Origin of the sequence: Geovibrio thiophilus (genome assembly GCF_004087915.1) — a bacterium.
GTDB lineage: Bacteria > Chrysiogenota > Deferribacteres > Deferribacterales > Geovibrionaceae > Geovibrio > Geovibrio thiophilus.
In genome coordinates, this window is record NZ_CP035108.1 from 515007 (window position 1) to 572677 (window position 57671).

The 57671-nt window shown below is 49.9% G+C and carries 52 protein-coding genes and 1 pseudogene (1 of these 53 only partly in view); 28 read left to right on the top strand and 25 right to left on the bottom strand.

Features of this window, described 5'->3' with window-relative positions; all coding sequences use genetic code 11:
* From EP073_RS02515 to EP073_RS02530, 4 genes are all read right to left on the bottom strand, one after another.
* A protein-coding gene (locus tag EP073_RS02515) for a heme exporter protein CcmB (protein ID WP_128465596.1) crosses the window boundary here: on the bottom strand, positions 1 to 205 show its 5' portion. 473 nt of this gene lie to the left of the window's left edge; only the first 205 of its 678 coding nucleotides appear in the window; its start codon is at positions 203 to 205; its stop codon lies beyond the left edge, outside the window.
* A 1-nt stretch (position 206) separates the two neighbouring features.
* Positions 207 to 914 (bottom strand): ABC transporter ATP-binding protein, encoded by a 708-nt coding sequence (locus tag EP073_RS02520; RefSeq protein WP_128465597.1) that lies wholly within the window; start codon positions 912 to 914, stop codon positions 207 to 209.
* Positions 907 to 2823, bottom strand: coding sequence for a heme lyase CcmF/NrfE family subunit (locus EP073_RS02525; RefSeq protein WP_241654034.1), 1917 nt, complete (start codon positions 2821 to 2823; stop codon positions 907 to 909). Before EP073_RS02525 ends, EP073_RS02520 begins: the two co-directional genes overlap by 8 nt.
* 180 nt (positions 2824 to 3003) lie before the next feature.
* On the bottom strand, positions 3004 to 3426 hold the full coding sequence (locus tag EP073_RS02530) for a cytochrome c maturation protein CcmE (protein WP_128465599.1): 423 nt from the start codon (positions 3424 to 3426) through the stop codon (positions 3004 to 3006).
* Between the two features lie 218 nt (positions 3427 to 3644).
* Here EP073_RS02530 and EP073_RS02535 point away from each other — a divergent pair, with 218 nt between their 5' ends.
* The 5 genes from EP073_RS02535 to EP073_RS02555 all read left to right on the top strand — a co-directional run bounded on the left by EP073_RS02535 (position 3645) and on the right by EP073_RS02555 (position 7852).
* Positions 3645 to 4385, top strand: coding sequence for a cytochrome c biogenesis CcdA family protein (locus tag EP073_RS02535; protein ID WP_128465600.1), 741 nt, complete (start codon positions 3645 to 3647; stop codon positions 4383 to 4385).
* Between the two features lie 135 nt (positions 4386 to 4520).
* A complete protein-coding gene (locus EP073_RS02540; protein ID WP_128465601.1) occupies positions 4521 to 5270 on the top strand; it encodes a YebC/PmpR family DNA-binding transcriptional regulator in 750 nt (249 codons plus the stop codon).
* Complete coding sequence (gene ruvC, locus EP073_RS02545) at positions 5271 to 5759, top strand: crossover junction endodeoxyribonuclease RuvC (RefSeq protein ID WP_241654035.1); 489 nt, start codon at positions 5271 to 5273, stop codon at positions 5757 to 5759. It begins immediately after the preceding gene.
* Positions 5756 to 6328 (top strand): Holliday junction branch migration protein RuvA, encoded by a 573-nt coding sequence (ruvA, locus tag EP073_RS02550; RefSeq protein ID WP_128465602.1) that lies wholly within the window; start codon positions 5756 to 5758, stop codon positions 6326 to 6328. The genes ruvC and ruvA overlap by 4 nt, the downstream gene beginning before the upstream one ends.
* A 216-nt stretch (positions 6329 to 6544) precedes the next feature.
* Entirely contained in the window at positions 6545 to 7852 is a 1308-nt protein-coding gene (locus EP073_RS02555) for a TrkH family potassium uptake protein (protein WP_128465603.1), read from the top strand.
* Positions 7853 to 7900: 48 nt separating this feature from the next.
* Here the strand turns inward: EP073_RS02555 and EP073_RS02560 are convergent, their stop codons facing one another.
* From EP073_RS02560 to EP073_RS02575, 4 genes are all read right to left on the bottom strand, one after another.
* The gene (locus tag EP073_RS02560; protein ID WP_128465604.1) at positions 7901 to 8152 is read right to left on the bottom strand and encodes a hypothetical protein; all 252 of its coding nucleotides are present in this window, start codon (positions 8150 to 8152) and stop codon (positions 7901 to 7903) included.
* Positions 8153 to 8161: 9 nt separating this feature from the next.
* On the bottom strand, positions 8162 to 10273 hold the full coding sequence (locus EP073_RS02565; RefSeq protein WP_164885247.1) for an ATP-binding protein: 2112 nt from the start codon (positions 10271 to 10273) through the stop codon (positions 8162 to 8164).
* A gap of 106 nt (positions 10274 to 10379) precedes the next feature.
* Complete coding sequence (locus EP073_RS02570; protein WP_128465606.1) at positions 10380 to 11366, bottom strand: YhdH/YhfP family quinone oxidoreductase; 987 nt, start codon at positions 11364 to 11366, stop codon at positions 10380 to 10382.
* Between the two features lie 11 nt (positions 11367 to 11377).
* Positions 11378 to 12544 carry an iron-containing alcohol dehydrogenase gene (locus EP073_RS02575; RefSeq protein ID WP_128465607.1) on the bottom strand — a complete coding sequence of 389 codons (1167 nt, stop codon included), beginning with the start codon at positions 12542 to 12544 and terminating at the stop codon, positions 11378 to 11380.
* Between the two features lie 118 nt (positions 12545 to 12662).
* Between EP073_RS02575 and sppA the strand changes: the two genes are divergently transcribed.
* Entirely contained in the window at positions 12663 to 13520 is an 858-nt protein-coding gene (gene sppA, locus EP073_RS02580) for a signal peptide peptidase SppA (protein ID WP_128465608.1), read from the top strand.
* Positions 13521 to 13577: 57 nt separating this feature from the next.
* On the opposite strand, the gene EP073_RS02585 is transcribed toward sppA, so the two are convergent.
* Positions 13578 to 15206, bottom strand: coding sequence for a SulP family inorganic anion transporter (locus EP073_RS02585; protein ID WP_128465609.1), 1629 nt, complete (start codon positions 15204 to 15206; stop codon positions 13578 to 13580).
* A gap of 273 nt (positions 15207 to 15479) precedes the next feature.
* Here EP073_RS02585 and EP073_RS02590 point away from each other — a divergent pair, with 273 nt between their 5' ends.
* Together EP073_RS02590 and EP073_RS02595 are read left to right on the top strand one after the other, a co-directional pair.
* Positions 15480 to 17006, top strand: coding sequence for a YifB family Mg chelatase-like AAA ATPase (locus tag EP073_RS02590; protein ID WP_241654036.1), 1527 nt, complete (start codon positions 15480 to 15482; stop codon positions 17004 to 17006).
* Positions 17007 to 17166: 160 nt separating this feature from the next.
* Positions 17167 to 19203 (top strand): PAS domain-containing sensor histidine kinase, encoded by a 2037-nt coding sequence (locus EP073_RS02595; RefSeq protein ID WP_128465611.1) that lies wholly within the window; start codon positions 17167 to 17169, stop codon positions 19201 to 19203.
* 3 nt (positions 19204 to 19206) lie between these two features.
* On the opposite strand, the gene EP073_RS02600 is transcribed toward EP073_RS02595, so the two are convergent.
* From EP073_RS02600 to kamA, 4 genes are all read right to left on the bottom strand, one after another.
* Positions 19207 to 19554: a response regulator gene (locus EP073_RS02600; protein ID WP_128465612.1), complete on the bottom strand. Its 348-nt coding sequence runs from the start codon at positions 19552 to 19554 to the stop codon at positions 19207 to 19209.
* Positions 19544 to 21628, bottom strand: a complete 2085-nt coding sequence (locus EP073_RS02605; protein WP_128465613.1) for a PAS domain S-box protein — start codon at positions 21626 to 21628, stop codon at positions 19544 to 19546. The genes EP073_RS02600 and EP073_RS02605 overlap by 11 nt, the downstream gene beginning before the upstream one ends.
* Before the next feature lie 103 nt (positions 21629 to 21731).
* Positions 21732 to 22565: a putative beta-lysine N-acetyltransferase gene (gene ablB, locus EP073_RS02610; protein WP_128465614.1), complete on the bottom strand. Its 834-nt coding sequence runs from the start codon at positions 22563 to 22565 to the stop codon at positions 21732 to 21734.
* On the bottom strand, positions 22555 to 23871 hold the full coding sequence (gene kamA, locus EP073_RS02615; protein ID WP_128465615.1) for a lysine 2,3-aminomutase: 1317 nt from the start codon (positions 23869 to 23871) through the stop codon (positions 22555 to 22557). Before kamA ends, ablB begins: the two co-directional genes overlap by 11 nt.
* Before the next feature lie 204 nt (positions 23872 to 24075).
* Here kamA and EP073_RS02620 point away from each other — a divergent pair, with 204 nt between their 5' ends.
* The 7 genes from EP073_RS02620 (at position 24076) to EP073_RS02650 (ending at position 31352) form a co-directional block, all read left to right on the top strand.
* A complete protein-coding gene (locus tag EP073_RS02620; protein WP_128465616.1) occupies positions 24076 to 24507 on the top strand; it encodes a 23S rRNA (pseudouridine(1915)-N(3))-methyltransferase RlmH in 432 nt (143 codons plus the stop codon).
* 11 nt (positions 24508 to 24518) lie between these two features.
* The gene (locus tag EP073_RS02625) at positions 24519 to 24884 is read left to right on the top strand and encodes a TraR/DksA family transcriptional regulator (protein WP_241654037.1); all 366 of its coding nucleotides are present in this window, start codon (positions 24519 to 24521) and stop codon (positions 24882 to 24884) included.
* A gap of 261 nt (positions 24885 to 25145) precedes the next feature.
* Positions 25146 to 26669 carry a 2,3-bisphosphoglycerate-independent phosphoglycerate mutase gene (gene gpmI, locus EP073_RS02630; RefSeq protein ID WP_128465617.1) on the top strand — a complete coding sequence of 508 codons (1524 nt, stop codon included), beginning with the start codon at positions 25146 to 25148 and terminating at the stop codon, positions 26667 to 26669.
* 25 nt (positions 26670 to 26694) lie between these two features.
* Positions 26695 to 27357 carry a ComF family protein gene (locus EP073_RS02635; protein WP_128465618.1) on the top strand — a complete coding sequence of 221 codons (663 nt, stop codon included), beginning with the start codon at positions 26695 to 26697 and terminating at the stop codon, positions 27355 to 27357.
* Positions 27358 to 27370: 13 nt separating this feature from the next.
* Positions 27371 to 29020 (top strand): PAS domain-containing protein, encoded by a 1650-nt coding sequence (locus EP073_RS02640; RefSeq protein WP_128465619.1) that lies wholly within the window; start codon positions 27371 to 27373, stop codon positions 29018 to 29020.
* A 145-nt stretch (positions 29021 to 29165) separates the two neighbouring features.
* Positions 29166 to 30161 (top strand): type I glyceraldehyde-3-phosphate dehydrogenase, encoded by a 996-nt coding sequence (gene gap, locus EP073_RS02645; protein WP_128467760.1) that lies wholly within the window; start codon positions 29166 to 29168, stop codon positions 30159 to 30161.
* A 21-nt stretch (positions 30162 to 30182) separates the two neighbouring features.
* Entirely contained in the window at positions 30183 to 31352 is a 1170-nt protein-coding gene (locus EP073_RS02650) for a phosphoglycerate kinase (RefSeq protein WP_128465620.1), read from the top strand.
* A 330-nt stretch (positions 31353 to 31682) separates the two neighbouring features.
* On the opposite strand, the gene EP073_RS02655 is transcribed toward EP073_RS02650, so the two are convergent.
* A complete protein-coding gene (locus EP073_RS02655; RefSeq protein ID WP_128465621.1) occupies positions 31683 to 32114 on the bottom strand; it encodes a PilZ domain-containing protein in 432 nt (143 codons plus the stop codon).
* Positions 32115 to 32188: 74 nt separating this feature from the next.
* Here EP073_RS02655 and EP073_RS02660 point away from each other — a divergent pair, with 74 nt between their 5' ends.
* Positions 32189 to 32584 (top strand): (deoxy)nucleoside triphosphate pyrophosphohydrolase, encoded by a 396-nt coding sequence (locus tag EP073_RS02660; RefSeq protein WP_128465622.1) that lies wholly within the window; start codon positions 32189 to 32191, stop codon positions 32582 to 32584.
* Here EP073_RS02660 and EP073_RS02665 read toward each other — a convergent pair.
* Genes EP073_RS02665 through EP073_RS02690 form a run of 6 tightly spaced genes read right to left on the bottom strand, consistent with a single transcriptional unit; the run spans position 32581 to position 37979 of the window.
* A complete protein-coding gene (locus tag EP073_RS02665) occupies positions 32581 to 33312 on the bottom strand; it encodes a DUF815 domain-containing protein (RefSeq protein WP_128465623.1) in 732 nt (243 codons plus the stop codon). The two genes, EP073_RS02660 and EP073_RS02665, sit on opposite strands and share 4 nt — an antisense overlap.
* Positions 33312 to 34280 carry a porphobilinogen synthase gene (gene hemB, locus EP073_RS02670; RefSeq protein ID WP_128465624.1) on the bottom strand — a complete coding sequence of 323 codons (969 nt, stop codon included), beginning with the start codon at positions 34278 to 34280 and terminating at the stop codon, positions 33312 to 33314. The genes EP073_RS02665 and hemB overlap by 1 nt, the downstream gene beginning before the upstream one ends.
* Before the next feature lies 1 nt (position 34281).
* Positions 34282 to 34983 carry a uroporphyrinogen-III synthase gene (locus EP073_RS02675; protein WP_128465625.1) on the bottom strand — a complete coding sequence of 234 codons (702 nt, stop codon included), beginning with the start codon at positions 34981 to 34983 and terminating at the stop codon, positions 34282 to 34284.
* Complete coding sequence (gene hemC, locus EP073_RS02680; protein WP_206617492.1) at positions 34980 to 35900, bottom strand: hydroxymethylbilane synthase; 921 nt, start codon at positions 35898 to 35900, stop codon at positions 34980 to 34982. The genes EP073_RS02675 and hemC overlap by 4 nt, the downstream gene beginning before the upstream one ends.
* A gap of 15 nt (positions 35901 to 35915) precedes the next feature.
* Positions 35916 to 37181 carry a glutamyl-tRNA reductase gene (gene hemA / locus EP073_RS02685; RefSeq protein WP_128465627.1) on the bottom strand — a complete coding sequence of 422 codons (1266 nt, stop codon included), beginning with the start codon at positions 37179 to 37181 and terminating at the stop codon, positions 35916 to 35918.
* 6 nt (positions 37182 to 37187) lie between these two features.
* Positions 37188 to 37979 carry a cytochrome C assembly family protein gene (locus tag EP073_RS02690; RefSeq protein WP_128465628.1) on the bottom strand — a complete coding sequence of 264 codons (792 nt, stop codon included), beginning with the start codon at positions 37977 to 37979 and terminating at the stop codon, positions 37188 to 37190.
* Positions 37980 to 38214: 235 nt separating this feature from the next.
* Between EP073_RS02690 and EP073_RS02695 the strand changes: the two genes are divergently transcribed.
* Together EP073_RS02695 and EP073_RS02700 are read left to right on the top strand one after the other, a co-directional pair.
* A complete protein-coding gene (locus EP073_RS02695; protein ID WP_128465629.1) occupies positions 38215 to 39069 on the top strand; it encodes a DUF2156 domain-containing protein in 855 nt (284 codons plus the stop codon).
* Between the two features lie 133 nt (positions 39070 to 39202).
* The gene (locus tag EP073_RS02700; protein ID WP_128465630.1) at positions 39203 to 40168 is read left to right on the top strand and encodes a hyaluronate lyase N-terminal domain-containing protein; all 966 of its coding nucleotides are present in this window, start codon (positions 39203 to 39205) and stop codon (positions 40166 to 40168) included.
* Positions 40169 to 40234: 66 nt separating this feature from the next.
* On the opposite strand, the gene EP073_RS02705 is transcribed toward EP073_RS02700, so the two are convergent.
* Genes EP073_RS02705 through ruvB form a run of 3 tightly spaced genes read right to left on the bottom strand, consistent with a single transcriptional unit; the run spans position 40235 to position 43370 of the window.
* Positions 40235 to 41002 carry an enoyl-ACP reductase FabI gene (locus EP073_RS02705; protein WP_128465631.1) on the bottom strand — a complete coding sequence of 256 codons (768 nt, stop codon included), beginning with the start codon at positions 41000 to 41002 and terminating at the stop codon, positions 40235 to 40237.
* An 8-nt stretch (positions 41003 to 41010) separates the two neighbouring features.
* The gene (gene radA / locus EP073_RS02710; RefSeq protein ID WP_241654038.1) at positions 41011 to 42345 is read right to left on the bottom strand and encodes a DNA repair protein RadA; all 1335 of its coding nucleotides are present in this window, start codon (positions 42343 to 42345) and stop codon (positions 41011 to 41013) included.
* The gene (gene ruvB, locus EP073_RS02715) at positions 42342 to 43370 is read right to left on the bottom strand and encodes a Holliday junction branch migration DNA helicase RuvB (RefSeq protein WP_128465633.1); all 1029 of its coding nucleotides are present in this window, start codon (positions 43368 to 43370) and stop codon (positions 42342 to 42344) included. Before ruvB ends, radA begins: the two co-directional genes overlap by 4 nt.
* 152 nt (positions 43371 to 43522) lie before the next feature.
* Between ruvB and EP073_RS02720 the strand changes: the two genes are divergently transcribed.
* From EP073_RS02720 to EP073_RS02760, 9 genes are all read left to right on the top strand, one after another.
* On the top strand, positions 43523 to 44551 hold the full coding sequence (locus EP073_RS02720; RefSeq protein ID WP_128465634.1) for an aldo/keto reductase: 1029 nt from the start codon (positions 43523 to 43525) through the stop codon (positions 44549 to 44551).
* Between the two features lie 260 nt (positions 44552 to 44811).
* Entirely contained in the window at positions 44812 to 46467 is a 1656-nt protein-coding gene (gene ilvD, locus EP073_RS02725; protein WP_128465635.1) for a dihydroxy-acid dehydratase, read from the top strand.
* 50 nt (positions 46468 to 46517) lie between these two features.
* Complete coding sequence (gene ilvB / locus EP073_RS02730; RefSeq protein WP_128465636.1) at positions 46518 to 48209, top strand: biosynthetic-type acetolactate synthase large subunit; 1692 nt, start codon at positions 46518 to 46520, stop codon at positions 48207 to 48209.
* 11 nt (positions 48210 to 48220) lie between these two features.
* Positions 48221 to 48715 (top strand): acetolactate synthase small subunit, encoded by a 495-nt coding sequence (ilvN, locus tag EP073_RS02735; RefSeq protein WP_128465637.1) that lies wholly within the window; start codon positions 48221 to 48223, stop codon positions 48713 to 48715.
* 279 nt (positions 48716 to 48994) lie between these two features.
* The gene (gene ilvC, locus EP073_RS02740) at positions 48995 to 50011 is read left to right on the top strand and encodes a ketol-acid reductoisomerase (RefSeq protein WP_128465638.1); all 1017 of its coding nucleotides are present in this window, start codon (positions 48995 to 48997) and stop codon (positions 50009 to 50011) included.
* A 60-nt stretch (positions 50012 to 50071) separates the two neighbouring features.
* Positions 50072 to 50707 carry a phosphatidylserine decarboxylase gene (locus tag EP073_RS02745; RefSeq protein WP_128465639.1) on the top strand — a complete coding sequence of 212 codons (636 nt, stop codon included), beginning with the start codon at positions 50072 to 50074 and terminating at the stop codon, positions 50705 to 50707.
* A 43-nt stretch (positions 50708 to 50750) separates the two neighbouring features.
* Positions 50751 to 51482 carry a CDP-diacylglycerol--serine O-phosphatidyltransferase gene (gene pssA, locus EP073_RS02750; RefSeq protein ID WP_128465640.1) on the top strand — a complete coding sequence of 244 codons (732 nt, stop codon included), beginning with the start codon at positions 50751 to 50753 and terminating at the stop codon, positions 51480 to 51482.
* Positions 51483 to 51707: 225 nt separating this feature from the next.
* Positions 51708 to 53261 carry a 2-isopropylmalate synthase gene (locus tag EP073_RS02755; RefSeq protein WP_128465641.1) on the top strand — a complete coding sequence of 518 codons (1554 nt, stop codon included), beginning with the start codon at positions 51708 to 51710 and terminating at the stop codon, positions 53259 to 53261.
* Between the two features lie 153 nt (positions 53262 to 53414).
* Positions 53415 to 55127, top strand: a complete 1713-nt coding sequence (locus EP073_RS02760) for a methyl-accepting chemotaxis protein (RefSeq protein WP_128465642.1) — start codon at positions 53415 to 53417, stop codon at positions 55125 to 55127.
* 40 nt (positions 55128 to 55167) lie between these two features.
* Here EP073_RS02760 and EP073_RS02765 read toward each other — a convergent pair whose 3' ends face one another.
* Together EP073_RS02765 and EP073_RS02770 are read right to left on the bottom strand one after the other, a co-directional pair.
* Positions 55168 to 55968, bottom strand: coding sequence for a family 1 encapsulin nanocompartment shell protein (locus EP073_RS02765; protein WP_128465643.1), 801 nt, complete (start codon positions 55966 to 55968; stop codon positions 55168 to 55170).
* Between the two features lie 105 nt (positions 55969 to 56073).
* Positions 56074 to 56355 (bottom strand): annotated as a pseudogene (locus EP073_RS02770) (ferritin family protein); the annotation flags it as partial.
* 230 nt (positions 56356 to 56585) lie between these two features.
* On the opposite strand from EP073_RS02770, the gene EP073_RS13800 reads away from it, so the two are divergent.
* The gene (locus tag EP073_RS13800; RefSeq protein WP_164885248.1) at positions 56586 to 56762 is read left to right on the top strand and encodes a hypothetical protein; all 177 of its coding nucleotides are present in this window, start codon (positions 56586 to 56588) and stop codon (positions 56760 to 56762) included.
* The last annotated feature ends 909 nt before the right edge of the window (positions 56763 to 57671 follow it).

A 57671-nucleotide genomic window follows, 5' to 3' on the forward strand; every position in this document is an offset into this window, starting at 1 on the left:
CGAGAAGCCCCGCAAAAACAAAGCTCATCCACAGTATTCCGCCGACAACTTCGTTTTTCATGTCGCTGCCGGGTTCAAATATGAAGCTGAAAACCACAACCACAAGGAGCGAGAAGACAAGCATGGAGTTAACCACTTCCTTCGATTTAAACTCCTCAAGAATATCTTTCCTGAATATGCAGAGAACAGTATTGAAATAGCTCATTTCAGCTCACCGCCTGCATGTATATGTTCTCAAACTCCTTCTCGGGGACATCTTCCTTTTTTTGATCCAGAGTGAATTTTCCGCCTTTCACCACCACGATTCTTGAGGCAAGCTCGTAGCCTCTGGGGAGGTTGTGGGTTACCATCACTATGGTTTTTTTAAGGGAGAACTGTTCCTTGAGAATGCCGGTGAGAACGAGAGAGGCATGCTGGTCAAGCCCTGTGTAGGGTTCATCCAGCAGGATAATGTCGGGATCGTGCATAAGCGCGCGCGCTATGGAAAGCCTCTGGAGCATACCCCTTGAAAAGGTTCTGACTCTGTCGTGTTTTCTGCCGAGGAGCTCGACTCTTTTCAGCAGAAAATCCGCCCGTGCGTTGAGGTCTTTCAGCCCGTAGAGCCTGCCGTAGAAGACGAGGTTTTCCAGTGCGCTCAGGTTTTCATATAAAAAAGGCTGGTGAGAAATAACCCCGAAATGCTTTCTGAAGTCGTCCTTCATTTTCTTTATGGGCGTGCCCTTAAAAAAAATATCACCCTCACTCGGTTTTGTGAGGGTGGAAAGGATTTTCAGAAGGGTGGACTTGCCCGCTCCGTTAGGTCCGAACACGGACATGAAGTCACCTTCGGCAAGTTCAAAGGTCACACCCTTAAGTGCTTCGGTGTGACCGTATCTCTTTTTAACATTATCCAGCCTGAAAATAGGCTCAGGCATTTTTTCTCCTGCCGGTAACAGTGTAGAAGGCGCCTATGCACATAATGCCGCAGCCTATCCACAGCCATATAAGCAGAGGCTCATAGACCACCTGAATACCTATGTAGTTTTCAGGCTTGGAGTAGCTGGCGAGTATGAAGTAAAGGTCGCCCTTCAGCTTGGAGTAGATCGCAACCTCCGCCCATGCTTCCTCACGTTTGTTGTAGAAGCGTCTTTCCGGAGCGACGGTTACTATCTTATTACCGTTTTCCGTTACTGTAACAGGAGCGTAGACAGATGTAAAGTTCTGACCCTGATTTACGGTAAGCTCGCCCACGTGCATTTCATAGTTCCCGAAGGTAAAGCTCTCCCCGGGGGCGACCACATGCTCATCTTTAATGTTATAGAAGGACGAGGCGATGATTCCGTAAGCCATGATAACAACGCCAATGTGAACCATAAGACCGCCGTAGTGCCTGCGCTGGGTGAGCATCACTCTGGGACCGTTGTTTTTGACGGAGAGGACGATTCTTGTGATGATTGTCGCCAGAGAAAGGGTTGTAACGCCTGTGAGTATAAGAGGGATAGGCAGCGTGTAGCCTTTAACGTACATGATTACCATGGACGCAAGCGCAGCAATCACAGCGGGGATGATCTTTTTATAGAAGCTCTCCCCTGCCTCCTTTCCGAACTGCGCCATGGGGGCAAGACCAGCGAAAAGCAGTATCAGTATGAAGAAGGGTGTGGATACTTTGTTGAAGTAAGGGATGTTGACCGTAAGCTTGTTGCCCACAACGCCGAATATCCCCATTATGCCGTAGTACGCCTGAGATATAAGAGGCATGGTTGTTCCCACGAGGACAACAATCATGAGACCGAGGAAGAGCCAGTTTGCTATAAAGAACATGCCTTCCCTTGAGGAGAAGTGGAAGTCCTTTTCTTCGGGGTCTTTGTAAAGCTTAATGTTGGTTAAGAGAACAGCGAGGTAAGCCACTGTGGAGGCAATCATAAATACTATGAAGAAAGTGCCGAGGCTTGATTTCCCGAACGAGTGAACTGATTCAATAACGCCGCTTCTCGTGAGGAATGTGCCGAATATGCAAAGCAGGAAGGACGTCATAAGAAGTGTATGAGTCCAGATTTTCAGCTTGTTTCTCTGCTCGTATATGAGAGCGGAGTGGAGGTAGGCTGTGCCTGTTATCCAAGGGAGAAGAGACGCGTTTTCCACTGGATCCCATGCCCAGTAGCCGCCCCAGCCGAGCTCAACATAAGCCCACTGACCGCCGAGAACTATGCCGATGGTGAGGAAAACCCATGTGAAGATAGCCCAGCCTCTGCTTTCTTTAACCCAGAGGTTGGAGCCGTCGCTTGTCATCATGGAAGCGATGGCGTGCCCGAGAGGGACTGTGAAGCCCGCAAAACCGAGGAAAAGGGTAGGCGGATGATAGATCATTCCGGGGTTCTGGAGAAGGGGATTCATGCCCACGCCGTCCTGAGGGGTGAAGCCCAGCTCAGCGAAGGGATTGGTCACGAAACAGGTAAGGATCAGGAAAAAGGAAGAGGCAACGCTTATGACAAAGAGAACAGAGCTCTTGTATCTTGAATCGAAGTTCCTGAGCCTTATCATTTCTATAATGGCGAAGATGACAAGAATCAGAGCCCAGAACAGAAGCGAACCCGCCTGACCCGCCCAGAAAGCGCTGAGCTTGTAAGCAAGGGGAAGCGCAAGGTCTGTGTACTGCGCCACGTATTCGATTTTAAAATTGCTTGTGATAAGCGCCAGAAGAAGAACCAGAGAAGCAATGCCTATTGCCGTCGTCTGCGCTATGAGGAAATATCCTCCGATTTTATCGTAAATTTTGTTTTCACTTCTCATTCCGCTTAAGTAGAAATAAGAAGCGCCCGCGCCTGCTATCAGCGCAAGGAGCATAAACAAAAATCCTGCTCCGCCCACTGTTCACCTCGAAAATTTAAGATTTGCAAAACATCACCGTTAGGTTTTCGCCTTCTATAGACGAAAACCCGCCTGCCGCAATAAACTTTGCATAGTATACTAAGTTGATAAGGATTTGTATAAAAAGTTCTCTAAAGGATCGTTAAAATATAATAATTATCCTTTAGCCGCCTCTTCCTCAGGATCCACCTCGTATTTTGAGGGGCATTTTGTCAGAAGAGTTTTAGCAATAAACTTTTTGTTTTCAATGTCATAGTTGCCTTCAATGATAACGTGGATCTCTTCTTTGAAGGTGTCGGGGATGATGCCTTTGTAGTCAACGGTCATGACCGCTCCGCCCTCTTCAACGTCCATGATGTCGAAGACAAGATGTCTGTCTTTTGTGTTTTTGGTGATTGTTCCGGTGATTACCTCTCCGCTCACACGCATGCCCTTCTGGTTAAGTTTTTCAGGGTTATGAAGAACTTCGCCGACTGTGAGGTAGTACACGCCTTCTGATTTGAAGCCGCTGAAAAGCATGAATGAAATGGCAATGACAACAACCGCTGTAGCAACGAGAAATTTCTTGTTTTTGTTCATTGGCTGACTCCGTAACGTCTTGACTTTGATTTTATAATGTACATAATCCGACCGTTGATCAAGGAAAAAGTTTTGTAAAAGATATTAATGAAAGCAGATTTTACGGGCTTTTCAGTATCGTTTTAGCGTAATATCTGAATATAATATGTGCTCTTTAAGAACATTTCCCTTCGCCGTCTGTCTTTACCTGTGGAAAAAATGAGTATAAGGTAGTGATTATGAATGAAATAGGATTTATTACGGCTTTCACCGCGGGTGTGCTCTCCTTTCTCTCCCCCTGTGTGCTTCCTCTTCTCCCTGCGTATCTGTCTTTTATATCAGGGGAGACAATAGACACCCTCACGTCCGGCGAATCTAAAAAAGCCAGAGCGAAGGCGGTTCTGGGCGCTGTCTGCTTCGGACTGGGCTTTCTTCTTGTATTCGTGATTCTCGGAGCGAGCGCCACGGCGGTCGGCAAGGCGCTGGCACAGCATAAAATAATCCTCGGGCGGATAGCAGGGCTCCTTATCATTGTTCTCGGTCTGCATATGGCGGGGATTTTCCGTATAAACAGGCTGCTCGTGCAGAAAAAATGGAACTATAAGCGCAGGGCGGGGGCTCCGTTTCTGCTTCAGGCGTTTTTTCTGGGGATTGCGCTTGTTCTCGGCTGGTCGCCCTGTCTCGGACCTGTGATAGCGGCAATATTCGCCATGGCTTCCCAGCAGGAGACCGTGGTTCAGGGTATAGGGCTTCTTGTCACATTCGGATTAGGGCTTTGGATTCCTTTTCTTCTTGCCGCCCTTGCCGTCGGGCACGTGATTTCCGGCATGAAAAAGGCGGGCAGGATCGTAATGGTTGTGGAAAAAGTATCCGGCGCGCTGCTCATTATAATAGGCGTGCTTATGACGACAAACAGCATGGCTATGATGAGCGCCTATCTTGTCAGGTGGTTTCCGTTCCTCGGCAGCATTAACTTTTAGGTTCGTATCCGTTATTTTGTACTTTTTTTGGGTTCGATTTTATAATATATTACTTTGATTTTTTGGAATGAACGGATTTCCGTCCTAAAAATGCGGATAAGAGATATTTCAAATACAGTAAGGAGCATTTTTTATATGGCAGGACATAGTAAGTGGGCGAATATCAAGCACAGAAAAGCGGCTCAGGACGCCAAAAAAGGCAAAGTCTTTACCAAGGTTGCCCGTGAGATAACGGTCGCGGCGAAGGAGGGGGGCGGCGATCCGGATATGAACCCCCGTCTGAGGCTCGCTCTTGACAAGGCAAAGGCCGTGAACCTGCCGAAGGATAATGTTGACAGGGCTATTAAGAAAGGCACCGGCGAAGGCAATGAAGCCGCATATGAAGACGTAACTTACGAAGGCTACGGTCCGGGCGGCGTGGCTATTCTCGTTAAGACACTTACCGACAACAGAAACAGAACCGTCGCCGAAGTCCGCAGCACAATGACAAAAAAAGGCGGCAGCATGGGAGAGGCGGGCTGTGTCGCTTGGATCTTCGAGCAGAAGGGCATACTTGAGATAGCCAAAGACAGGGCGGACGAGGACAAACTTCTGGAAGAGGCTCTTGAAGCGGGAGCGGAAGACGTTGTGGATGACGGTGATGTTTTCGCTGTGCAGTGCGCGTACGCTGATTTCATGGATGTGAAGGCAGCTCTTGAAGGCAAAGGCTATGCCTTTGAATTCGCCGAAATCACCATGAAGCCTAAAAATACCGTTCCCGTAAATGTGGAAGACCTGCGCAAGATAATGAACATCACCGATGCCATTGAGGATCTGGACGATGTTCAGGAAGTTTACTCCAACTTTGAGGCTGATGACGATGTCATGTCCCAGCTTGAGGACTAATTGTCCCGTATAGTTATCGGGATCGATCCCGGGCTGAACTGCACAGGAGTGGGCATTGTGCGGGCTTGGCCGGGCAGGGTGGAGCATGTCTTCCACGGCGTGCTCCGCACCGACAGCAAAAGACCTCTTCCCGAGCGTCTCGGTGTTATATGCGCCGGGCTGAGGGAGATTGTGGGCGAATATAAACCGGAAATATCCGCTGTTGAAGATGTTTTCCAGTCGGTAAATATAAAAAGCGCCATGCTTCTCGGACAGACAAGGGGCGCTATAATTGCCACACTGCTCTCCTGCGGCATGCCTGTGAACGAATATACGGCGCTTCAGGTGAAGAAGTCTGTCGTGGGCTACGGCAAGGCGGATAAGGAGCAGGTTCGCCACATGGTGGAGGTTCTGCTCGGCATTAAGATGGGCAAAAGCCCGCTGGACGCGTCCGATGCGCTGGCTGTGGCTGTGTGTCTGGGGCTTGAGATAACCGGGAGGCGGTATTGATTTACAGAGTAAAGGGGAGGCTTCTTGAGAAACACCCCGATTTCGCGGTTATAGACACAGGCGCGATTGCCTTTAAAATAGGAATATCCATGCAGAGCTTCGCCACACTGCCCGATATAGGCGAGAAGGCGACCCTCTATACGCTTATGAATGTCCGTGAGGACGACATAAGCCTGTTCGGTTTCGTCACCCTTGAAGAGAAAAAGCTGTTCATCCTCCTCACCTCTGTCAGCAAGGTGGGTCCGAAGCTGGCTCTTGCGATCCTTTCGGGGCTTGATGTGAAATCATTTGAAAAGGCTGTGGTTTCCGGCGATGTGGTGAAGATCAAGGGGATTCCCGGGATCGGGCTGAAAACGGCTGAAAGGATAATCCTTGAGCTGAAGGATAAATTCGACCTCGTATTCAGGACAGAAGCCAAGCCGGACGACAATTCAGAGGATGTGGTCAGTGCCCTCTGCAACCTCGGTTACACCAGAAAAGACGCCGAGAACGCTGTCCGCACCTCATACTCAGGGGAAAACTCATTTGAAGAAAACCTCAAAAAAGCGCTGAGGGGACTTTCCGGATAGCTTAATTAGCTTATACATATATGTTTTATTTTATTTGTATTGACTTGCGGAGGTGGCGGGAATATAAACTCCGCATGCAAACTGTCGGATGTTCACTCAGGAACACAGTAGTTTCAGACCTCACCGCGGCACTTCCGGTTTCTCCGCCGCAAATATCAGCAATCTTTCACACTCTTTTTCAGGAAAAAATGCAGCCTTAAAAATTCAGGAGAATGTATGCGATTCATATCGGGATTGAAGCCTTTTCAGTTTCTTGTGTTGGGGTTTTTGTCGTATGTTGTTATCGGAACAGCATTTTTATCTCTTCCGATTTCTCAGGTCACTTGGGTAAGCACCATGGACAACCTTTTTAATGTTACATCCGCCGTTTCCACAACGGGGCTCAGCACCGTGGGTGTATCGGATTCCTACACCCTTTTCGGTCAGATAGTTATTCTGGTTTTGTTCCAGTTGGGCGGGATAGGCTACATGACTCTGACCTCGTTTATCATCCTTGCCAGAGGCAGGCAGCTGTCAGAGCTGAGAAACGGTGTACTCGGGACAGAGTTCAGCCTCCCTGCGGAGTTTAAGATCCACAGCTTTATTTTTCAGGTAGCTGTTTTTACACTGACAATTGAGCTTATCGGAACCATGATTCTGTTTATGGAGTTCAGGTCTGCCGGAGTGGATTCTCCGTTTTGGATGGCATTGTTTCATGCGGTGTCGGCGTTCACCACATCAGGTTTCAGCACTTTCAGCAACAGCATGGAGAGTTTTAAGGGCAACTGGGTGATATGTGTTACCGTCGGGGCGCTCTGCTATATGGGCTCGATAGGGTTTATTGTTCTGCATGACGCGTTTCTGGCGATAAAGAGCAAAGCGTACAGAATAACCTTCACATCAAAGGTTATTCTGGTCATTACAGCGCTGATCTTCTTTGTGTGTGCTCCTCTTTTTTACCTTTCAGAGCCTTCACTGCGCAGCACTGGTTTTTCGGAGGGTGTACTCATTTCCGCATTTCAGATCATGACAGCATCCAGCACCGCAGGCTTCAATACTGTGTCCATAGGCGGGCTTGCCCCCGCTTCGCTTACTCTTCTGATTATAGCAATGGTGATTGGCGCGTCTCCAAGCGGCACTGGCGGCGGAATAAAAACCACTTCGGTCTCGTCCTGCATAGGCATTGTTGTGAGCATTCTCAGGGGCAGAAGCTCTGTAACCTTTTTCGGGCATTCAATTCCCAACGTAAGACTTATGACGGCGGTTGCTTCCGTATCGGTTTATCTCGCAGTGCTTGCGGCAGGTGTCTTCATGCTGAGCATCACGGAGAAGCAGGAGTATATAAAGCTGGTTTTTGAAGCTGCATCCGCTCTGGGTACGGTAGGCTTGAGTATGGGGATAACCGGGGAACTCAGCGGTGCGGGAAAAATGATAATAACATTTCTGATGTTTGCTGGAAGGGTTGGACCTCTCACCATCGGGCTTTCTCTTTTCCACTCAGCCAAGGAAGCGGGAAAGCCTAAGAAGAGCGATCTTGCCGTGTAGTTTTAACGTCTCTTCCGTTACTGAGCGCAGCGGAAGAGACATATCTTTTTATTCAACCTTTTCGCCGGTTTCCGAATCCACAAGGTGGAGCTCACCGTTCGTTATGCCGATGCCGACTTCAAGGCAGCTGTAGACGAATTCCTCAAAGCTCATGCCGTTTACTTCGCAAGCCTGATTGATTTCGTCCATAAATTCTTTTTCCATGGCAAATGCCATGCTCACCATATTCTCTTCATCAATTTCCTGATCATGGTCGTGGCTTCCGCAGCCGCCGCTTCCGCATCCGCATTTGTCGCTCATGCTGTCTCCTTATATAAATCCGGTGAAATTATCTATCGTTCCGGTTAATGAGTCAATATCGAACTCTTTTGCATCTTTTGCAAGTTTTTCTGCCCAGTTTTTCAATTCTTTTATATTTTCCTTTTCAGCAAGTGCCAGAGCAAGGGCGGCGAAGCTTTCCATATCGCTTATTACAAACCTGCGTGAAATTTGCTGCCATCTGGCGTGCAGCTCGGTTCGTATTATTTCCCGCTGTTCAGGGGTTATTCCTGCGCCCGGGGCATGCTCATGTCTTTTCTCCGGCTGCTTGACCCTGTGTTTAATAAAGACTTTCAGCGCATCTGTAAGTTCTGATGAAATTATGGGCTTTTTTACATATGCCGCACAGCCGCAGGCGAAAGCCTCTTCCATTCTGTCGCTGAGAACATCTGCGGAAACAGCGATAATGGGTATGTGCGCCGTCGCGCTGCTGCCTTTGAGCATTTTCGCCGCCGCATAGCCGTCCGTTCCGGGCATTTTCATATCAAGCAGTACAATGTCAGGCATATGTTCAGAGGCTTTTGCAAAAGCCTCCTGTCCGTTTTCAGCCTCAATGAAAGTGAAGGGATGCTCCTTCAGAAGCAGACGGATCAGGAAGCGGTTGTGGGGGCTGTCGTCCGCGATGAGAATCCTTGCCGGTTCAAAATGCACTGCTCCGCTGTCTGTTTTTTCCGGACGGGGCTGATCACAGATCCTGATATTACCGAATTTCACGGTGAAAAGCGAGCCTCTGCCCTTTATGCTTGATACACTCACAGTGCCGTTCATAGCCTCAGTGAGCTTTTTGGTGATGGCAAGTCCCAGCCCTGTTCCGCCGTATCTGGCGTGATCCTGTCCCTGCTGCTGGGCGAAGTTTTCAAATACCGCCTCAAGCTGGCTTTGCTCTATCCCCATGCCGCTGTCCTCAACGGTTATAGTCACTGAGCGGAGATTGCCTTCTGCCGCTTCCTCCCTGCATGATATTTTGATAAAGCCGCTGTCGGTAAATTTCACTGCGTTTCCCACAAGGTTGAAGAGTATCTGCCGAAGCCTGATGCCGTCAAAGAGAATCTGCCTGCTGCAACCGCCCGTGTCCAGAATCAGTTTAAGCCCTTTTCTTTTGACTGTTTCAGAGAAGATGTTCACCGTCTCGTCAACAACTGCGCATATATTAAGCGGCACGGGGTTTATATCTATCCTGCCGGATTCTATTTTGGAGAGGTCAAGCAGGTCGTTGATAAGCTTCATAAGTGTTTCGCCGCTGTCCTTAATGGTGTTCAGCAGGTTTGCGTGTTCGGGCTCGTTTATGTCCCTGCTAAGAATTTCGGCGAAGCCGAGGATAATGTTCATCGGTGTGCGTATTTCATGGCTGATATTGGCGAGGAATTCGCTTTTTGCCCTGTTTGCCGTGTCCGCCGCTTCCTTCGCCGCCCTCAGTTCCTCTGTACGGCTTACTTTCAGCAGGTTGTCGTGATAGCGGGCAAAGAGAATGTTGAGGGATTCTGTGAGCACACCCAGCTCATCCTTGGCGTGTCTTTCGGATATGTTGATGCTGTATATGGACTGGCTTGAGGGGTCGGCTCCGGCGAGCTTCTCGGCTATTTTCTGAATCTGTCTTACAAGGGTGAGGTGGAACGAGACAGCGTAAAGCAGCGAAAGCACGGCGGTCACAAGAAATGTGCTTATGAAAACTGTTCCCGCGTGGGACGCGAAATCCTCAGAGATATTTCTGATATTCGGCTGTATTTCGGCGTAACCGGCGTAGTGCCAGTTTTTGCCGTAAATCAGGGGAAAACGGAAAGACATTTCCCCCGTGTACATTTTTTGAATAAGGATGATGAAATAGCCTGCTTCCGTGCTCCGTGCCTCACTTTCGGCGAGAACCTCATTTTTATCATTTACCAGAATGACCTTTTTGACTATTCCAGCCTCCACCAGCCCGTCTGTTATGCCCTGAGCAAGACTTTTGTTTCCGGTGACGAGGGCATGCCCCGCAGTCTGCGACATCATGGAGGTCATTTTTTCGAGGCGGCTTTTCACACCAGCCTGCTCCTTCCTGAAATCGAACCACAGCAGAACTATGCTGAGCAGCAGTCCCAGCGTGAAAGCAATGAAAAATGTCATCTTTGCCTGTTTATACGGCAGGCTTTGGGTAAATTTAACTTTCATAACCCATGATCAGACAGAACCGGTAAATTATCAATATAAAAGTGTATGTTAAAGGGTGTTTTCAGAGTTTAATTACTGTCCGTCCGGCTGCTCTCCCTGTGAGCATGGCTTTTATTTTTTCATCCAGTCCGCCTAGGTCTGTTTCCGCTGTGAGTTCATTGAGTCCTGCGGGTTTCCATTTGCCGCCGAGCCTGCTCCATGCCTTGATCCGCCTGTCCTTCGGGCATTCTACCGAGTCGATCCCTATGAGGCTTACACCCCTGAGTATGAACGGAAAGACGTTCAGCGGGAGCTCAGGCGACAGCGCGAGCCCGCAGCAGGAAACAGCGCCGCCGTATTTCACCGATTTTAGCATGGACGCGAGGGCGTTTCCGCCGAGAACATCTATCCCGCCGTCCCACATCGGCTTCATCAGCGGTTTTTCCGAACCTGCGGTGAAATCCGCGGATGATATTACGCTTGCCGCACCGATGGACCTGAGGAAAGGCTCAAGCTCCGGCTTGCCTGTCACGGCGCACGGGGAGAAGCCTTCCGCCGCGAGTATGGAGAGAGCTATGCTGCCTACTCCGCCTGTGGCTCCGGTTACGGCGATTTGCCCGCCCCTCAGCCCCATATGGAGCAGCCCGTCTGCGCAGAGTGCCGCTGTAAGCCCCGCTGTGCCGATTGACATGCTCTCTTTCATCGTCAGTCCGGCAGGCAGAGGCAGAACCCAAGCAGAGGGCACACGGATGTATTCACCGAAGCCGCCCGGAGTGTTCATTCCGAGGTCATAGCCAGTGACTATAACCATGTCGCCCTCTCTGAAACTGCCGTCTGTGCACTTTGCCACTTCCCCTGCGGCGTCTATGCCCGGCGTGTGCGGATATTTCTTCGTCACTCCCTTGTTGCCGGAGGCGGAGAGGGCATCCTTGTAATTCAGGGATGAGTAGCGCACACGGATCAGCACCTCTCCGGCGGGAAGATCATCTGTGCTGCGCTCGGTAATGCGTCCTGAATATGTGCCGTCCCCGTTTTCCGATGTCACGTAAGCCCTGAATCCGATGCCCATATGCTCCTCCGTCAGTAAGCCATTTTAAGAATGGCAAGTACGTCTTTTGATTTAAGCTTTTTAAATTCACCTATTTCGCCGAAGCGCACAGCGCCTTCTGCCATTTTCCGCAATGAATCTTCTTCGACCCCTGTCTCAGAGAGCCTTGCGGGCAGACCTACGGAGTTATAGAAGGTTCTCAGGCGGTCGATCCCCTCAAGTGCGGCGGCTTTTTTATCTGCGCTTTCCGCAACGCCGAAAACGTTTACGGCGAGATTGTAAAACTTGTCGGTATTATTGTCGTCCATCACGTACTTCATCCAGTTGGGGAAAAGGATCGCAAGCCCTGCCCCGTGGGATATATCAAAAAGTGCGCTCACTTCATGCTCAATGGAATGGTTTGCCCAGTCTCCTTCCCTGCCGAGGGAGAGGAGGGTGTTCAGGGCAAGGTTCCCCGCCCAGAGGATCTCGGCTCTGGCTGTGTAGTCGTTGGGTTTTTCCATTACGATCGGCGCATATTTCAGGCAGGTTTTAAGCAGAGCCTCCGCCAGCCTGTCCTGAGTAAAAGTGTCCGGCGTGGGTGAGAAATACTGCTCAAAGATGTGACTCATTATGTCGGCTATCCCCGCCGCCGTGTGGAAGGGGGGGACGGAATAAGTGTACTCGGGATCAAGAACGGAAAACTTAGGCCAGAGAATGGGTGAATACACAGCCAGTTTCTGCTGAGTTTCGATATTTGAGACAACTGCGTTTCCGTTGGACTCCGAACCCGTGGCGGCGAGAGTGAGCACCGTTCCGATGGGGATTGCTTTATTGATCGCCGCTTTGCGCAGAAAGAAGTCCCACGGGTCGCCTTCATAATTGACAGAGCCGGCTATAGCCTTGGCGCAGTCTATCACGCTGCCGCCGCCGACGGCTAGGATGAAGTCTATATTCTCCTCCCGGCATATGCGGACGCCTTCACGCACGCTTGTAATGCGGGGGTTGGGCTCAATGCCTCCCAGCTCGGTATAAAAAAGCCCTCTGTCGGTGAGCTTGTCCGTGATGGTCTGAAAAAGTCCTTCCCGTTTAATCCTTTTGCTGCCGTAGCAGATGAGAACACGGGTAGCCCCGTATTTTTCTATCTGTCTTCCCAGAACCTTTATCTGGTTTCTGCCGAAGAAAATTTTTGTGGGAATATTAAGGGTGAAATTGTCCATTCGGTGTCCTCCGTAATACTATAAGGATAGCATTTATACGGATTGGTTCAAGCCCCGTGTTCCCTAATTGCCTTTACTGTGTGCGGATATTCTGGTATTAATCCGTTTAGAGGGCGCTATGAAGAAAAACATAGGAAAAATATTAATAAAAGTAATCATGGTTCTGCTGATTCTCGGTCTTGTGGGGAGGGCGGTTTATGTTCTCAGCGGGGCTGAGGGCGGACACCTGCCGGAAAATACCGTTGCGGAACTCTCCATAACCGGAATAATTTATGACGCGGACGGCATAATCGAATCGTTGGAAGAGCTTTCTAAAAATGAGAAAGTCAAAGGCATAATCCTCAGGGTGAACAGCCCGGGCGGAGTTATCACCCCTACTAAGGAAATTTTCGATTATATCCAGACAATCAACAAGCCTGTTTACGCCTCCATGGAGAGCGTGGCGGCTTCCGGCGGATATTATGTCTCCGCGGCGTGCGACCGCATATTCGCCATGCCCACCACAATCACCGGCAGCATAGGGGTTATCATGCAGCTTTCCAACTATGAAAAGCTGATGAACACCATCGGCATAAAAAACTTTGCCCTGAAAAGCGGTGAGTTTAAGGACATAGGCTCTCCCGACAGGGAGATGACCGATGCGGAGAAAGAGATTCTCATGACCACCGTTATGGATATGTACGAGCAGTTTATAGAGGATATTCAGAAACGCAGGAACATGGATGAGGCGGTGCTCAGGGCTCAGGCGGACGGCAGGGTATTCACCGGAAAGCGCGCTTTCGATATGGGCTTCGTGGACAACCTCGGCAGCAGAAGAGACGCTTTTGAAGAGATGAAAAACGAACTGAAGCTTGAGAATGTTGAGCTTCGGAGCTTCGATAAGGAACTCACTGTCTGGGATAAATTCTTCGGCAGCTTCAAAGGGGTCAGCTTATCCGGCGGAGCTCACTTCATGTATCTGTACAAAGGATATTGACACATAAGCACCTCACGCTCCCGTGAATGAGAGTGAGGTGCGCACACTGAGCCGCATTTACTGCTGTGCGGCTTTCTTCTTTCCATCTTCACATATATGTTTTCTTGCATGTCTGAATGCCTCCGCCAGTGTGGGGAAAATATGCTGTTGAGGCAGGTATCCGCTTATCTCAAGATCCGTGAGCCTTTCTTTCAGCGCGTCATTAGCCACTATCATGGCTATTATTCCGCTTTCCTTTATGTTCACAAGCATTTCCGTGAGGGCGAAAAATCCCGAATAGTCGATGAACGGAACCTTTGAGCAGTTGAAGATAACCACCTCATTATCCAGTATCATTCCCACTTTGCCCACTACCTGAGTGGCGGAGCCGAAGAAAAACGGACCGTTTACATCCACAACCCTTATCAGGTGTCTGCCGTTCGGGGACGCGCCGCAGGGGGCGGTATCGTCTATGTCCAGATCTATGTCGTCCACCTGAGTCTGTGTCTGTTTGGCAATGCGGTAGGTGAGAAGAACGGAAGCCGCCACCAGCCCCACGCCGACAGCCACAATGAGATCCACGAATACAGTGAGAACAAGCACTATAGACATCACGGCTATGTCGTGTCTCGGCGCCTTCTTGATTATTTTCAGGAAGCGGTAATCGACAATATCGAACCCAACCTTGATAAGTATTCCCGCCAGAACCGCGAGAGGAACCTTCTCCGCCTGCTCGCCGAAGCCGAGAACAAACCCCAGAAGCAGCAGGGCGTGGATAACGCCGGATAGTCTTGTCGTTCCGCCTGATTTGACATTTATCACAGTGCGCATCGTCGCCCCTGCCCCGGGTATTCCCCCTGCCAGAGCGGAAAGCATGTTTCCCAGCCCCTGTCCGAAGAGCTCCTTGTCCGGCTTGTGCTTTGAGCGGGTCAGTGAATCGGACACAAGAGAGGTGAGCAGGCTGTCTATGGAACCGAGAACGGCGAGGCTCAGCGCCGTGGTTACTATAAAAGTAAGCTGCGATATGGAGAATGCAGGCATATGAAACGAAGGCAGACCGGACGGAATATCGCCTATTACCGCAGTATTAAATCCCATGATGCCTGCAAAAGCGGTTACTCCTATGAGGGCAATGAGCGGTGAAGGGAAAACCCGTGTGATCTTTTTAGGCGTGAGAAAAACTATTGCTAAGGTGATAAGCCCAAGAGCGAGATCAGGAATATGAAAGTCAGTAAAAATCCTGTCCGCTTCGGCTACGGCGATGAGCGGCGAACGGACACTCTCCGCCCCTGTGAGCGGATGGATCTGGAGAAGGATTATTATGATGCCTATTCCCGTCATGAAACCGGAGATCACCGGATAGGGGATGTAGCGTATCAGTCCTCCGACACGACAGAAGCCGAGAAGCATCTGGAAAACGCCGCCGAGGAATATGATGGTGACCACAAAGGTCATATCCCCGTGATAGAGGGCGACTGCGGAGGCGGTGACCACTGTCATGGGTCCTGTGGGACCTGAGATCTGAACGGGAGTTCCGCCGAGGAGAGCCGCTGTGAGCCCCAGAATTATAGCGCCGTAAAGCCCCGCCTGCGCGCCTGCTCCGCTTGCCACGCCGAAAGCCAGCGCAAGGGGGAGGGCTATAACCCCTGCGGTTATTCCTCCGTACAGATCCCCCGCCAGTCTTTTTGTATAGTCTCTCTTCCTCATCCGGTTAAGCCCGCCTGTATGTGAACCTTATGCAGTAAGCGTATGCGGTTTTATGAACTATATCTTATAATGAAATTGTCTCTGTTTGCGTCCTCCGTGTCAATCTGTTTTCAGGGGAAAGTTAAAAAAATACTGCTGCTGCATAAGCTGTAAATTAATTACATTTAACTAATAATAAAATTAATAGAGAGGCTGTTTATGCTCACGAGTCTTTACTGTTGAATATACCCCGTATGTTGACATATACTTGCCTATTGTGCACTGAACGGAGGGATGATGTTTTGCAGGATTTTTTCCGCCCATGTGGCGGGGATTGAGGGTGTTCTCATCGAGGTTGAGGTGGACACGGCAAATGTCGGTCTGCCGTCTTTCAGCATGGTGGGGCTGGCTGAGGCGTCCGTCCGTGAAAGCCGTGACAGGGTGCGCTCTGCCCTCAAAAACATGGGTTTTTCCATATTCAACAAGCCCATAACGATCAACTTCGCCCCCGCCGATTTCCGCAAGGAGGGCACAGGGTTTGACCTTCCGGTGGCAGTGGGGCTTCTGAAATCCGCAGGACACATAGAGGCGGATACGGATAAGACTCTTTTCATAGGCGAGCTCTCGCTGGACGGCAGGCTTCGCCCTGTGAGCGGGGTTTTGTCAGTAACTTACGCCGCCCGTGAAAAAGGCTTCGACACCGTAATCCTGCCGAAGGAGAATGTCGCTGAGGCTTCCCTCGTCAGCGGAATCAGGATAGGCGCCGCCGAGAGCCTTTCGGAGGTGCTTGCGTGGCTCGGAGGAAACGGAGGGGTGAGCTTCGCCGAAAATACCGGAGCCGCACAGCGCAAATTCAGCGAGCAGATGCACGATTTCAGGGATGTGAAGGGGCAGTTTACCGCCCGCCGGGCTGCGGAGGTCGCGGCGGCGGGGATGCACAATATTCTCATGATAGGACCTCCGGGGAGCGGAAAGACCATGATAGCCCGCAGACTCCCGGGGATTCTGCCTCATCTTGATATGGAAGAGGCTATAGAGACGCTTAAGATTCACTCCGTGGCGGGACTGGTCAAAAATGTCTCCGACATAAGCTTTGAGCGCCCGTTTGTCTCCCCCCATCATACAAGCAGTTCTGTTTCCATAGTGGGCGGAACCTCCCGCGCCAAGCCCGGGCAGGTGAGCATCGCCCACAACGGCATACTGTTTATGGACGAGTTTCTGGAGTTTAACCGCAGCGTGCTTGAAACCCTCCGCCAGCCGATGGAGGATAAGGAGGTTACTGTCGCCAGAGCGGACAGGACTGTGAAATATCCCGCCTCCTTCATGCTTGTCGCCGCCTGCAATCCATGCCCCTGCGGATATTACGGAGATTCCAAGCGAGAATGCTCCTGCGCCCCGTCTCAGGTGCAGAAATACCGTGCCCGTCTCTCCGGTCCCCTGCTGGACAGGATAGACATACACATGGAAGTTAAGGCTGTTGACCTGAAAGAGCTGGCAGGGCTTGACGACGGAGAGAGCTCCGAAAGCATGAGGGAAAGGGTGATTAATGCCCATAATGCGCAGAAAGCCCGCTTCAGGGATGAGAAGATAATGCTCAACTCCCAGATGGGCGAGAAGCAGATTAAAAAACACTGCAAGCTGGACGACAGGAGCATGAAGCTTCTGGAAAATGCCTGCGACAGGTTCGGGTATTCTGCCAGAGCATATTCCAAAATACTCAAAGTCGCCAGAACGCTTGCCGATATGGAGAATAGTTCTGATATTCAGTCTAAACACGTACTTGAGGCGCTGCACTACAGGCTTCTGGACAGAGAGAGCTGAGTCGGGACAAATTGCGTGTATGACAGTCTTTTTTCATTAAAAACCATATGAATCTCACTAATTATTAACAAGGAAATTATTTTTATTAATAAGCCATATGTCTATGTATGTTTTCCTGAAATGTGATAATATGAATCATAATTAAGTACTAGGGATTAACTTGGAATCTGATAATGTGTTTTTAAGTGAAAATGTTCTTTTTGAGCTGCTTGACCATTCCTTTGAAAAAGCATCCGCGCCCCTTATCTGGCAGTCTGAAGACGGCGGTATTCTGCGGGTTAATGATGCCGCCGCCGCTTATTTCGGCTACACAAGGGAGGAGATGGTCGGGATGAACGCTGCCGGGCTGAGTCCTGATCTGGACGCTGATGCCCTGAGGACGGAATGGAGCGAAATACTCCGCAGCGGGAGTATCTCCCTGTGCGCACGTCACATATGCGCAGGCGGGGAAATCAAACACGCTGAAATAGTCAAAACCCTTGTGACGGCTGGAAACAGTGAGATCTCCCTTGTGACAGTGGAGAATGTCAGCCCGCTTAAGCAGAAAACCGATGAGATCCAGTTCCTTTACGAAATAATGGACATGTCAAACGATGCGATCTTCGTGATAAGACCGTCGGACGGCAGGGTTATGTACGCCAATGAGAAGGCGTGTGTGAGTCTTGGTTATTCTCCGGAGGAGCTGAAAGGCATTCCTCTGGACTATTTCCGTATGTCATCAAAGGACTGGGGAGAGTTCGCACCTTATCTCAGCAGGCTTTCCGAAGCGAACGGCAACATGCTTTACTGTGCCCATAAACGGAAGGACGGTTCGGTTTTTCCTGTGGAAACAAGCCTTAAATCATTCATACGCGATAACGAGAAATATAATATAGCCGTAGTCAGGGATATAAGTGAGAGGCTCCGCTTCTTCAAAGAGATGGAGGAAAAAAACACGACACTTGAAAAGCTTAATGACAGGCTCACCGCGGAAGTCGTGGAGAGAACCATGGAGCTCCACTTCACCGAGGAAAAATACGAGACATATGTCAAAAACGCCCCCGACCCGATTTTTTTTACCGATGAAAAGGGGAGACACAAGGACGTTAACGAGGCATTGTGCCTTATCACCGGCTACACAAGGGAGGAGCTGCTCTCCACAGGGATCTTCGGGCTTGTGGCTGAGGACAGTCTGCGTGACGCTGAAAGCGCGTTCAAAGAGATGCGGAAAACAGGCAAGGCTTCCGTGTCGCTCAAACTTGCCAAGAAAAACGGCGAGAAGTTTTACATCTACCTGAATATTGCCGAAGTGGAAGGCGGGGTTTATATGGGCATCTGCAAGGATGTCACCCGCAGTGTTCTCCTTGAGGAGGCGCTCAAGAAGCTTAACGAGGAGCTGTCCGAGCGTGTGCGTGAGGAAGTGGCGCTCAGGCAGAAGCAGGAGGGCTTTCTTTTCGAGCAGAAGAAGCTTGAGGATATGGGGCTTCTCATAAACGCCATAGCTCACCAGTGGCGTCAGCCGATAAACGCGCTGATACTTTATATTCAGGATATTATGGACACCTACGAATCCGGCGAGCTGTCGGGGGAGTATATACACACCTTTGAAACTGTGTGCAAGGATCTGGTGATCCACATGTCCAAAACAATTGATGATTTCCGTACATTTTTCGCTCCGGACAAAACCAGAACCTGTTTTGACGTGGCGGCGGAAATGGTCAGGCTTATGAAGCTTCTCCGTGTTCAGCTCCATGACAGGAAGATAAGCTACCGCATTTACTGCATATGCGCTGACAAGACGCACGACTGCACGGAGGATGCTGTGATGGATGACTGTCCGGGCGGAAGGGCGCTGGTCTGCGGTTATCTGGATGAGTTCAAGCAGGCGCTGATGAACATTGTCTACAACGCAGTGGACGCCATAGAGGAGAACTTCGCCAAGGGCATTGTGCAGAAGGGATTCATCAGGATCGAAATTGAGAATACGCCCGGTCATGTTGTTCTGCGCATAAAAGACAACGGAACGGGAATCAGCCCCGAGAAGCTTTCAAAGGTTTTCGACCCCTACTACACCACAAAGGAGGAGGGCAAGGGAACGGGCATAGGGCTTTATATGGCTAAGATGGTCATAGAGAAGCACAACGGTGGCAGGATAAGCGCCGGCAACGCTGACGGAGGCGCTTTTTTTGAGATACTCATTCCCAAATCATCCGGATAGATATTAATTGCCCAGCTCCCTGAGACATTTGAAGAACTCGTCTCTGTCAATGGGCTTGAAAAGCTTTATGACCCCGTCCAGCCTGTCGGCTTCCTCTCTGTAGGCGGTCGTCACAACTATTTTTGTTTCCGGTCTCTCCTCCTTTATCCTGTCCACCAGCTCGAATCCGCTCATCTCCGGCATGGCGAGATCGGTTATGACTATATCGGGCTTATGCTCCCGAAAAACAGCCAGAGCTTCCCGCCCGTTCTTAACAGTGTAAACTTTTCTGAACTCTCTCACGAGTATCATGGACATAATTTTGCTGACCATTGCGTCATCTTCAGCGTAAAGAACTGTTTTATTCTTCATCAAGGGCTCCCCCTCTGGGCAGGTTTATGGTAAAGCAGGCTCCGTTTCCGGTGTTTGAAGCCGTCAGTCTGCCGTCCATATGCTGTTCTATCAGCAGTTTCGTCATATAAAGCCCTATGCCCGTTCCCTTGCCCTCTTCCTTTGTGGTGAAGTAAGGCTCGAATATTTTGAGGAGATACTCCTCCGGTATGCCTGTGCCGTTGTCGGAGACGGAAACCGTGACGGATCTCTCTGTGCTGCGTATATCGACGTTTATTTCTCCGCGGATGTTCCGTTTATTATTCTGCGCAGCGGATTCTATTGCGTCTGCGGCGTTGTAAATAATGTTGATCACCGCCTGCTTGAATTCGCCGGCGTAGCCGTATACAAGCGCTTTGCCGTCAGATGTCCCGTGTCCGCTCTGCGGAAGGGCGCCGTTGATTTTTATATCAATGTGTTTGGCGGCGAACTGGACTTCAATGAGTCCCGCAAGCTCGGTCACTTCCTTTACCGCATCGTAATGGATCTTTTTCTTATCCGGAGCGAAAAACAGCCTGAAGTCATCTATGGTGGAGGATATGTGCCTGATTATCCCCATGCTTGTGTCGGAGAAGGTATTCATATACTCCCCGTCAATGAGTCCCCGTTTCCAGCATTCGTGAGCGTCCTGCACATAAAGCCCGAGAGCGTTTATGGGCTGGCGCCACTGGTGGGCTATGGCATTTATCATCTGCCCCATGTCGGCGAGTTTTTTCTGTTCCTGTATTATCTGTTCCTGCCTGTGCCGTGCCTCGACTTCCGTTTTGACCTGCTCCTTGAGGCTCTCGTTCATTTTTTTCAGCTCGTTCTCAAGAGTAACAGTTGATGTGGCGTCCTGACAGAAACCAATGTATCTGTTTTCGGCTATTTTAACCACGGAAATTCTCATGAAGAATGTTTCCTTGTTTTTCCGCATAAATTTCAGCGTTTCGGAGACAATTCCCTCCTCAAAAAGAACCTCTTCCGCTTTACGGGCGTTTTCCACGGAATCGGGCGGCCAGAGGTCAACAACCATCATGGAAAGGAGCTCCTTTTCACTGTAGCCCGTTATGCGGCATGCCTCTTTGTTCACTTCCACTATGAGCCCATTGTGGTCGGATATGAATATGCTTATGGGAGCGTTGTTTACATAGGTGCGGTATTTGTTTTCGCTGTATTCCAGCGCTCTCTGCCTCTCCATCAGTTCCTTATGGAAAAATTTCGCGTCCAGCCAGCCTTTAAGGGCGGGAGCAAGGAGCATGACCGCTTTATTGAGTATTTTGACATCCAGTTCGTTGAATCCGCCCTCTTTTTCCGCCAGAACAATTTCGCCGAGAAGCAGATTCTTGTGAACAACGGGCACTGCTATGCAGTTGTTGAAGGGAGTGTGCCCTTGGGGGATATTAACGCAGTCGTTTTCGACAACGGTTTTTCTCTTATTCAGCGCCTCACCCCATGCGCCGCTCCATTTTTCTCTGGGAAAGGAGGCGGAAGTTTTTCCTTTTTCTGGAAAAACCAGCGAAGGGCACACCAGTGTGCCGTCAATATCAATATATCCCGCAAAACCGTGAAGGGAGCTTATCTCTTTCCTGATAACACCCAGAATGCTGCGGAATATATCGCTTTCATCATTCATGAGGAATGAGTTCATCAGCTCCGCGTGGAGACGGTTGTCAATTTCGGATAATGTTTTCTCGGTAATATCATGGAATATGTTGAAAACATAGGATCTGCCGTCCGCAGTGAATACAGAGGAGTGAAACTCAAGATGGTGCAGCCCGCCGGATGAGTCTCTGTGACAGGTTGTCACCGTATCAATCCTTTTCTCCAGCACACGTCCGATCAGCCCTAGTGTCTTCTCCGGCTTGGAGATGGTCAGATCAAGTATGCGTTTGGAGGTAAGCTCCTCAATGCTGTATCCGTAAAGCCTGCACGCGGCTTCGTTGGCATCGGTTATTCTGGTTGTTTCCGGCTCAAAGGTGAGCATGCAGGCGTTGGCGTGCCTGAAGATGTGAGCGTAATCCGGAGCGGATTCACCGCTCCTCTGTTCGTTCTCTGTGGAATTAAGCAATATCATTATTCAGTCCTTGAATTGTGTATATGTTAGATCATATATACGGCGTCGGTAAATGCAATAAAAATCAGGACTGAAATGGGATAAAATTAAAGATGCCGCTTGCTCAGCACCCTGCGAATTTATGCCAGATGTTCATAGTTTCCGTTCCGCCGCAGATGTTTGTGTTGTTGATAAGCCTGCCGCCGAAGCTGTAGTTCCGTTTTGCGAAGGTGATGTTCATTCCGAAGGAGAGGGAGCGGGCGATTGTAAAAAATGTGCTTATGCCGAGTTTGGGCACTTCCTGTTCCATTTTTGCCAGAAGAGCGTTCGCGTATCCTCTGCCTCTGGCTTCGGGCAGGGTGGCGAAATCGGTCATTTCCGCGGCATTGATGTGCGGATTCATTTCCGCGCTTGCCAGAGCGGTTATTCTGCAGTCCTCCCTTATGCCGAAATATGCCGCGGATTCCTTCATCGTCTGTCTTATATAGTCCGCGTCGTGTATGGGAAAAGGGTAAGACTCAAAAACCTGTTTGTAAACACCTGCCATTTCGTCCGCATCGGCGGGCGCCATCCGTTCGCAGAGGTTCGTCATTGGCGGTTCGGTCTCATCCGGTTTGTAGCTGAGGGCTTTGAGGAGTATTTCAGACTGAAGCTTTCTGTCCCTCTCCTCTCTGCGCGCGGGATCAATGAACTTGGAGAGGAAAACCGCCTTTTCGTAAGGAGCGTTCCTGAGGGGAAGCTCCGCCTCGGTGATGTAGCCTCTCTGTATGAAAATATCCGCCTTTTCAGCCGGAACCTTTGCTATTATTTTGGAGTAGCCGTTTCTCTCCGCCAGCTCCTCCGCCTTTGCGGCAGTCTCCTCTCCGCAGGTAGCGGGAAAGGAGAGTATGTAAAGCCTGTCGCTGAATTTTCCATGGTGGACAGCCGCTCCGTCCAGATTTATGATTTTATCCGTCATCGTTTCTTCTCCTGAGTCTTTCAGTGTCCTCCGGAACGAGGGTTATCTTGTCGTCATAGTCAGCCATAAGTCTCTCTATACCTATGGCGGCGGGGTTTTCCTCTCCCGTCACGTTAAGGACGAGGCTGCATGTCTCGCAGTTCCTGTCGCAGAAGACAGGTTCGTATGAATCAGGCTCCTTGTATGAGCATATTACCCCTTCGTAGTTGCGGAGTATAACCTTGTTGGTTGACCATGATACCACATAGTTCGGACTCACGGGGATCTTGCCCCCTCCGCCGGGTGCGTCGATCACATATACAGGCACGGCGAATCCGCTCGTGTGCCCTCTGAGCGCTTCGATAATCTCAATCCCTTTCCCCACGGGAGTACGGAAGTGGGACAGCCCTTCGGAGAGGTCGCACTGATAAAGGTAATAAGGGCGGACACGGTTGCTGACCAGTTTCTGAACCAGCTTTTTCATTATGTAAGGGCAATCGTTTACTCCGGCAAGAAGCACAGACTGATTGCCCAGAGGCACACCGGCTGAGGTGAGCCTGCGCAGGGCTGCGGCTGATGAATCCGTTATCTCTCTGGGATGGTTGAAATGCGTGTTCAGCCAGAGATTCGGGTAACTGCCGAGAAGCTCCGCCAGTTCTTCCGTTACACGATAGGGCAGGACTACGGGCATACGTGTTCCGATTCGGATTACCTCCACATGCTCTATGGCGCTGAGTTCGTCCAGAATCCACTCTATTGCGGAATCAGTAAGCATCAGCGGATCACCGCCGGATATGAGCACGTCTCTCACTTCGGGGGTCTTTCTGATGTAGGCAAGCCCTTTCTCAAGGGTATCTCTGTCGGGGATGAAGTCCCTGTCTCCGACTTTACGCTTTCTGGTACAGTGACGGCAGTACATAGCGCACATATTGCTTACATGAAAAAGAACCCTGTCGGGGTAGCGGTGGGTTATGCACTCCGCCGGGCTGTCAATATCCTCTGACAGCGGGTCGCTCATCTCCCAGTTTTCGGTTATAAGCTCGTTAACAGAGGGGAACGCCTGCCTGAACACGGGATCATCCCGCCAGTTTTCACGGTCTATAAGCGAGGCGTAGTAAGGGGTGATGGCGATGGGAAATTTCTCCGCCGTCATCTCAAGCTGCCTGCGCTCCTCCGGTGTGAAGCTTATTCCCAGCACCTCCTCAAAGGTTTTAATGTCCTTAATCGTTCTTCGGAGCTGCCAGTGCCAGTTTTTCCAGTCCTGCATGCCGGAATCGGGCTGGATGGATTCGGCGATGGACTTTTGGTTAGGTGTGTATATACTCACTGTTTCCTCCTTGGTTTTGATTAATTATACCTTATGTAGATATATTTTCAACATGAAATATAAATATATCTAAGAATAAATCATCTTAAATGGGCATAAAAGGCTGTTTATGGAGTTTTTAAGATTATTTAGATGTTAAAAGTTCCTGAAATGTGCCGTTCTTGGTTGACAAACAGAAATCCCTCTGATATTTCCGTTTAATTTATGAAACTGAAGATCGTGATGTCCTCACGGATACGTGACAAAGCTGTGGACGAACTCACAGCGGAATATGTGAAAAGGATGGGCGCCTACGCCGAGTGCTCCGTGGTTGAGGCTTTTTCTCCGAACAAGGCAAAACAGCTCCCCCTGCTTCTGAAGGCGGGCGAGGGTATGCTGGTGGGCATGGACCCTAAGGGCAAAAGATTCACCAGCGAAAAATTTGCGGCTTGGCTGGAAAAAAAGCTTGAAGAATACGGCGGAGTTACTTTTTTTATCGGCGAGGCAGACGGACTGCACGAAGAGCTTAAGGCCCGTTTAGACGATACAGTCTCTCTCTCGGATATGACAATGGCGCACAGAATAAGCCTTGTTGTTCTCGCAGAGCAGCTTTACAGGGCATTAACAATAATTAAGGGTCATCCCTACCATAAATAGGAGGGTAATGTATGATGGATGCTGAAAGGTTGAGCTACCATAGACAGAAACTTCTCGATATGAAGAAAGAGCTTATCGAGAAGCTGAACGAGAAGTATAACGAAGCGATCAAGCTCGGTACTGAAGGGGTTCAGGATTCCGCTGACGAGGCTTACAACATCTACAACAAAAACCTCATGCTCGGTAAGGTTGAAACCGACGCGCTTAAGCTCAGGCTTGTTGAGCAGGCTCTCCAGCGTATCGCGAACGGAACCTACGGAGTGTGCATCGAATGCGAGGAGGAAATAGAGCAGAGAAGGCTCGAATATGTTCCCTTCGCCAGATACTGCACCGACTGCAAATCCGAACTGGAAAAAAAAGGTCTCATAAAAATGTAGCATAAATCCGGCGGAGGCGTTTTTTCGCTTCCGCCGGTGTTTTGTTTTATTTTGACTTACTGAAAAGTCTTTTTCTGTTGCCGTTTTTCCCCGCCTCTATTATCTTAACGCTTGCGCGCATATGCCGTGAGAATATGGTACTGTTAAAAACCATTCCTCTGTGTGCTTCCTGCACTCAGCGAAGGTTTGCTTTGCAAACTGCGAGCGTGTATAAAAAATTCTTATGGATGAAGAATTTTTTATTGTTAATAAAGGTGTGAAATGGCTGCAAAACTCATATTACTGATACTTGACGGCTGGGGCTGCCGTGAGGATAAAAGAAACAACGCCGTTTTCGAGTCCCGCCCCGCCAATTTTCTCAAACTGATCGACACATGCCCCCATACATTGCTTGACGCCAGCGAGGAGCAGGTCGGACTGCCCGCCGGACAGATGGGCAATTCCGAGGTGGGGCACACCAACATAGGCGCAGGGCGCATCGTATATCAGGATTTTCTCAAAATAAGCATGGATGTACGCTCCGGTGTTATCGGGCAGAACTCCAACATCAGCACATTTTTTGATGACACCCTCAAGGGCTCCGGCAGGCTGCACTTCTTCGGTCTTCTCTCTGACGGCGGTGTCCACAGCCACATTGACCATCTGAAAGGTCTGGTGACGATGGCGCAGAGCAAAGGCATCAGACAGATATTTATCCATGCGTTCACAGACGGCAGGGATACTCCTCCCAAAAGCGGCATTGAATACATGAGGCAGCTTGAGGCGTTCCTTGATGAAACAAAGGCGGGGCATATTGCCACCGTCTGCGGAAGATACTTCGCCATGGACAGGGACAAGAGATGGGACAGGGTCGAGAAGGCTTACAATATGCTCCGTCTCGGTTCGGGAGTCACGGCTCCGTCTGCTGTGCAGGCAGTCCTTGACGCCTACGCCAAGGGTGAAACCGATGAGTTCATACAGCCTGCGGTTATCGAAGGCGTCGACGGAAAGGTGAAGGACGGAGATTTTGTCTTCTTCTATAACTTCCGCGCGGACAGAGCCAGAGAGCTCTGCCTTGCGTTCAATGACCGCAGCTTCGGCGGGTTTGCCAGAAAGGATCATCCTCAGGTTAATTTCATGACACTGACGAGATACGAGAAAAATTACACCTTCCCCGTGGCTTATCCGCCCGAGGAACTTAACGATATATTCGGCGAAGTCATCAGCAGAGAAGGCTTGAAGCAGCTCAGAATAGCCGAGACCGAGAAATACGCTCACGTGACTTACTTTTTCAACGGCGGGCGTGAAACTGTCTTTGAGGGTGAGGAGCGGGAGCTTATCGAATCGCCGAAGGACGTACCGACTTATGATAAAAAGCCTGAAATGAGTGTTTATAAGGTCGCCGAAAAATTCAGAGAGGTTTTCCTGAAGGGTGACATAGATGTGGCTGTGATGAACTTCGCCAATCCGGACATGGTCGGTCACACAGGGGTTGAGGAAGCGGCAGTGAAGGCATGCCGCGCCGTGGACGAATGCCTCGGCGGGATAATCCGCATCGCAGATGAAACCGGCGCTGTGCTCGCTGTGACTGCGGATCACGGCAACTGCGAGCAGATGTGGGATTATGAAAATGATCAGCCCCACACCGCACATACCTTGAATCCTGTGCCCTTTATAGTTTATAATTATAAATGCGTACTTAAAAGCGAAAAGGGCAAGCTGGCGGATATAGCGCCTACACTCCTTGATATAATGGGGATAGAAAAGCCTGAAGCAATGACCGGAGAGTCGCTTCTGGTTAAATAAAATTAAAAAGGGGGCGGGAGAGGAAATGTTTTCTGAGATTTTCCGCCCTGTATGCGCAGGCTGCGGCGAGGATTCGCCTGAGGGTATCTTCTGTGCTGAGTGCGCAGACAGTCTGCGCAGCCTGAAAATGTTCTGCCGAACCTGCGGACACCCGCTCAATGTGGACGCTCTCACGTGCGGCTTCTGCCCTTCGAGGCGGTATGACAGGCTGTTTACCGACTATCTGTACGCTCCGCCTCTTAAGGAACTGCTCAAGAAGATCAAGTTTGCTTACGGAGTGAGAGGTATTTTTCATCTTGGTGAACTGATTAAGCAGCCGGAAAGTGTTTTTTCGGGGTATGATATAGTTACACCCGTGCCCTCTCACTACACACGGAAGCTCCGGAGAATAATCCATCCGGCGGATGTTCTGGCACGGCACATAGCGGGTCTGAGCGGAAAGCAGTCTGAAAGGCTCATTATCCGCAGGAAGAAGACCGGCTACCAGTGGAAGCTGAAGAAAAAGCAGAGAATAAGGAACGTAAGCGGAGCCTTCACCCTCAGCGGTGAATGCTCGGGAAAGAAAGTCCTCATAGTTGACGACATTTACACAACAGGATCCACTGTCAACGAATGCGCCAAGGTTCTCAAAATAAACGGAGCGGAGCTTGTGGACGTGTACGCCCTAAGCTGCTCAGGGTATTATTGATGGAGTTTTTTAGATGAAGATGCTGGACATGCTCGCATCCAACCTTGCAGGGCTGGATTTCCCCATGTTTGCGTATCTGCCCCGTACGGGGAAAATGTACCGTATAGACGGGGGGAAGACGTCACCTATGCCCGTTCCCGAAACTATCAGACCGGGACTTGAGGACGAGTCCAAGTCTGTGATATATTTCAGGAAAGGGGATGAAATAATCGTATTTTTCTTCTTCCGCATCATCGCGGAAGGGAGTGAGATTATTCTTGTCATTCAGGACACCAAGGGCGGTCAGCGCCCTGCCAGAGTGCTTTCTCTTTTTGCTTCCAAAGCCCTCACCGAAAAGCCCGCCCCGACGCCTGAGCCTGTTTTCAGAAACTACTCAGCCGATGAATCACTGCGCCGTGAACTGGAGAAAATGATAGGGCGGGTGACCGAGCTTGAGATAGGCATCAGCGAAAAGGACGCAAAGCTTCTTGAGCTTCAGCGCAGGCTGTTTGTCCAGAATGAGCTTCTGGACAGGATGGAAAGCGCTGAAAGCAAGGATGAGGGGCGGCTTGAAGAGATCATGGAGCTCAAAGAGCAGATAGTCGCCAAGAACGAGGAGATCTCAAGCCTTGAGACCGAAATACAGTCGCTTCAGATTGAGGCGGAATCACTCAGCGGCAAGCTGGGCAGCTATGATGATGTTCTTTCGGATAATGATGTAAAGATACACGAGCTCGAAACCGAGCTGGAGAACCAGAGTGAAGAACTGGTGCAGGCGGAAGACCTGATCGGTGTTCTCAAGACCAGCCGCAACAAGATCAGAAAGCTCATGGACGGTCTGCCCATGCCGCTTTTCTCTGTGGATAAGCACTACATTGTCAAAAACGTCAACCGTGCGGCGGGAGCATTCGCGGGAAACGGTCCCCTGAACGAGATAGTCGGTCAGGAATGCTATAAGGTGTTTTACGGATTTGACAAACCCTGCTCATGGTGCCACCTGCCGGACGCTCTGGAAGGAAAGGAGACCACGGAGCATATAGATGTCTATAAGGGCGATAAACTGCTTAAAATAGAGCAGCAGATGTATCCCGTGCCGAATAATGAAGGCGAAGTGGACGAAGCGGGCGAGCACCTCTTTGACATGACAGAGCAGTATGAGCTGATAAACTCCCTTGAGACTTACAAGGGACAGATCAAAAAATATAAAATGTCTAAGCTGAATGACATTAACGAAATAGAAGAGCTCAAAAAGGAATATACCACTCTGAATGAAAGCTATGAGGATCTTCAGGTTAAGTTCCAGAAAATTCGTGTGACACTGGAAAGGCTTCTCTCCGAAGACAAGATGAACGAACTGCTGCGCACCAGAAACGAAAACGCCGAGCTCCGCAACAAGCTCACCCGTGCGGCAAGCGCCCTCCGGAATTATCAGGTTAATCTGGACGAAAGCAAGACCAGATATACCGAGCTGAATAAAAAGACGGTTTACCAGCTTGAGAGGCTGATAAACGTGCTCAATAACAAGGCAACCCTCAAGCAGCCTGATATGGAACAGAGTTTCGCTTTCATAAACAGCGAAATTGCCCGCCTTAAACGTGATTATGATAAACTTTGTGGTGGAAAAACAGCCAAAACAAGTGTAAATGTTAGTGACGCCGGAGAAAGGGCGCAGGAAGCGGATTGAGAGGGTTTTCAACAGAACGCCGTCTCACTTTTCCGGCTTAGTGCCTTTTGACTCTGTCTGCGTAATCAGGACGGTATGCTGACTCCGTTTAAGCGGAGTTTTTCAGTTTAATGTGAAAATTTAAAATATATTCAGGAGGCACATGATGGGTGTTAAAATCGGTATCAACGGATTCGGAAGAATCGGACGCTGCGCTTTCAGAGCGATATTTGAGAGAGGACTCGACGTGGACGTGGTCGCCATCAACGACCTTACGAGCCCCGCGACTCTTGCGCACCTTCTCAAATACGACTCAGTTCACGGAATTTTCGGTTTTGACGTGAAGGCGGAGGCGGACGCCATCATCGTAAACGGCAAAAGAATTGCGATCAGCGCGGAGAGAGACCCCGCAAACCTTCCTTGGGGCAAGCTCGGTGTTGAGGTGGTTATCGAATCCACAGGCATTTTCACAAGCAGAGAGAAAGCAGAGCTTCACCTTAAAGCCGGCGCGAAGAAAGTTGTAATCTCCGCTCCCGCGACAGACCCCGATATAACTCTTGTTATCGGCGTCAACGATGACAAATACGACAAAACCAAGCACAACATCATCTCCAACGCATCATGCACAACCAACTGCCTTGCGCCCGTCGCGAAGGTGCTTAATGATAACTTCGGCATAGAATCAGGCATTATGACCACTATTCACTCATACACCAATGATCAGCAGATACTTGACCTTCCCCACAAAGATCTCAGAAGAGCAAGAGCAGCTTCTCTCAGTATGATCCCCACCTCCACAGGTGCGGCAAAGGCTGTGGGGCTGGTTCTTCCCGAGCTTAAAGGCAGGCTGACAGGTACTTCTGTGCGTGTTCCCACGCCCAACGTATCCATAGTCGACCTTACCGTAAGCCTGAAAAAATCTGTCACTGTTGAGGAAGTCAACGCTGCGATGAAAAAAGCGGCAGACGAGCTCAAGGGCATTCTCTTCTACAGCGAAGAACCCCTTGTCTCCATCGACTTTAACGGTAACCCCCACTCATCTATCTTTGATGCCGAGCTTACAACGCTCATAGACGGCAAGCTGCTCAAGGTGTTCAGCTGGTACGACAACGAATGGGGCTACTCCAACAGGGTTGCCGAACTCGTTACCAAAGTTCTTTAATCCGGCTGCGGGCAGAACGAGATGGCTAAGAGCATAAAGGATCTTGAGTTAAAAGGAAGAAGACTGTTCATGAGGGTGGATTTCAACATCCCCCTCAAAGACGGCGTGGTTCAGGACGATACCCGCATCCGTGAGGCACTTGAGTCAATAAGATATGCCAAGGACGCAGGGGCGAGAGTTGTTCTCGCCTCTCATCTGGGCAGACCGAAGGGTGAGAAAAATCCGGCGTATTCCCTTGAGCCCGTTGCGGAATATATAAGCAGAAATTACTTCCACGTTGACTTCATAGACGACTGCGTCGGTGAAAATGTGCAGCAGACTGTCAGCAGAATGCGTGACGGTGAAGTGCTGCTCCTTGAGAACCTCCGCTTCTACAAGGGTGAGGAGAAAAACCTTCCCGAGTTCACCGCGGAGCTGGCGAAGCTCGCGGACGCTTATGTGAACGATGCCTTCGGCACATGCCACAGAAAACACGCTTCCGTTTACGGGCTTCCCGAAATCATTCAGGACAAGGCCGCGGGTTTTCTCGTTGAGAGGGAGATAAAATATTTTGAAAAGCTCTTGAAAAACGCGGACAGACCCTTCGCCGCTATCCTTGGCGGGGCAAAAGTCTCGGATAAAATAGGCGTAATCGAATCGCTCATATCACTCACCGACAGAATCTTCATCGGCGGCGCAATGGCTTACACCTTCCTTAAGTTTAAGGGCGTAAAAACAGGCATCTCTCTTGTTGAGACCGATCAGGATGAGACAGTGGATAAAATCCTCAGAAAAGCGGCTGAAAAAGGTGTGCAGATCTATCTTCCCGTTGATCATGTTGTTGCGCCTGAGTTCAGCTCAGCCACAGGCTCAATCACTGACGGGGCGGATATTCCCGATGGTATGATGGGGCTTGATATAGGACCCAAAACCACTCAGATGTACATTAAAGCTCTTGAAGAGTGCAAAACCGTCCTCTGGAACGGTCCTATGGGCGTATTTGAGAAGGAGCAGTTCTCCAAGGGCACATTCTCGCTGGCAAGGGCTCTGGGCGACAGCGACGCTGTGGTGGTCGTAGGCGGCGGTGACTCCGTTTCCGCGGCTTGTCAGGCAGGTGTCTCCGAGAAACTGGCGCACATCTCCACCGGCGGCGGCGCCTCTCTGGAATACATAGAGTTCGGCAGGCTGCCCGGAATAGAAATTTTAGGATAAAAAAAATAAAGTTTCCACTTCATTTGCGAAGCGGGTCCAAGTCTTTTAAGGGGTTTTGGGGAAGCTTTTTTCAAAAAGTTTCTCCAATTACTTTTATAATAGTTCAGAAACGGCACGTCCTGTCCGTTTCTTCACACGCTCGCGCCTTGCAGTGCAAGGCTTCGCTTCGCACGGCGCACTCCCTTCCGTGGGAGTGTTTATTTTCCGCCGCTGACCTTATCTTAATTTATAATAGTTCAGAAACGGTACGTCCTGTCCGTTTCTTCACACGCTCGCGCCTTGCGGGGCAAGGCTTCGCTTCGCGCGGCGCACTCCCTTCCGTGGGAGTGTTTATTTTCCGCCACTGACCTTATCCAGAGCCATATTGTTGATTTTCTTTTCGTCGCCTTTTTTGATTGCGGTGAACTGGATTCCGCAGAGCTTGTGTGTGCGCCATGCGACACGTCCTCTTATTATATCGCTGGCGAACAGATCTACAGTCAGCGGCATATTAGGACATTTGATGCAGGCGATTTTCTTCATGGAATGTTTGTTGCCGATTTCCACCTCTTCACCTTGGAGAAGGTTGTTGTTGTGGAAAATGCACAGTCCCCCCGCGCTGTAGTCATGCACTCGGGCGATAAAGCATGTGGAGGTCTCCTTCAGTCCTGTTTTCTTATCCGTTTTCAGCACTGTTACGCATAGTCTGAAATCACCGGACGCGCGCCTGAAGTTCCTCTTACGTTCCCCTTTGCCGATTAATCCCTTAATTTTATCAAGCATTGTGTCTGAACCTTTAAATATTTATACAATTCTACATGAATTTGTTATAAAATTACAAGACCTCGGAGAAAAAAATGACAGATGTTGCGGCAGCAGTGATTTTCAAAGACAATAAAGTATTCCTCGCCAGAAGAGGAGCCGCTCAGAGGCTCGGCGGCTTCTGGGAGTTTCCCGGCGGAAAGATTGAGCAGGGAGAATCCGGCGCGGAGGCTATAATCCGTGAGATCAAAGAAGAACTCGGGATAAATGTTCAGGTGGGCGGACTCATCGGTCAGTGCGTACACCATTATGATACATGGTCTATCAGGCTTATTGTCTATGAGTGTGACTGGATTTCCGGACGTCTCGTACCCAGAGTTCACGATGACACTGCGTGGGTAGGCGCTGACGAGCTTGCGTCTTACAGCCTCGCTCCGGCGGATGTCCACTTTGTGGAGCCGGTGCGAGCCATAATGCTCAGCAGAGCCTAAGACCTGTCCAGAAGCATCTGCACGGCGAATTGTTTTGCTATTCTTCCGCTTCTTCCGCCCCTGTCCATGGCATAGTTTTCAGCCAGCCTCTGCCAGTCGTCAATGTTAAGTCCGAATTTCTTAAGATAATGCTCTGCTATGCTGAGATAAGGCTCCCTGCGCATGGGATAGAAGCCGATGTTTATGGCGAAGCGTGATTTGAGGGAAATTTTTTCGTTCTCCTCGTCACGGTCGTATATATCGTTGGTGTCTGCGGCTTTGTCCGGAACCATGTGGCGCATGTTTGATGTCGCTACTATCATGCAGTTTGCCGGACGCTTCTCCAGCCCGCCTTCAAGGACTGATTTGAACCTTCTGAAAAGAACATCGTTCCTGTCGAACGATATATCATCAAAATAAATTATATAATAATGCTTTGAATCCCTGCGGATGGTGGAGTTGAGAGCGTGAAGCTCATCTATGTCTTCCTGACGGAATTCCACAGCCCGCAGCCCTGCTTCGTGGTACTCGGTGAGGAGCATTTTTATTATGGATGATTTACCCGCCCCTCTTTCCCCCCAGAGGAGCATATCAAGGTGAGCTCCTCCTGAAACGAAGGAGCGTATATTCTTTTCCGCTGCCTCTATCTGGTTTTCAAGACCCACAAGGTCTGTGCGGTGAACCGAATCCATATCCTCTATGGAATCGAGAGCGCCGTTCCGCCATCTGAACGCACGTACTCCGCTCATCAAAGGAGCCTTGCCGCGTCTTTGGCAAAGTATGTGAGAATGAGTTTGGCGCCTGCTCTTTTCATGGAGAGAAGGGATTCAAACATCACCTTCTCATAGTCCAGCCAGCCTCTCTGTGCGGCGGCGTGCACCATGGCGTATTCACCGCTTACGTTGTATGCGGCTATGGGTTTGTCAAAGTTGTCGGCAAGCTCACGGATAATGTCCAGATAAGGCAGACCGGGCTTAACCATGAGTATATCCGCTCCCTCCTCAACATCCGTCATCGCCTCCCGCAGGGCCTCACGCCTGTTGGCGGGATCCATCTGGTAGGTTTTGCGGTCGCCGAAGGCGGGAGTGCTTTCCGCCGCTTCACGGAAGGGACCGTAAAACGCCGAGCTGTATTTGACGGCGTAGCTCATTATGGGGATGTTGTGGTAGCCGTTGCCGTCCAGAATGTCTCTGATGGTGATTATGCGTCCGTCCATCATGTCACTGGGGGCAACCATGTCCGCACCCGCCTCAACGTGGCTGAGGGCTTCAAGGGCGAGATATTTCAGGGTTTCGTCATTATCCACATCATTGTTCTTAATGATTCCGCAGTGACCGTGGTCTGTATATTCGCACATGCAGACATCGGTTATTACGTACATTTCAGGCACTTCGTGCTTTATGGCTCTTATGGTGTTCTGGATAACGCCGTGCTTGTCGTATGCCTGTGAGCCCATGGCGTCCTTATGCTCGGGGATTCCGAAGAGGATTACAGAGGGAACGCCCAGCGCCTTGAGCTTTTCGCATTCAGTGACTATATGCTCTATGCTCATCTGGTAAATGCCGGGCATGGAGGAAATCTCTTTTTTTATCCCTTCGCCTTCTGCAACGAAAAGCGGATAGATAAGATCATCAACAGATACCTGATTCTCTCTTACCATTCTTCTGATCGCGGGGTTGCTTCTGAGCCTTCTGCCTCTGTCTATGGGAAATGCCATTTCAAACTCCTTTGTAAAGATTAGCTATCAGCTCCGTCATGCCTTCTATGGTCTGCACCTGCGGATAGACGGATTCGTGTCCCCTGTCCTTAAGATACTGCCATGTGGTTTTACCTATGCTGACAAGGGTGACTTCGCTTAAGTTCTCGGTCTGCGCAAGCAGGCTTTCCGCCGCACTTGGGGCGGTGAGAGTTATAATATCTATGCCGTTTTCTTTTATATACTTGTCAGTGTAGCCTTTTTCATATATCACAGGCGAGGTTTTGTAGGTGCTTATCCTGTCCACTTCTGCTCCGCGCTCGGCGAGATAGCCGCAGAGGTCTCCCGCACGCTTTTCTGCACCGGGGGAGAGGACTTTCAGCCCCTTCACGTCAATTTCCGAGAACATGCGTATCAGTCCTTCCGCTGAAAATTCGTCCGGCACACCGTCCGGCGTGATGCCGTATTCCTGAAGTTTTTTTGCGGTTTTTGCTCCTACTGCGACAGTGTAGCGGAACTTCACCCTGCCGAAATGCTGAGCGAAAGTAGACACAGCGACAGGGCTGGTGAAAACGGCTACATCGTAATCCTTTTCAGGGATGGGTTCACCCGTGGGAACAGTCTCTATGAGCGGCAGAGCGAACACCTGAAAACCTTCATTCTCAAGGAGTTTCACAAGTTCCGCCGACTGGCTTTTCTGTCTGGTTACAAGAACCTGTCTCATTTTGAGTATATTTCGTCCAGTATTTCTTTTCCGCCTGCGGCGAGTATGGATTCTGCGAGTTCATAGCCTATTTCCGCGGCGTCCTGAACACTGCCCTTGTTTTCTGCTTCGATGTATGTTTCGCCTATAAGGTCGGAAACAAGCCCCTTCATGATTATGCGGTCGCCTTCAATGACGGAATGTCCGGCTATGGGAGCCTGACATCCTCCCTCAAGCCTTCTGAGGAAGGTTCTTTCACATCTTACCCTTGTTTCTGTGGGTTCGTGGCGGAGGAAGTCGAGAAGCTGTTTGCTCTCCTTGTCGTCACTGCGGACTTCGATTCCAAGAATCCCCTGACAAACGGCGGGGAGCATGTCTTCGGCTGATATTACATCCGTAACCCTGTCGTGGTATTCAAGGCGCACAAGCCCCGCGCGGGCAAGGATTATGGCATCGTATTCACCGTCATCAAGCTTTCTCAGGCGGGTGTTCACATTGCCTCTGAGATCCTTTATCTCAAGATCGGGGCGGAGACGGGCAAGCTGAACCTTCCTGCGGAGGCTGCTTGTGCCGACTACTGCGTTCTGAGGAAGATCTGCGATTGTTTTATATTTTACGGATACGAAAGCGTCCTCCGGCGTTTCCCCTTCGGGGCTGGCGTAAAGCTCCAGACCTTCGGGAAGGAGCATGGGAACATCCTTCATGCTGTGTACGGCTATATCAGCTTCGTTTTCAAGCAGCGCCGTTTCTATTTCCTTCACGAAAAGCCCCTTGCCGCCTATTTTAGCCAGAGGCACATCGAGTATTTTATCTCCTTGAGTTTTTATGACGAGGAGTTCGCATTCGACCTTGTGCTCCTTCTCAAGCAGTGCCTTGATGTGATTAGCCTGCCACAGAGCGAGCATGCTTCCCCTTGTTGCGATTCTTACTTTTTTCATTATCTGTCCCCTGATTTATTCTTTTAAGTCGAAAATAATTTTCACCGCTTCGTCAAGGCTGTAGTTCTCTTTGCCCGGCGCGAGGTCTTTAAGGTTGTTCAGCGGCGTGTGCAGAACCTTGTTCATGAACGCGCTGAGCAGATATTCCAGCTTCCTGCGCTCATTTGCGTCCGTGACCTTGAACTTGTCACAGAAGCGGTCGAGCTCAAGCATCCTTTTTTCATCAAAGCTTTCACGAAGCGCTTTTATCACCGGAACAATCTTCATCGATTCCACCCAGCGGTAAAAGTCTGTAACTCCGTTTTCAATATATTCCATAGCCTTAACAGCCTCTTTCTGTCGGAGCTTTTTATTTGACTCCACCACGGCTTTCAGGTCGTCTATGTCGTAAACGTAGGCGTTTTCAATATCCGCCACTGCGGGGTCTATGTCTCTCGGCACTGCTATGTCTATGAAGAACATCGGTTTGTGCTTGCGCCTGATCATAACCGGCTTGATGTCCGGCGCTTCGATCATGTAGCCGCTGGCTCCGGTGGAGGAGAGAACAATGTCCGCATGGCTGAGCTCCTCACGGAATTTATCCAGAGGTACGGCATTTCCTCCAACCTCAGCGGCGAGCTTTTCCGCCTTTTCAAATGTTCTGTTTGTAACCGTGATGCCTCCGATGCTTGCGCTGCGGAGGTGTTTACAGGCTATCTCGCACATTTCGCCCGCTCCGACAACGAGGGCGTGTTTGTCCTCAAGGCTTCCGAAAATTTTTGAGGCCAGCTCCACGGCTGCGGAACTGACGGAGACGGGGTTATCGCCTATGCCTGTGTTGGTTCTTACCTTTTTAGTGGTTTTGATTACGAATTCTTCCAGCTTGCGGACGAATGTTTTCGCCGCTCCAAACTTGCGGGAGTTTTCAAAGGCATCCTTCACCTGACCGAATATCTGCGGCTCGCCCATCACGAGAGAGTCCAGCCCGCCCGCCACACGGAATATATGGCGTACAGATTCCTCACCGCAGTAAATATAAGTGTACTTACGGAGAATGCTGCGGTCGATTTTGCACTGCTCGGCTATGATATTAAGCACACTGTCCACGTTACAGAGGAAGTCATCGGTGACTATGTAGTACTCCACCCTGTTGCAGGTGGAGATCACCATAGCCTCATATATTCTGTCATTCAGGAGGATGTTTGAATAAAGCTCCTCCAGCACCGCTTCGGCAACGGCCAAAGTTTCCCGCACCTCTACAGGGGCGGTATTATGGTTAAGTCCTACAACTGCCAACTGCATCTATATTCAGCCCATGAGAAAAAACGCGACACCGGCGTACGTTACCACTACGGAAATAAATCCCGCCAGAGTGGAGTAGGCGGTGCTTCTCGGCGTCATGCCTCTGTATTTTTTTAAATATGTTATCAAGCCGAATATCACCCATGTGATAACGGCGAAGATCATTTTCGGAAGGATGAACCCGAACCGCTCGGGCTCGTAAACTATCCACACGAAGCCGGATATAAGCCCGACGCTGAAAAAGTAAAACCCGAGGAGCAGGTTTACCGTGGTGAGGCGGTCTATCTGATTGAGGGGCGGAAAGCGCTTGAAGATTATCCCGAAGTTTTTCTTTTTAAGCTCTCTTTCCTGAATGAAGTACATTATGCTCGCCACGGTTGCGAACATGAAGAACGCTGTGCCGATGACAGTGAAAGGCAGGTGGATAAAAAGCCATATGCCGCTCATTTCCACTGCGTCTTTCGGGGCGGCGGAGGGGAGCACAAGCACAAGTATGCTCAGGATGATTACTATGGGGAATATGAAAAGCCCCAGCAGCGGGCGCCTGTATTTCATGAAAAGTATAAGGTATATAAAGGTCAGAGCCAGTGAGACCATGGCGAAAAGATCGCCGAGGGAATACGACGGGAAGTGCCCGAAGTGTTTCCAGTGGGTAGCTATGCTCCCCGCGAAAAGCAGGAATGAGAGCACCGCAAAGAGATTTGTGAGGTGCTGGAGATACCTGTTCCCCAGAAAAAGATAAAGCGTGATATGTATAAAAGCGAGGATAGCCGCGCCCAGAGCAAAATCAAAGTGCATTTTTTCTCCTACTCCGCCAATGATTCGTAAGTTACAAAAATTATCCTGTTTTGTGAAGCCCGAATATTATTATATAAAATTTTCCCGCTCACGTAAGCTTTTATTTTGACAGCTACGTTTTATTTAGGTTCAGAACGGTGTAAGCATTGCCTGATCCGCTATTTTTGCTGCCGTAAATGATGTAAATATTATTTCCCATTGAAAGAGGACATGCCTTGTAGTATTTTCATCTGCTATGACTTGGGAAAATATAGACTTACATCATAAAGAACTGCTGTACGAGAGGTTCCGCAATATATCGGAGCCCCTTTCCGAATACACCTTCGCGAACATTTTTCTTTTCAGAAGAACCCACGAGTATGAAATAGGGCGCAACGGCGAGCCTGTTATCAGGGGTAAAACCTATGACGGGAAAAAATATATCCAGCCGGTTAACAATCTTCAGGCTTATTCAAAGGAAAAGCTCCTTGAACTCCAGAAGGATGCGGAGTTCTTCTTCCCCGTGTCGGAAGAGTGTCTGGCGCTGCTTGATCCTGCGACAATAGAATACACCAGTGACGAAGCCGACTCGGACTACATATACACCAGAGAAAAAATGGCAACCTACGCCGGACGCAAGCTGCACAAAAAGCGCAACCTGATGAAGCAGTTTCATGAGGAGTATGAAGGCACGAGCCGCCCAATATGCGGCGAGGTGAAAGAGGATGCACTGTATATCCTTGAGAAATGGCAGGATCAGGCGGATCTGCCCAAAGAGGAAACCGACTACAGAGCCTGTCTGGAAGCGCTGACACACTGCGATGAGCTTGTGCTCTGCGGTGAGATATATTACGCAAACGGCAAGCCCTGCGGGTTTATTCTGGGTGAGGAGCTGAACTCGGAGACTTATGTGATGCACTTCGCCAAGGGGCTTGTGGGCTTCAAGGGTGTTTATCAGTTTATATTCAATGAGTTCGCCAAGCATCTCCCCGAAAAATATAAATACATCAACTTTGAGCAGGATATGGGCAAGGAAAGCCTGCGCCAGTCAAAACGGAGCTACCTGCCTGATCTTCTCATGAAAAAATACAGGGTAAGGTTCAAGGGTTAGAGATCAGGTATACGTCCGTCTTTTTTTCTTATTAAATCAAAGAAGTGTTAAATACTGTCACATAGTGGCTGCCTTCTCCATGTATTATCCGTCATCGCCCTATTCAAATAGGTGCTGATTAAGGAGGAGAAAGATGGCTGAAACGCTTATTCAGAACAGAAGGCTTATTGAGGCAGACAGGACAGCGGTAATACCCGCTGAAGGGGAACTCCTGTACGCAACCGACACAAAGAGACTGTACATCGGTGACGGAACCACGGCAGGCGGCATCCCTGTGGGGGGTACATTCTTTATTACGGAGGACATGACGCTGAATGTTCCTTCCGACTACGCAGACATAAACGAGGCGCTGGGCTATCTGGCATCATTCAGAATCAAAAACACGGCAACAGTCACGATACAGGTGGCTGACGGCGTGTATACCTACACGGAAACAATACTGGTGAAGCACCCTGACGCGCAATTCATAAGAATCATCGGGAACGAAAGTGATCCGGACTCTTGTGAGATAAAAAACCCGCTGCAGACGTATATCATCCATGTCGAAAGATGCAATCTCGGCTACCTCGGCGGGTTTAAGCTCAACGGCGCAGCGGATCCGGTTAACTATCCTGAAGGGGTGGGCGTAGAAAGGCGGGGACTTCTGGTTTATTTCAATGCAAGTGTAATGATCGGCAGTATGTCTGCGGTTAACTGCCATTACGGAATTCATGTTTATATGAACTCAGTAATACGCGGCGTTAATATTACCCTGAGTTCAAACTCACACTCCGGTCTGATTGTTCAATTTAACTCAAGCGCGTCATTTGATGGCTCATGCTCTTGCAGAGATAATGCTTTTGCCGGAGTTTATGTTCACAGTAATTCAGCTTTTCAGTCCTCTGGTACAGGTACGGAAATAACGAGCAACGATGAGTATGGCATCTATATTTTATTTAACTCTATTATATCTGTAACAAATATCACTGTAACAGGGAATACTAAAAAAGATATTTATGCACTTAATGCCAGCTACGCAAGAGTTACATCGTCTACATACGGGACACTGTCTCCGGCACTCAACGCAATCGGTAACAGTAATTCCATTATAACCGGCTGATATTTTCTGACGTAAAAAAAGCCGCCCTTCCGGGGCGGCTTTCTGCTGTATTTAAAAAACTTTTTTTCAGATTCCGATTACGTTGTACCCGCAGTCAACATGCAGTGTTTCGCCCGTGATCATCTTTGAAAGATCACTGGCGAGGAATGCCGCAGTATCGCCCACGTCTTCGATGGTTACGTTCTGGTGCAGGGGCGAGCGCTCCTCAATGTGGGCGAGGATGTTCTTGAACCCGCCTATGCCGGAAGCGGCAAGGGTTTTGATGGGTCCGGCGGAAATGCTGTTTACTCTGATCTTTTTCTCGCCGAGGTCACATGCGAGGTAGCGGGTGGAGCATTCCAGCGCGGCTTTTGCCACACCCATGAGGTTGTAGTTGGTGACAACCTTTTCCGCTCCGAAGTAGGACATGTTGATCACGCTGCCCCATTCGTTCATTATCGGCTCTGCCGCTTTGCAGAGGGCAACGAGAGAGTATGCGCTGATGTCCATGGAGAGCTTGAAGGCGTCTCTGGCGGTGTCGATGTAGCGTCCTTTCAGCGCTTCGCCGGGGGCGTAGGCTATGGAGTGGATGAGTATGTCTATATTGCCGAAGTCTCCGGCGATCACGCCGAAGGCTCTTTTTATATCTTCATCACATGTCACGTCACAGGGAACACAGAGCTTCGCGCCGAGCTCCTCTGCTATGGGAACCACTCTTGATTCAAGCTTTTCGCCTGCGTAGGAGATCGCAAGTTCCGCCCCTTCTTCCTTAAATTTTTTAGCAATGCCGTAAGCTATGCTTTTGTTGTTGGCAATGCCGAAGATAAGAGCCTTTTTTCCTGTCAGTAAGCCCATGTTGCCTCCTAGAATTTGTCAAGAAAGTCTGAAATATTTTTAACTGGGATTATATCAAGTTTTCCGTCAAAGTCTATCTTTTCGGGGAGGTATGCGCGCTTTATGCCGAATTTGACCGCTTCGGTCAACCTGTTTTTGATGTTGGCAACATTCCTTGTCTCCCCCGTCAGTCCTACTTCTCCGATGAAAACAGTGTCTGTCCGAACGGGCTTTTCCCTGAATGAGGAAACTATCGCCGCGCACACTGCGAGATCGGCTGAGGTCTCGGTTATCTTTATGCCGCCGGCTATATTCAGGTAAATGTCTGATGCGCCGAGATTCAGTCCGCCCTTTTTATCAAGTACGGCGATCAGCATGTTCAGCCTGTTGGTGTCGAACCCGTTTGCGTTGCGGCGTGAGAACTGAAAGTATGTGGGTGTTACAAGTGACTGTAACTCAACGAGAAACGCCCTTGTTCCCTCCATTACGGGGACAAGCACCTTGCCCGGCGCGTCGGATTTTGTGCTGCCGAGAAGCCCGCCGTCCGGACATTCAAGGAGTCCCTGACTGCTCATTTCAAACAGCCCGACTTCGTTTGTGGGACCGAAACGGTTTTTAACCGAGCGGAGTATTCTTATCCCTCTGGAGTAGTCTCCCTCAAAGTAAAGCACTGTATCCACAAGGTGTTCCAGAACCTTCGGTCCTGCGATATATCCGTCCTTGGTAACCTGACCGACGATCAGAGTTGTTATCCCTTTCTGCTTCGCCGCCTCAACCATGCGGTAGGTGACATGCTTCACCTGACCGACGGTTCCCGGGGCGGAGCTGAGCTCCTCCGAAGCGATCGTCTGCACTGAATCTGCTACAATATATTCAAACTTGTCTCTGTCTGCGGCGGTGAGTATGTCCTCAAGGGAGTTTGTGGCGAGTATTGAGAGCTTATCTGTCTCTATCCCCAGCCTTTCGGCACGCATTTTTATCTGTGACGGCGATTCCTCACCGGATGCGTACAGTATCTTAGCGCCCCTTGTGCCGAGTATTCCCGCCACCTGAAGCATTATTGTTGATTTGCCTATGCCCGGCTCGCCGCCGACAAGTACAACGGAACCTTTCACGAAGCCGCCGCCCAGAACCTGATCAAGCTCTCCGATTCCGGTTACGGTGCGGTCAACCTCCAGTCCTCTTATTGAACCGAGGAGCAGCGGCTGAACATCACGTATCTTTGCGGAAGAGGTGATCTCGTCCTGCGGCATCTCCTCCACATAGCTGCTCCAAGCGCCGCATTCGGGGCATTTGCCTATCCATTTCGGGGAGACGCTGCCGCAGCTCTGGCAGATGTAGACCGATTTTTTCTTAGCCATCATTCCCCCAGAAAATCATTAATGGTGAGCCCGTTTCTAGGCTCCAGATGAAGGTGCTCATAGGCAAGGCGTGTCGCCATTCTGCCTCTGGGGGTCTTTTTGACGAAGCCTTTATATATAAGGTAGGGTTCTATAACGTCCTCAATGGTGTCTCTTTCTTCAGAGAGAGTCGCCGCCAGAGTTTCCACACCCACGGGACCGCCCTCATATTTTTCGATTATGGCACGGAGGAAGCCTCTGTCGGAGGCGTCCAGTCCTTCGTTGTCTATCTCAAGGCGGAGAAGCCCCTCACGGGCTATAGCCAGATCAACAAGTCCGTTGTTGAGCACATCGGCGAAGTCACGCACACGGCGGAGAATCCTGTGGGCAATACGGGGCGTGCCCCTGCTCCTGCGGGCTATCTCAAGGGCGGCTGCATGCTCTGTCTTGAGGTTCAGTATTCTTGACGCTCTTGTGATTATGGTGGCGAGGTTTTCCTCATCATAAAACTCAAGCCGCATTATGACGCCGAAGCGGTCACGCAGGGGCGAGGTGAGAAGCCCTGCTCTGGTGGTGGCGCCCACTAGGGTGAAACTCTGGAGATCAACCTTGATCGTTCTCGCCGCAGGTCCCTGACCGATGATGATGTCGAGCTTGAAGTCTTCCATTGCGGGGTAGAGAATCTCCTCCACATTGGAGTGCAGGCGGTGGATTTCATCTATAAAGAGAACATCCCCCTCCTGAAGATTGGTGAGAATGGCTGCGAGATCGCCCGCCTTTTCTATAACGGGACCCGAGGTGGAGTTTATGTTTACGCCCAGCTCACTGGCGATTATGTATGCGAGGGTGGTTTTGCCCAGCCCGGGAGGACCGTAAAAAAGGCAGTGGTCAAGGCTCTGTCCTCTCTGCTTGGCAGCCTGAACGAAGATCCGCAGGTTTTCCTTAACCTTGTGCTGACCTATGTAGTCGTCCAGCCTCTGCGGGCGTATGTGGCTTGTGAGTACGTCCTCATCGAATTTATCTTTGGAAAAAATGTTGTCTGAATCCATCGGAAAAGAATATCAGCAAAGGGATTAAAAAGCAACAAGCCAGCAGATGCCCGCTGAATAGCTATCTTTAGTGTAAGTATATGAGAAAAAATACAGTACTTGTTTTTTGATAAGAGGTATGTATTTTTTTATAAACAGAAGGAGGACAGCTTATGGAATACAGAAAACTTGCAGGAACAGGCTTAAGTGTTCCGGTTTTCAGCTTCGGCACTGCGACTTTCGGCGGGGAAGGCGATTTTTTCAAAGCATGGGGTAATACCGATGTTCAGGGAGCAAAACGCCTTGTGGATATATGCCTTGAGCACGGGATCAATTTCTTTGACACGGCGAACACTTACTCCCGCGGAGCATCGGAAAGAATCCTCGGCGATGCGGTGAAGGGCAGGCGCGGCGGGCTTATTCTTTCCACCAAGTCCACTTTTCCTATGGGAGACGGACCGAATGACTGCGGTTCCTTCCGCGCGAATATAATTAAGGAGTTGGAAGGTTCTCTGAAAAGGCTGGGCACTGATTATGTGGATATATACTTCATGCACGGGTTCGATGCAACGACTCCGGTTGAAGAAACCCTGAGAACTCTTGATGATATGATTACCGCCGGAAAAATCCGCTGCATAGGCTGCTCGAACTTCTCCGGCTGGCATCTTATGAAGTCACTCTCCGCATCGGAGAAGCACGGCTGGTCAAGGTATATATTCCATCAGGTTTACTACTCCCTCGTTGGGCGTGAATATGAATGGGAGCTCATGCCCCTCGCGCTGGATCAGAAGGTTTCTGCGATGGTGTGGAGCCCTCTGGCGGGCGGCGCACTCTCCGGCAAAATCAACAGAAAGACCCCTCCGAAGGAGGGTTCAAGGTCTGCGGCGATGGACTTTGTGATCTCCTCTGAGTCAGAGTACCTTTTTAAAGCCGTGGACGCTCTTTATGAAGTGGCTGAGGAAACAGGCAGAACTGTTCCGCAGGTGGCGCTTAACTGGGTTATAAACAGACCCTCGGTGGCGAACGTTATAATCGGAGCCCGCAATGAACAGCAGCTTCTGGACAACTTAGGAGCAGCGGGCTGGAAGCTCACCGATGAGCAGGTTGCCAAGCTGGACGCCGCCACAAATACGAAGCCCGTCTATCCTTACTGGCATCAGAACCAGTTTCCGATGCTTGTTCCTTCACCTCTGAAAAAATAATAAACAACATAGCAGGGCGGTTCCGACCGCCCTTTTGTGATCACATTGACCGTTATTTTGTATTGTATTCAGTCCGGTTCAGACTTATTATCTTTAAAACTGCATAAACAGTGTTTTACACCTTGATCAAGGGTGGGTGTTGTGCTATGTTTGCAACTTAACAATGTTTAGCCTCCCTGAAGTAAGGGCTGGCGCAAATCTTTCTCAAAGCCTTGAAACCGCAGGGTTTTTAAGGCTTTTTTCTACATAAGGAGAGCCTAATGCGCAGCGACAGAGTGAAAAAAGGTCTGGACAGAGCACCGGCGCGTGCGCTTATGTACGGCGCGGGCGTACCCAAAAGCAGCATGGACAGACCCCACATCGGCATCTGCTCCAGTTTCACCGACCTTATACCCGGACACACGGGCATGAGGGATCTTGAACGTTTCATTGACAAAGGCGTGCACACAGGCGGCGGACACGGATTTATTTTCTGTGTGCCGGGCATTTGCGACGGCATCTCAATGGGACACTCAGGAATGCACTACAGTCTGCCCTCCAGAGACGCAATCGCAGACATGATCGAATGTGTGGTGGAAGCTCACGCTCTGGACGGAGTGGTTTTTCTCTCCAACTGCGATAAAATCACCCCCGGTATGCTTATGGCTGCCGCACGGCTTAATGTTCCTTCTGTAATCGTTACTGCGGGACCCATGCTCGGCGGAAGCTGGCGCATGAAGAGACGCTCCTTCATCACGGACAGTTTTGAGGCTATGGCTCAGTGCCGCGCGGGAAAAATCAGCGCGGAGGAGATGGAAGGGCTTGAAATGAACGCATGCCCCGGTCAGGGCGCCTGTCAGGGGCTCTTCACCGCAAATACCATGGCGTGTCTCACCGAAGCTATGGGGATGAGCCTTCCCGGATGCGGAACAGGGATCGCCGGTTCCGGCAATAAACGCAGAATCGCCTTTGAATCAGGCGTCCAGATCTGCGAACTCGTCCGTCAGGACATCAAACCCAGAGACATAATGAACGAGAAAGCGTTCAACAACGCAGTGAAGATGGATCTCGCCCTCGGCGGTTCCACTAACACGACTCTTCACCTTCCCGCCATCGCTTACGAAGCGGGTGTTGCGCTCAATCTCGACACTTTTGATAAATTCAGCAAATCCACGCCGCACATCACAAGCATCAACCCCGGCGGCGAATTTTATATGGAAGATGTTGACGCCGCAGGCGGAATCCCCGCTTTCCAGAAACGCCTTAAGCCTCTGCTTGAGGACAATATAACGGTAAGCGGCAGCACGATATACGAAATTGCGGACAAAGCCCGCATTTTTGACGAAGACATAGTCCGCCCGCTGGATAACCCCTACCACAAGGAAGGGGGCATCGCCGTGCTGAAGGGGAATATCGCCCCTAGCGGCTGCGTTGTGAAGCAGTCAGCGGTTAATGACGATATGCTTGTTTTCAGCGGAAAGGCAAAGGTATTCGACAGTGAGGAAGCGGCAATGGCTGCCATCCACGCTGATAAAATAGCTAACGGTGACGTAGTTGTGATCCGTTACGAAGGTCCCAAGGGCGGGCCGGGCATGCGTGAAATGCTTGCCCCCACCGCCGCCATCATGGGAATGGGGCTTAACAAAGTCGCGCTTATTACAGACGGACGCTTCTCCGGCGGCACAAGGGGACCCTGCATAGGGCACATTTCCCCCGAGGCTGCGGAAGGCGGCATGATAGCGTTAGTAGAGGACGGGGATGTGATAAACATCAATATCCCGGAGAGAGGTATCGGTCTCGCCGTTTCCGAAGATGAACTTAGGAGACGGCAGGCCCGTTGGGTCAAACCCGAGCCTAAGGTTAAGCACGGCTACCTATTGAAATACGCCAAGGGTGTTTCAAGCGCGGCAGACGGCGCCATCTTCAAAAGGGACTGAACCGTTTATCTTACCTTTTTAGTAGTTTGTAATATTCAGGAGAGTTTAAAATGCCCATCACCGGAGCGGAAATATTAGTTAAAGCCCTGCATGAGGAAGGAGCCGATCTCATCTTCGGCTATCCCGGCGGAGTGCTTTTAGGGATATACGACACACTTTTTGACGCGGATTTGCTCCACGTTCTTCCCCGCCACGAGCAGGGGGGGATCCACGCAGCGGAAGGCTTCGCCAGAGCCACGGGAAAAGTCGGCGTATGCTTCGGGACATCTGGTCCCGGCGCCACGAACCTTGTTACCGGCATAGCCAACGCCTATATGGACTCCATCCCTCTGGTTGTTTTCACGGGGCAGGTGTCCACAAACCTCATCGGCGGAGACGCCTTTCAGGAAGCGGACATAGTGGGCATTACCAGACCGATCGTCAAGCACAGCTATCTGGTTAACGATGTCAGGGAAATGGCATCCACCATAAAAGAGGCGTTCTATATAGCCAGAACAGGCAGACCGGGTCCCGTTGTGGTTGACCTGCCTAAGGATGTTGTGAATACCAAGGCGGACTTCAACTGGGATAAGGAAATAACCCTTTCAGGTTACAGCCCCAACACCAAAGGGCACCCCGGGCAGATACGCAAAATGCTCAGGCTGCTTGAGGGCGCTAAAAAGCCTGTAATCCTTTCCGGCGGCGGCGTTACACTGGCGAATGCGTCCGAAGAACTTAAAAAGCTGGTGGAGATAACGGGCGTGCCTGTGATCACCACTTTTCTCGGACTCGGCTCATTCCCGGGAACAGATCCTAAATGCGTTGGCTGGCTGGGGATGCACGGAAACAAGGCATCAAACATGGCGATTACCGAGGCGGACTACATAATCGCTGTGGGCACGAGATTCTCCGACCGCTCAACAGGCAAGCTCAGCGGCTTCGCTCCCCATGCGAAGATAGCCCATATTGATGTTGATCCCGCTTCCATAAGCAAAAACGTTCCGGTTGAGATCCCCATAGTAGGGGACTGCAAAATCGTTCTTGAACAGGCTCTGGAAGAAGTGAAAAACTTCAGCTGGGACAAGCATCAGGCTGAAAGGGGCGAATGGCAGGCAAAAATCGACGAATGGAACAGGGAGCAGCCGTTTTCCTATACGTTCTCTGATAAAGTCATAAAGCCTCAATATGTTGTGGAGCAGATCTATAAGGTCACAGAAGGGGATGCGATCATCTGCACAGAGGTTGGACAGCACCAGATGTGGGCGGGTCAGTTCTATAAGTTCGACCGTCCCCGTCAGTTCATCTCCTCCGGAGGTCTCGGCACAATGGGCTTCGGTTTCCCCGCGGCAATAGGCGCCAAGATGGGCATGCCCCACAAAGAGGTTTTCGACATAGCCGGTGACGGCAGCTTCCTCATGAACATACAGGAGATGACCACCGCCGTTCAGTACAGAGTGGGTGTGAAAGTCGCTATCCTCAATAACTTCTTTCTCGGAATGGTGCGGCAGTGGCAGCAGATGTTCTTCAACAAGCGCTACAGCAGCACATGCCTTGAGTGCCAGCCGGATTTCGTGAAGCTGGCGGAAGCTTTCGGCTGCGTGGGTCTGCGTGCGGAAAAACCGTCGGAAGTTGAGGCGGTTCTCCGTGAATCCCTCAAGATCAAGAATCTCCCGGTTATAATGGATTTCCGTGTGGACAGGGAGGAAAATGTTTTCCCCATGGTTCCCGCAGGCGCCGCAAACAACGAAATGATCTTTAAGTAGGGGGCCGTGACATGAGACATATCATATCCGTTCTTGTTGAAAACAAATTCGGCGTCCTCTCCCGCATATCCGGTCTTTTCAGCGGCAGAGGCTACAACATAGAAAGTCTTTCAGTCGGCGAGACAGTGGAAGAAGGGCTCTCCATAATGACTATAGTCACCAGAGGCGATGACGCAGTGATCGAGCAGATCATCAAGCAGCTCCGCAAGCTGGTGAATGTTATAAAAGTGCGTGATGTTGTTTCCATGGATCACATAGAGCGTGAAATGCTCCTTGTGAAAGTCCACGCCAACGGACGCACAAGACCCGAGGTCTTCAACATCGTCAGCACGTTCAGGGCGAAAACTATCGACCTTAACGGCGAGTCGCTTGTTATCGAAATCACGGGCACAAAAGATAAGAACAGCGCTTTTCTGAAGGTGATGGAACCCTACGGAATAATAGAAGTCGTCCGCACCGGAAGCGTCGCTATCGCAAGGGGCAGCAAGGCTACCAGCGATAGATAGGGCTTATTGCCTCCGGCAGTTCTATGGATGGAACTGCGCCGTGCGGAGCGAAGCCGTGTTTACCACGGCGCGAGCGTGTGCGGAAATTTTCAGGATGATAAATTTCCGCCGGTAAGTTAGACGGCAGCAAGGCTACCAGCGATAGATAAGCGAAATTCGATTTTTTGGGAAGAGTGTGAGAAACCGTTTTTTTTTCGTGAAAAAAGGGTTTCTCACTTTATAAAAAAGAATTAAAAAAGATTATAGATAAACAGCTAAACAGCCGGAGGGAATTGCACAATGAAAGTTTACTATGAGAAGGACACCAACCTTTCACTTATAAAGGGGAAAAAGGTTGCCGTAATCGGTTACGGCTCACAGGGTTACGGACACACTAACAACATGAAGGACAGCGGCGTTGACGTTGTTGTGGGCTTAAGAAAATCCAGCCCCTCATGGAAAAAAGCCGAAGGCGCGGGTCTTAAGGTTATGGAAGTGGGCGAAGCCGCAGCGTGGGCTGATTTTATAATGATCCTCGCTCCTGACGAATCTCAGGGGGATATATACAGAACAGCTATAGAGCCCAACCTCAAAGCCGGCGACACTCTCGCCTTCGCTCACGGTTTCAACGTCCACTTCAACCAGATAGTTCCCCCTGCGGATGTTAACGTGGTAATGATCGCGCCCAAGGGTCCCGGCCATCTCGTGAGAGCCGAATATCAGAAGGGCGGCGGCGTGCCCTGCCTTATCGCTATCTATCAGGATGCCTCAGGCGATTCCAGAGAGGTTGCTCTTTCCTACGCAAACGCTATCGGCGGAGCGAGAGCGGGTGTTCTTGAAACTTCATTCAAGGAAGAGACTGAAACAGACCTCTTCGGTGAGCAGGCGGTTCTCTGCGGCGGTCTCGCCCAGCTTATAAAATACGGCTATGAGACACTCACGGAAGCAGGCTACGCTCCCGAGATGGCATATTTTGAATGCCTTCATGAAGTCAAGCTCATTGTTGATCTTATCTACGAAGGCGGAATCTCCAACATGCGCTACTCCATCAGCAACACCGCACAGTACGGCGACATGACCAGAGGTCCCAGAGTTATCAGCCCTGAAGTTAAGGAAACCATGAAACAGGTGCTTAAGGAGATCCAGACAGGTCAGTTCGCAAACGAGTGGATGCTTGAAAACAAGGCGAACAAACCCATGTTTAAAGCCCTTGAGCGCATAGGCGAGGAGCACCCCATCGAAGAAGTGGGTAAAAAACTCCGCGGCATGATGAGCTGGCTTGGTAAAAGCAAGATTGTTGACAAAGATAAAAACTGATATATGCTAATTGTTCAGGGCGGTGTTTCCGCCCTGAAATAATTTTTTCGGAGTTCTCCCTTGTTTGCAAAAGAAGGTTATCCGTTCATCCTTGTTGCGTTTGTCACATTTCTCATCATTTTCTTTTTGCCGAAAGGTCTGCTGACATTCCTTTCACTGGTTATTCTCGGTTTGTTTCTCTGGTTTTTCAGGGATCCGGAAAGAGACATACCTCCGTTTGATGAAATAGCCGTTTCGGCTGCGGACGGAAAGGTCATAGACATAGCGGAAACGGAATTTGAGGGAAGAACCTATAACAAAATCAGCGTTTTCATGAACGTGTTCAATGTCCATGTAAACAGGATGCCTGTTGCGGGAACAATCACCGGAATACGCCACAAGCCCGGCTCATTCATCCCCGCCGACAGACCTGACGCCGGGGAAAGAAACGAGCAGAACGTTATTTACGTGGATACGGAATACGGTCCAATGATCGTTAAACAGATAGCCGGTCTGGTCGCGAGACGCACCGTGTGCTACTGGCAGAAAGGGGATAAAGTATGCTTCGGCGACAGGCTGGGTATAATCAAGTTCTCCTCCCGTGTTGATTTGTTCCTGCCTAAAAGCTTTGACATAATCGTCAAAAACGGCGATATTGTGAAAGCGGGCGAAACTGTTATAGCAAAATATAACGAAAAGCTTGATACAGAAGACTAATATTTAAGGCGAATCAGTGAAGATATTCAATAAAGAGGCAGAGTTGGTAAATAAGAACGCGATTTTTCCGAACTTCGTGACGCTTCTGGGGCTTTTCAGCGGTTTCTACTCCATAGTGGCTACCCTGAATGGCAACTACGTGATGGCAGCCTACGCCACTCTCATGGCGTTCGTTTTTGACGGGCTGGACGGCAAAATCGCGAGAATGCTCAACGCCTCAAGTGAGTTCGGCATTCAGCTCGACTCGCTGGCGGATCTCATCTCCTTCGGCGTGGCTCCGGCTCTGCTTGTTTACAAGTGGGCGCTTGAGCCCTACGGAAGGCTCGGCTGGATGGCGGCGTTCCTTTTTGTGGCGTGCGCAGCACTGCGGCTTGCCCGTTTTAATGTACAGGCTAAGCGCATCTCAAACAAATTTTTTGTCGGTCTGCCCAGCCCTGCCGCTGCGGGAGTGGTGGTTACCAGCGTTCTGTTCGCCCGCCACTTCTTCGGTGATCCCACTGCAATTGAGGTTCCCCTTTGGTTCACGTTCATGATCTATATTCTGGCGTTCCTCATGGTCAGCAATGTGCCTTATTTCAGCTTTAAAAATATTGAGTATTTCCACAGAAAGCCCTTTAACTCCATGGTGGCTTTCGTGCTTTTTATATTTGTTCTCGGTCTCTATCCCGAAGTTTTCCTCTTTCTTTTTGCTTCCGCATATGCGGCGAGCGGCGTAGTTGCGCTACTACTAAGGAAGCACAGGGTACATCTGGAGGAAGAGGCTCAGGAAATATAGCCGTAAAATATCCTGTTACAGGATTGAGTTATATAAAGAGGTCTCACCCTTCAGAGGGATGAGACCTTTTTTTTTGCAGAAAACTGACAGAAAATTAACTAAGGAGGCGGAAAATGATCGGGAAAAATCATCCGAAAAGAAAAACAACAGTGCTATGGAATCTTCGGCTTCCGCTCAGACTATGAACAGAAATTGATAAGTATCTAAAATTAAAGGAGATTTAAAATGAGCAAAAAAAGAGTGATAATTTTCGACACAACATTGAGAGACGGAGAGCAGGCTCCCGGATTCAGCATGAACACGGAAGAGAAGATCAAAATGGCGCTTCAGCTTGAGAAATTGGGCGTTGACGTTATGGAGGCGGGCTTCCCCATATCGTCCCCCGGTGATTTTGAAGCTGTGCAGAAAGTGGCTTCCGTGATCAAAAACGCCGGTGTAGCAGGACTCTGCCGTGCAAATCAGAAGGATATATCAGTCGGCTGGGATGCACTCAAAGGCGCTGTCCGCCCCAGAATCCATACATTCCTCGCCACAAGCGACATTCATTTGCAGTACAAGCTGAAAAAGAGCCGTGAGGAGGTTCTGGAGATAGCGACGAGTGCCGTTAAGTTCGCCCGCAACCTCTGTGACGATATTGAGTTCAGCGCTGAAGACGCCACAAGGAGCGATCTGGATTTCCTGTGTCAGATTGTTGAGGCAGTAATAGCGGCAGGCGCGTCCACGGTTAACCTGCCTGATACTGTCGGCTATACTGTTCCCTTTGAGTATGAAATGATCATCAGCACGATTATGAACAAGGTTCCGAACATAGACAAGGCGAGAATCAGTGTTCATTGCCACAACGATCTCGGTCTTGCTTCCGCAAACTCTCTTGCCGCTATCCGTGCCGGCGCAACTCAGGTTGAATGCACCATAAACGGCATAGGCGAAAGGGCGGGCAATGCGGCATTTGAAGAGGTAATCATGGCGCTCAATGTCCGCAAGGATCTGTTCGATGTGGAGACCAATGTCAATACAAGGGAGATCTACCGTGCTAGCAAGCTCCTCACATCCATCACAGGTGTCGGTGTTCAGCCGAACAAGGCTGTTGTGGGCAAAAACGCATTTGCGCACGAAGCGGGTATTCATCAGGACGGCATGCTGAAAAACAGAATGACATATGAGATAATGACTCCTGAAAGCGTGGGTTATCCGTCAAACGCTCTGGTTCTCGGCAAGCACTCAGGGCGTCACGCATTCATAAAAAGGCTTGAGACTCTGGGCTTCACCCTTGATGCTGAGCAGACGGAAACGGCCTTCAACAAGTTTAAGATTCTGGCGGACAAGAAGAAGGAGGTTTTCGATGAGGATCTTGAAATGCTTGTGGAGCAGCAGCTTAATGAAACGGTTAAGCATTTCTCCGTGGGCACTGTGACCTTCGCCAGCGGAAACACAGGAATACCCACAGCGACAGTGGAGCTTAAGAACGAACAGGGTGAAGTAATTGTGGATGCCTCCATAGGCGATGGTCCGGTTGACGCGTGCCTCAAGGCTATTGAGCGCACAACAGGAATTGACGGAAGGCTGAAAAGCTACAAAATCAACGCTCTCACCGCCGGCAAGGACGCTCAGGGAGAGGTTGTGCTTACTGTTGAGTTCGAGAAATGCGGATACGATGTAACCGGAAGAGGCTCAAATACAGATGTTGTAGTCGCCAGCGCCGAGGCCTATGTTTACGCCATGAACAGATACCTCTCCAGAAAAGATCACAAAAAAGAGATGGAAGACAGAGGAATATAGAAAATAAACCGTAATACAATATTTTTTAAGGCAGAGCCATTGCGCTCTGCCTTTTCTGTTTTGAACGTTTGCATTCTGTATCATTTGTAATATACGTTCGTCAGTGATATATTCAGAACAGAGGTAGGGACGGATTATTCCTGAGGGGGCTCTATGAAACTCAATACAATCATGGTGTTTATAATTTCATTGGTAGTTGCCTGCGGTATGGGGATAATCCTCGCCGTAAACTACACCATCACAAAAAACCAGATGTTTGATTCAGAGTTTGAACGTGCCCGAAGCTTTATTCTCGCAGCGGAAGGTGTGCGGGAATGGGGTGCTCAGCAGCTTAAAGAAGGTGTTTTCGCCACTGAGGAAATTAAGGGCGATGTGCAGAAATTTCTGTACACTGTGCCGGTTATCGGAGCCATAAGGGTTATGGAATCCAAATCCGAAGAGGCGGGTCTTAAATTTAAGGTTCCCAAATTTCAGCCCAGAAATCCCAAAAACCAGCCTGACGCAAAAGAAGCTGAAATCCTTGAGATGCTTACCAAAAAGGACACAGGTTCGGGCAATACACCCGAACACATGTTTTATGATAAAGAGATGGGCATGCTCCGCTATTTTAAAGCGATCAGGCTCACCAAGGAATGCGAGATGTGTCACGGTGATCCCGCCGCTTCTGCGGAATTGTGGGAAACCGCTGACGGCACGGATCCTACGGGCGTAAAGATGGAAAACTGGCGTGCAGGGGAGATCCACGGAGCGTTTGAGGTGTTTCTTCCGACTGATAAGGCGTTTGTAATGCTCCGCCGAGGGCTGTATACATATATCGGCATATTCATTCCCATAACGCTGGCTCTGATCTTTATCATATATATGCTTAATAAAAAAATGATTTTCAGAAGGCTGGAAGACATGGAGCGTGTTTTCAGCACCATAGCTTCCGGCGACTATACCGTGCGGGTGCGGATAAAGCGTGACGATGAGGTCGGCAAGCTGGGTATAGCGGTAAATAAAATGGTGGACGGAACAAGTCAGGCTCTCTCAAGAGTTGTGGACAGCATTTCAAGCCTTGCCAGCACAGCAGCTCAGCTTGCAAGAAACTCCGAAACCATCGCAAAGAACGCGCAGAATCAGGCTGAGCAGGCGGCAAGCACAGCTACGGCTGTCGAGGAGATCAGCGGAACTGTGGCGGAGGTCGCAAACAATGCCGGATGTGTTTCCGAGAGCACAAATACTGCAAAAGTAAATGTTGTCCGCGGCTATTCCCTTGTTATGGAAACAAAAGATATGATGGAAAAAATCGCTTTCACTGTTGAGGAATCAGCCGCTACAGTCCGTAAGCTCGGTGAATCCAGCGAACAGATCGGAGCTATTATACAGGTTATTGATGATATAGCGGATCAGACAAACCTTCTGGCTCTGAACGCGGCGATTGAGGCGGCAAGGGCAGGAGAACACGGACGGGGCTTTGCCGTGGTGGCGGATGAGGTGCGCAAGCTTGCGGAAAAAACCGTGAAGGCAACCAAGGAAATAGCAGATATGATTCAGAATATTCAGGCAGATACAGGCGGGGCGGTGCTCGGTATGGCTGAAGGCGTTCAGCAGGTTGAAAACGGCAAAGTCAAGGCGGTTGAGGCAGGCGAATCCCTCGGTGTTATCAAGTCAAATATGGAAGATGTTGCCGGAGGGGTGGGGCAGATTGCCCGCGCGACGGACGAGCAGGCGAACGCCATGGATCTCATGTCCGGAAGCATAGAGAATATCTCAGCTATTTCAGGTGAGAATTCCCATGCGGCTCATGAATCCGCAGAGGCAGTGGAACAGCTCAGCAGACTGGCATCGGATTTACAGAATATAATCTCGAGATTTAAGCTTTAAGGAAAAAGAAGGGGAGCTTCAGGGCTCCCCTTTTATTTGTTTATTTTACTGAAAAGCCAACTACCGCTTCAGGTGTGATAACTCTGAAAGTGAAGGATTCCGTAAGGAACAGATGCACTTTTTCTGAGTCGTGGTTGTGGTATCCTACAGCGAAGTCCTGCCCTACTGTGAGTTCGAGGTCGCCTTCGCGGTCTGCGACAAGAAGAGCGCCTTCAACCGCTTCAGAGTATACGATGGAGCCCTTGATCTGCTCTTTGATCAGATCGCCAAGCGTTCCGCCGGGAAACAGGCGGGCGAGGTATTTCCACAGAGCAGGATTAACAACGAGGTTTGCGCCTCCTGTTATGCCTTCCTTCATCATACGTGTCTGAGCTTCGCTCACAGCATCCACGATGCTGTCCTTGTCCAGTGTCATGGCTATTTTTGACTTGGCTGTGAGCTGGTTTAAGCCCTCTATCCCGCTGTCCTTGAAGCCGTTGAAAACTGCGTTTTCCTCAAATGCGGCAAGCTTTCTGGCTGCTGCGGTGAGGGGTTCAAGTTCTAGGTCTTTTGCGCCTCTGTCTATGTTGTCAAGCTCCCAAATATCAAGCGAGAAATTGACTCTCGCCTCCACAAGGGGAAGAACCTTGTGTACGCCGAAGCATACTTCGCCCGCTTTCTGCTTTGCGGGGAGAGTAAGACGTCCAACGCTGACTGCCGTGTAATCTATGCCGTAAGGACCTTCAACATCCGCGAACTTTCTGGCTGAAAGGTTGGCTGAAAGGGTTTCTTTCGCAAGTGTGTTTATTTCTTTCCATGCCGCTGCGCTTATGGGCGCAAAATCTTTTCTGAGCAAATTCATACGTTCCTCCTTTAATTATTTTTTCTTCAGGCTGCCTATGCCCAGTCCGCCGCTTTCTCCCGCTGCGGGTTCTGCGCCTTCTGCGGGAGCGCCTGAAAGGAATTCGTCTTCCACTTCTTTGTATCCCTGCTGGTAAAATTCTTCTTCCTGAGGATCAAGCTCCTTCAGCAGACGCAGAAACTCTCCCGCATGCACTTTTTCCTCATCGGCTATATCCATAAGAACCGCCTGAGCCAGCTTATTATCTGTGGATTCAGCAAGCTGCTGATAAAGCTGGATAGCCTCATACTCCGCCGCCACCATGAAACGGATGGCTCTGACAAGCTCCTGATCAGTAAGTTTGCGATCGTGCTTCAAACCGCTGAAAGGATTTCCAAAATCGGGCATTTTATCCTCCTGTGCTCCTTTTCTTTAATAATACAATATAAATCGTGACATTTCTCAACGATTTTCTGTGATGAGAATTAATATAGTTTAATTTTTAAAAAATACAAAGGATAATTTTTATTATTTAGCTTATTTTTTAGGATGTAAATAAAGTCTGATGTGAAAAGTGTTGAAAATAAAGCCGATGCCGAATAATATCTTAGTGCTCTTAAAAACCTGCGAGGTGTTTCATGAAACTTAGCGCTCCGAAATTTATAACATGGCTTTTGGGAACATTTTTAGGTGTTCTAGGGCTTCTCATCTACTTCGGTGTGGTAAGCATCAGTGTGATGACCTTCAGTCCGTTCTGGCTTATCGTGGCGGGCTTCGGAATACTCGCTGTTGCGCCCCTCTTTGCAGGGCTGTAAAGCTGTCATCTATCCTTCATGTTTTCTTAAAATCCCCCTCAGTCCCCCTTTATTAAAGGGGGAAGTTATTGCCGCCAAGAGTAAAATACTTTCTATGGACGCGAGAGAAACATTATTGTGATTATCGTAAGCGTTGAGGCATAAACAGTTCCATGGATGGAACTGCGCCGCGCGAAGCGAAGCCGTGTTTACCACGGCGCGAGCGTGTGCGTAAAAAACACAGGATGTAGTTTTTGGAGCGGTAAGACAGATACTGCGCCGTGCGCAGCGAAGCCGTGTTTACCACGGGGCGAGCGTGTGCGTAAAAAACACAGGATGTAGTTTTTGGAGCGGTAAGACAGACACTGCGCCGTGCGAAGCGAAGCCGAACAGGTTCGGCGCGAGCGTGTGAGGAAACGGACAGGATGTACCGTTTCTGAACTATCATAAAACAGAGAGATTGCTTTACTTCCGTTCGCAATGACGCAAACAGTTCCATGGATGGAACTGCGCCGTGCGAAGCGAAGCCGAACAGGTTCGGCGCGAGCGTGTGAGGAAACGGACAGGATGTACCGTTTCTGAACTATCATAAAACAGAGAGATTGCTTTACTTCCGTTCGCAATGACGCAAACAGTTCCATGGATGGAACTGCGCCGTGCGAAGCGAAGCCGAACAGGTTCGGCGCGAGCGTGTGAGGAAACGGACAGGATGTACCGTTTCTGAACTATCATAAAACAGAGAGATTGCTTTACTTCCGTTCGCAATGACGCAAACAGTTCCATGGATGGAACTGCGCCGTGCGAAGCGAAGCCGAACAGGTTCGGCGCGAGCGTGTGAGGAAACGGACAGGATGTACCGTTTCTGAACTATCATAAAACAGAGAGATTGCTTTACTTCCGTTCGCAATGACGCAAACAGTTCCATGGATG

Excerpts from the sequence above, each read along its gene's own strand:
- EP073_RS02520 (WP_128465597.1), bottom strand. The coding sequence starts at position 914 with ATGCCTGAGCCTATTTTCAGGCTGGATAATGTTAAAAAGAGATACGGT.
- EP073_RS02525 (WP_241654034.1), bottom strand. The coding sequence starts at position 2,823 with ATGCTCCTTGCGCTGATAGCAGGCGCGGGCGCTTCTTATTTCTACTTA.
- EP073_RS02530 (WP_128465599.1), bottom strand. The coding sequence starts at position 3,426 with ATGAACAAAAACAAGAAATTTCTCGTTGCTACAGCGGTTGTTGTCATT.
- EP073_RS02535 (WP_128465600.1), top strand. The coding sequence starts at position 3,645 with ATGAATGAAATAGGATTTATTACGGCTTTCACCGCGGGTGTGCTCTCC.
- EP073_RS02540 (WP_128465601.1), top strand. The coding sequence starts at position 4,521 with ATGGCAGGACATAGTAAGTGGGCGAATATCAAGCACAGAAAAGCGGCT.
- EP073_RS02555 (WP_128465603.1), top strand. The coding sequence starts at position 6,545 with ATGCGATTCATATCGGGATTGAAGCCTTTTCAGTTTCTTGTGTTGGGG.
- EP073_RS02560 (WP_128465604.1), bottom strand. The coding sequence starts at position 8,152 with ATGAGCGACAAATGCGGATGCGGAAGCGGCGGCTGCGGAAGCCACGAC.
- EP073_RS02565 (WP_164885247.1), bottom strand. The coding sequence starts at position 10,273 with ATGACATTTTTCATTGCTTTCACGCTGGGACTGCTGCTCAGCATAGTT.
- EP073_RS02570 (WP_128465606.1), bottom strand. The coding sequence starts at position 11,366 with ATGGGCATCGGATTCAGGGCTTACGTGACATCGGAAAACGGGGACGGC.
- EP073_RS02575 (WP_128465607.1), bottom strand. The coding sequence starts at position 12,544 with ATGGACAATTTCACCCTTAATATTCCCACAAAAATTTTCTTCGGCAGA.
- sppA (WP_128465608.1), top strand. The coding sequence starts at position 12,663 with ATGAAGAAAAACATAGGAAAAATATTAATAAAAGTAATCATGGTTCTG.
- EP073_RS02585 (WP_128465609.1), bottom strand. The coding sequence starts at position 15,206 with ATGAGGAAGAGAGACTATACAAAAAGACTGGCGGGGGATCTGTACGGA.
- EP073_RS02590 (WP_241654036.1), top strand. The coding sequence starts at position 15,480 with ATGATGTTTTGCAGGATTTTTTCCGCCCATGTGGCGGGGATTGAGGGT.
- EP073_RS02600 (WP_128465612.1), bottom strand. The coding sequence starts at position 19,554 with ATGAAGAATAAAACAGTTCTTTACGCTGAAGATGACGCAATGGTCAGC.
- EP073_RS02605 (WP_128465613.1), bottom strand. The coding sequence starts at position 21,628 with ATGATATTGCTTAATTCCACAGAGAACGAACAGAGGAGCGGTGAATCC.
- ablB (WP_128465614.1), bottom strand. The coding sequence starts at position 22,565 with ATGACGGATAAAATCATAAATCTGGACGGAGCGGCTGTCCACCATGGA.
- EP073_RS02620 (WP_128465616.1), top strand. The coding sequence starts at position 24,076 with ATGAAACTGAAGATCGTGATGTCCTCACGGATACGTGACAAAGCTGTG.
- EP073_RS02625 (WP_241654037.1), top strand. The coding sequence starts at position 24,519 with ATGATGGATGCTGAAAGGTTGAGCTACCATAGACAGAAACTTCTCGAT.
- gpmI (WP_128465617.1), top strand. The coding sequence starts at position 25,146 with ATGGCTGCAAAACTCATATTACTGATACTTGACGGCTGGGGCTGCCGT.
- EP073_RS02635 (WP_128465618.1), top strand. The coding sequence starts at position 26,695 with ATGTTTTCTGAGATTTTCCGCCCTGTATGCGCAGGCTGCGGCGAGGAT.
- EP073_RS02640 (WP_128465619.1), top strand. The coding sequence starts at position 27,371 with ATGAAGATGCTGGACATGCTCGCATCCAACCTTGCAGGGCTGGATTTC.
- gap (WP_128467760.1), top strand. The coding sequence starts at position 29,166 with ATGGGTGTTAAAATCGGTATCAACGGATTCGGAAGAATCGGACGCTGC.
- EP073_RS02650 (WP_128465620.1), top strand. The coding sequence starts at position 30,183 with ATGGCTAAGAGCATAAAGGATCTTGAGTTAAAAGGAAGAAGACTGTTC.
- EP073_RS02655 (WP_128465621.1), bottom strand. The coding sequence starts at position 32,114 with ATGCTTGATAAAATTAAGGGATTAATCGGCAAAGGGGAACGTAAGAGG.
- EP073_RS02660 (WP_128465622.1), top strand. The coding sequence starts at position 32,189 with ATGACAGATGTTGCGGCAGCAGTGATTTTCAAAGACAATAAAGTATTC.
- EP073_RS02665 (WP_128465623.1), bottom strand. The coding sequence starts at position 33,312 with ATGAGCGGAGTACGTGCGTTCAGATGGCGGAACGGCGCTCTCGATTCC.
- hemB (WP_128465624.1), bottom strand. The coding sequence starts at position 34,280 with ATGGCATTTCCCATAGACAGAGGCAGAAGGCTCAGAAGCAACCCCGCG.
- EP073_RS02675 (WP_128465625.1), bottom strand. The coding sequence starts at position 34,983 with ATGAGACAGGTTCTTGTAACCAGACAGAAAAGCCAGTCGGCGGAACTT.
- hemC (WP_206617492.1), bottom strand. The coding sequence starts at position 35,900 with ATGAAAAAAGTAAGAATCGCAACAAGGGGAAGCATGCTCGCTCTGTGG.
- hemA (WP_128465627.1), bottom strand. The coding sequence starts at position 37,181 with ATGCAGTTGGCAGTTGTAGGACTTAACCATAATACCGCCCCTGTAGAG.
- EP073_RS02690 (WP_128465628.1), bottom strand. The coding sequence starts at position 37,979 with ATGCACTTTGATTTTGCTCTGGGCGCGGCTATCCTCGCTTTTATACAT.
- EP073_RS02695 (WP_128465629.1), top strand. The coding sequence starts at position 38,215 with ATGACTTGGGAAAATATAGACTTACATCATAAAGAACTGCTGTACGAG.
- EP073_RS02700 (WP_128465630.1), top strand. The coding sequence starts at position 39,203 with ATGGCTGAAACGCTTATTCAGAACAGAAGGCTTATTGAGGCAGACAGG.
- EP073_RS02705 (WP_128465631.1), bottom strand. The coding sequence starts at position 41,002 with ATGGGCTTACTGACAGGAAAAAAGGCTCTTATCTTCGGCATTGCCAAC.
- radA (WP_241654038.1), bottom strand. The coding sequence starts at position 42,345 with ATGATGGCTAAGAAAAAATCGGTCTACATCTGCCAGAGCTGCGGCAGC.
- ruvB (WP_128465633.1), bottom strand. The coding sequence starts at position 43,370 with ATGGATTCAGACAACATTTTTTCCAAAGATAAATTCGATGAGGACGTA.
- EP073_RS02720 (WP_128465634.1), top strand. The coding sequence starts at position 43,523 with ATGGAATACAGAAAACTTGCAGGAACAGGCTTAAGTGTTCCGGTTTTC.
- ilvD (WP_128465635.1), top strand. The coding sequence starts at position 44,812 with ATGCGCAGCGACAGAGTGAAAAAAGGTCTGGACAGAGCACCGGCGCGT.
- ilvB (WP_128465636.1), top strand. The coding sequence starts at position 46,518 with ATGCCCATCACCGGAGCGGAAATATTAGTTAAAGCCCTGCATGAGGAA.
- ilvN (WP_128465637.1), top strand. The coding sequence starts at position 48,221 with ATGAGACATATCATATCCGTTCTTGTTGAAAACAAATTCGGCGTCCTC.
- ilvC (WP_128465638.1), top strand. The coding sequence starts at position 48,995 with ATGAAAGTTTACTATGAGAAGGACACCAACCTTTCACTTATAAAGGGG.
- EP073_RS02755 (WP_128465641.1), top strand. The coding sequence starts at position 51,708 with ATGAGCAAAAAAAGAGTGATAATTTTCGACACAACATTGAGAGACGGA.
- EP073_RS02760 (WP_128465642.1), top strand. The coding sequence starts at position 53,415 with ATGAAACTCAATACAATCATGGTGTTTATAATTTCATTGGTAGTTGCC.
- EP073_RS02765 (WP_128465643.1), bottom strand. The coding sequence starts at position 55,968 with ATGAATTTGCTCAGAAAAGATTTTGCGCCCATAAGCGCAGCGGCATGG.
- EP073_RS13800 (WP_164885248.1), top strand. The coding sequence starts at position 56,586 with ATGAAACTTAGCGCTCCGAAATTTATAACATGGCTTTTGGGAACATTT.